This window comes from Pseudacidovorax sp. NFM-22 (genome assembly GCF_021401245.1).
GTDB lineage: Bacteria > Pseudomonadota > Gammaproteobacteria > Burkholderiales > Burkholderiaceae_C > Xenophilus.
This window is the reverse complement of sequence record NZ_JACBFY010000007.1, coordinates 221601-278016: the sequence shown is the minus strand read 5'-3', so window position 1 is coordinate 278016 and position 56416 is coordinate 221601. Positions and strand designations below refer to the sequence as shown.

Annotated in this window: 50 protein-coding genes (2 of these 50 only partly in view); 26 read left to right on the top strand and 24 right to left on the bottom strand. The window is 68.9% G+C overall.

Features of this window, described 5'->3' with window-relative positions; genetic code table 11:
• The 3 genes in view from L0984_RS24195 to L0984_RS24185 are tightly spaced (at most 11 nt apart) and all read right to left on the bottom strand, a layout consistent with a single transcriptional unit that may run on beyond the window.
• On the bottom strand, positions 1 to 755 hold the 5' portion of the coding sequence (locus tag L0984_RS24195) for an HpcH/HpaI aldolase family protein (RefSeq protein ID WP_234196897.1). Its footprint begins 55 nt before the window's first position; 755 of the gene's 810 nt are visible here — the first part of the coding sequence; the start codon lies at positions 753 to 755; its stop codon lies off the left edge, out of view.
• A gap of 8 nt (positions 756 to 763) precedes the next feature.
• A complete protein-coding gene (gene araD / locus L0984_RS24190) occupies positions 764 to 2509 on the bottom strand; it encodes an L-arabinonate dehydratase (RefSeq protein ID WP_234196947.1) in 1746 nt (581 codons plus the stop codon).
• Between the two features lie 11 nt (positions 2510 to 2520).
• A complete protein-coding gene (locus L0984_RS24185; RefSeq protein ID WP_234196896.1) occupies positions 2521 to 3513 on the bottom strand; it encodes a Bug family tripartite tricarboxylate transporter substrate binding protein in 993 nt (330 codons plus the stop codon).
• A 96-nt stretch (positions 3514 to 3609) separates the two neighbouring features.
• Between L0984_RS24185 and L0984_RS24180 the strand changes: the two genes are divergently transcribed.
• A complete protein-coding gene (locus tag L0984_RS24180; RefSeq protein ID WP_234196895.1) occupies positions 3610 to 4692 on the top strand; it encodes a LacI family DNA-binding transcriptional regulator in 1083 nt (360 codons plus the stop codon).
• 38 nt (positions 4693 to 4730) lie between these two features.
• On the opposite strand, the gene L0984_RS24175 is transcribed toward L0984_RS24180, so the two are convergent.
• Positions 4731 to 7337 carry a putative bifunctional diguanylate cyclase/phosphodiesterase gene (locus L0984_RS24175; protein ID WP_234196894.1) on the bottom strand — a complete coding sequence of 869 codons (2607 nt, stop codon included), beginning with the start codon at positions 7335 to 7337 and terminating at the stop codon, positions 4731 to 4733.
• Positions 7338 to 7342: 5 nt separating this feature from the next.
• A complete protein-coding gene (locus L0984_RS24170; protein ID WP_234196893.1) occupies positions 7343 to 7819 on the bottom strand; it encodes a prepilin-type N-terminal cleavage/methylation domain-containing protein in 477 nt (158 codons plus the stop codon).
• 163 nt (positions 7820 to 7982) lie between these two features.
• Here L0984_RS24170 and L0984_RS24165 point away from each other — a divergent pair, with 163 nt between their 5' ends.
• Positions 7983 to 9311, top strand: coding sequence for a GGDEF domain-containing protein (locus L0984_RS24165; protein WP_234196892.1), 1329 nt, complete (start codon positions 7983 to 7985; stop codon positions 9309 to 9311).
• 244 nt (positions 9312 to 9555) lie between these two features.
• Here L0984_RS24165 and L0984_RS24160 read toward each other — a convergent pair whose 3' ends face one another.
• The 6 genes from L0984_RS24160 to L0984_RS24135 all read right to left on the bottom strand — a co-directional run bounded on the left by L0984_RS24160 (position 9556) and on the right by L0984_RS24135 (position 16110).
• Positions 9556 to 10005, bottom strand: coding sequence for a carboxymuconolactone decarboxylase family protein (locus tag L0984_RS24160; protein WP_234196891.1), 450 nt, complete (start codon positions 10003 to 10005; stop codon positions 9556 to 9558).
• A gap of 134 nt (positions 10006 to 10139) precedes the next feature.
• A complete protein-coding gene (locus tag L0984_RS24155) occupies positions 10140 to 10700 on the bottom strand; it encodes a dihydrofolate reductase family protein (protein WP_234196890.1) in 561 nt (186 codons plus the stop codon).
• A 146-nt stretch (positions 10701 to 10846) separates the two neighbouring features.
• Positions 10847 to 12250, bottom strand: a complete 1404-nt coding sequence (locus tag L0984_RS24150) for an acetyl-CoA carboxylase biotin carboxylase subunit (RefSeq protein ID WP_234196889.1) — start codon at positions 12248 to 12250, stop codon at positions 10847 to 10849.
• Positions 12247 to 13236: a tripartite tricarboxylate transporter substrate binding protein gene (locus tag L0984_RS24145; protein WP_234196888.1), complete on the bottom strand. Its 990-nt coding sequence runs from the start codon at positions 13234 to 13236 to the stop codon at positions 12247 to 12249. The genes L0984_RS24150 and L0984_RS24145 overlap by 4 nt, the downstream gene beginning before the upstream one ends.
• 34 nt (positions 13237 to 13270) lie before the next feature.
• Positions 13271 to 14848 (bottom strand): acyl-CoA carboxylase subunit beta, encoded by a 1578-nt coding sequence (locus L0984_RS24140; RefSeq protein ID WP_234196887.1) that lies wholly within the window; start codon positions 14846 to 14848, stop codon positions 13271 to 13273.
• Entirely contained in the window at positions 14845 to 16110 is a 1266-nt protein-coding gene (locus tag L0984_RS24135; protein ID WP_234196886.1) for a CaiB/BaiF CoA transferase family protein, read from the bottom strand. Before L0984_RS24135 ends, L0984_RS24140 begins: the two co-directional genes overlap by 4 nt.
• Positions 16111 to 16224: 114 nt before the next feature.
• Between L0984_RS24135 and L0984_RS24130 the strand changes: the two genes are divergently transcribed.
• Positions 16225 to 16440, top strand: a complete 216-nt coding sequence (locus tag L0984_RS24130; RefSeq protein WP_234196885.1) for an acetyl-CoA carboxylase biotin carboxyl carrier protein subunit — start codon at positions 16225 to 16227, stop codon at positions 16438 to 16440.
• Between the two features lie 57 nt (positions 16441 to 16497).
• Here L0984_RS24130 and L0984_RS24125 read toward each other — a convergent pair whose 3' ends face one another.
• Entirely contained in the window at positions 16498 to 17244 is a 747-nt protein-coding gene (locus L0984_RS24125; RefSeq protein WP_234196884.1) for a GntR family transcriptional regulator, read from the bottom strand.
• Positions 17245 to 17507: 263 nt separating this feature from the next.
• Here L0984_RS24125 and L0984_RS24120 point away from each other — a divergent pair, with 263 nt between their 5' ends.
• The 4 genes from L0984_RS24120 to L0984_RS24105 all read left to right on the top strand — a co-directional run bounded on the left by L0984_RS24120 (position 17508) and on the right by L0984_RS24105 (position 21351).
• A complete protein-coding gene (locus tag L0984_RS24120) occupies positions 17508 to 18833 on the top strand; it encodes an EAL domain-containing protein (protein WP_234196883.1) in 1326 nt (441 codons plus the stop codon).
• A 10-nt stretch (positions 18834 to 18843) separates the two neighbouring features.
• Positions 18844 to 19560 carry a hypothetical protein gene (locus tag L0984_RS24115; RefSeq protein WP_234196882.1) on the top strand — a complete coding sequence of 239 codons (717 nt, stop codon included), beginning with the start codon at positions 18844 to 18846 and terminating at the stop codon, positions 19558 to 19560.
• Between the two features lie 161 nt (positions 19561 to 19721).
• Positions 19722 to 20468, top strand: coding sequence for a Crp/Fnr family transcriptional regulator (locus L0984_RS24110; RefSeq protein ID WP_017760111.1), 747 nt, complete (start codon positions 19722 to 19724; stop codon positions 20466 to 20468).
• Between the two features lie 4 nt (positions 20469 to 20472).
• The gene (locus L0984_RS24105) at positions 20473 to 21351 is read left to right on the top strand and encodes an EAL domain-containing protein (protein WP_234196881.1); all 879 of its coding nucleotides are present in this window, start codon (positions 20473 to 20475) and stop codon (positions 21349 to 21351) included.
• A gap of 6 nt (positions 21352 to 21357) precedes the next feature.
• Here the strand turns inward: L0984_RS24105 and L0984_RS24100 are convergent, their stop codons facing one another.
• Positions 21358 to 22884, bottom strand: a complete 1527-nt coding sequence (locus L0984_RS24100) for an MFS transporter (protein WP_234196880.1) — start codon at positions 22882 to 22884, stop codon at positions 21358 to 21360.
• Between the two features lie 95 nt (positions 22885 to 22979).
• On the opposite strand from L0984_RS24100, the gene L0984_RS24095 reads away from it, so the two are divergent.
• Entirely contained in the window at positions 22980 to 23915 is a 936-nt protein-coding gene (locus L0984_RS24095; RefSeq protein ID WP_234196879.1) for a LysR family transcriptional regulator, read from the top strand.
• On the opposite strand, the gene L0984_RS24090 is transcribed toward L0984_RS24095, so the two are convergent.
• From L0984_RS24090 to L0984_RS24065, 6 genes are all read right to left on the bottom strand, one after another.
• Positions 23902 to 24876: a Bug family tripartite tricarboxylate transporter substrate binding protein gene (locus L0984_RS24090; RefSeq protein ID WP_234196878.1), complete on the bottom strand. Its 975-nt coding sequence runs from the start codon at positions 24874 to 24876 to the stop codon at positions 23902 to 23904. The genes L0984_RS24095 and L0984_RS24090 overlap by 14 nt on opposite strands.
• Before the next feature lie 99 nt (positions 24877 to 24975).
• A complete protein-coding gene (ilvD, locus tag L0984_RS24085) occupies positions 24976 to 26688 on the bottom strand; it encodes a dihydroxy-acid dehydratase (protein ID WP_234196877.1) in 1713 nt (570 codons plus the stop codon).
• Positions 26685 to 27164: an aconitase X swivel domain-containing protein gene (locus L0984_RS24080; protein ID WP_234196876.1), complete on the bottom strand. Its 480-nt coding sequence runs from the start codon at positions 27162 to 27164 to the stop codon at positions 26685 to 26687. The genes ilvD and L0984_RS24080 overlap by 4 nt, the downstream gene beginning before the upstream one ends.
• Positions 27165 to 27294: 130 nt before the next feature.
• On the bottom strand, positions 27295 to 28590 hold the full coding sequence (locus tag L0984_RS24075; RefSeq protein WP_234196875.1) for an aconitase X: 1296 nt from the start codon (positions 28588 to 28590) through the stop codon (positions 27295 to 27297).
• Between the two features lie 58 nt (positions 28591 to 28648).
• Positions 28649 to 29494 (bottom strand): IclR family transcriptional regulator, encoded by an 846-nt coding sequence (locus L0984_RS24070; protein ID WP_234196874.1) that lies wholly within the window; start codon positions 29492 to 29494, stop codon positions 28649 to 28651.
• Positions 29495 to 29564: 70 nt separating this feature from the next.
• The gene (locus L0984_RS24065) at positions 29565 to 31019 is read right to left on the bottom strand and encodes an FAD-dependent oxidoreductase (protein ID WP_234196873.1); all 1455 of its coding nucleotides are present in this window, start codon (positions 31017 to 31019) and stop codon (positions 29565 to 29567) included.
• Between the two features lie 142 nt (positions 31020 to 31161).
• On the opposite strand from L0984_RS24065, the gene L0984_RS24060 reads away from it, so the two are divergent.
• The gene (locus L0984_RS24060) at positions 31162 to 32193 is read left to right on the top strand and encodes a Bug family tripartite tricarboxylate transporter substrate binding protein (protein ID WP_234196872.1); all 1032 of its coding nucleotides are present in this window, start codon (positions 31162 to 31164) and stop codon (positions 32191 to 32193) included.
• 49 nt (positions 32194 to 32242) lie between these two features.
• Complete coding sequence (locus L0984_RS24055) at positions 32243 to 33256, top strand: Bug family tripartite tricarboxylate transporter substrate binding protein (protein WP_370646170.1); 1014 nt, start codon at positions 32243 to 32245, stop codon at positions 33254 to 33256.
• 19 nt (positions 33257 to 33275) lie between these two features.
• Here the strand turns inward: L0984_RS24055 and L0984_RS24050 are convergent, their stop codons facing one another.
• Positions 33276 to 34307 carry a LacI family DNA-binding transcriptional regulator gene (locus L0984_RS24050; protein ID WP_234196871.1) on the bottom strand — a complete coding sequence of 344 codons (1032 nt, stop codon included), beginning with the start codon at positions 34305 to 34307 and terminating at the stop codon, positions 33276 to 33278.
• 123 nt (positions 34308 to 34430) lie between these two features.
• Here L0984_RS24050 and L0984_RS24045 point away from each other — a divergent pair, with 123 nt between their 5' ends.
• The 9 genes from L0984_RS24045 to L0984_RS24005 all read left to right on the top strand — a co-directional run bounded on the left by L0984_RS24045 (position 34431) and on the right by L0984_RS24005 (position 43281).
• A complete protein-coding gene (locus L0984_RS24045; RefSeq protein ID WP_234196870.1) occupies positions 34431 to 35297 on the top strand; it encodes a dioxygenase family protein in 867 nt (288 codons plus the stop codon).
• Positions 35298 to 35351: 54 nt separating this feature from the next.
• Positions 35352 to 36116, top strand: a complete 765-nt coding sequence (locus L0984_RS24040) for an SDR family NAD(P)-dependent oxidoreductase (RefSeq protein WP_234196869.1) — start codon at positions 35352 to 35354, stop codon at positions 36114 to 36116.
• 79 nt (positions 36117 to 36195) lie between these two features.
• Positions 36196 to 37086 carry a 3-keto-5-aminohexanoate cleavage protein gene (locus L0984_RS24035; RefSeq protein WP_234196868.1) on the top strand — a complete coding sequence of 297 codons (891 nt, stop codon included), beginning with the start codon at positions 36196 to 36198 and terminating at the stop codon, positions 37084 to 37086.
• Positions 37083 to 38090 (top strand): quinone oxidoreductase family protein, encoded by a 1008-nt coding sequence (locus L0984_RS24030; protein WP_234196867.1) that lies wholly within the window; start codon positions 37083 to 37085, stop codon positions 38088 to 38090. The genes L0984_RS24035 and L0984_RS24030 overlap by 4 nt, the downstream gene beginning before the upstream one ends.
• 23 nt (positions 38091 to 38113) lie before the next feature.
• Positions 38114 to 38476 (top strand): cupin domain-containing protein, encoded by a 363-nt coding sequence (locus L0984_RS24025; RefSeq protein WP_234196866.1) that lies wholly within the window; start codon positions 38114 to 38116, stop codon positions 38474 to 38476.
• Between the two features lie 197 nt (positions 38477 to 38673).
• Positions 38674 to 39663, top strand: a complete 990-nt coding sequence (locus L0984_RS24020; RefSeq protein ID WP_234196865.1) for a tripartite tricarboxylate transporter substrate binding protein — start codon at positions 38674 to 38676, stop codon at positions 39661 to 39663.
• Between the two features lie 18 nt (positions 39664 to 39681).
• A complete protein-coding gene (locus L0984_RS24015) occupies positions 39682 to 41733 on the top strand; it encodes an amidohydrolase (RefSeq protein WP_234196864.1) in 2052 nt (683 codons plus the stop codon).
• 15 nt (positions 41734 to 41748) lie between these two features.
• The gene (gene denD, locus L0984_RS24010; protein ID WP_234196863.1) at positions 41749 to 42729 is read left to right on the top strand and encodes a D-erythronate dehydrogenase; all 981 of its coding nucleotides are present in this window, start codon (positions 41749 to 41751) and stop codon (positions 42727 to 42729) included.
• Between the two features lie 147 nt (positions 42730 to 42876).
• A complete protein-coding gene (locus tag L0984_RS24005) occupies positions 42877 to 43281 on the top strand; it encodes a PPC domain-containing DNA-binding protein (RefSeq protein WP_234196862.1) in 405 nt (134 codons plus the stop codon).
• 109 nt (positions 43282 to 43390) lie between these two features.
• On the opposite strand, the gene L0984_RS24000 is transcribed toward L0984_RS24005, so the two are convergent.
• Positions 43391 to 48316: a hypothetical protein gene (locus L0984_RS24000; protein WP_234196861.1), complete on the bottom strand. Its 4926-nt coding sequence runs from the start codon at positions 48314 to 48316 to the stop codon at positions 43391 to 43393.
• Positions 48317 to 49071: 755 nt separating this feature from the next.
• On the opposite strand from L0984_RS24000, the gene L0984_RS30050 reads away from it, so the two are divergent.
• The 4 genes from L0984_RS30050 (at position 49072) to L0984_RS23980 (ending at position 51539) form a co-directional block, all read left to right on the top strand.
• A complete protein-coding gene (locus tag L0984_RS30050; protein ID WP_370646167.1) occupies positions 49072 to 49440 on the top strand; it encodes a tripartite tricarboxylate transporter substrate-binding protein in 369 nt (122 codons plus the stop codon).
• Positions 49441 to 49469: 29 nt separating this feature from the next.
• Positions 49470 to 50282, top strand: a complete 813-nt coding sequence (locus L0984_RS23990) for a phosphosulfolactate synthase (protein WP_234196859.1) — start codon at positions 49470 to 49472, stop codon at positions 50280 to 50282.
• 21 nt (positions 50283 to 50303) lie between these two features.
• Positions 50304 to 50519, top strand: a complete 216-nt coding sequence (locus L0984_RS23985) for a hypothetical protein (protein ID WP_234196858.1) — start codon at positions 50304 to 50306, stop codon at positions 50517 to 50519.
• Between the two features lie 195 nt (positions 50520 to 50714).
• Positions 50715 to 51539, top strand: coding sequence for a universal stress protein (locus tag L0984_RS23980; RefSeq protein WP_234196857.1), 825 nt, complete (start codon positions 50715 to 50717; stop codon positions 51537 to 51539).
• Here the strand turns inward: L0984_RS23980 and L0984_RS23975 are convergent.
• On the bottom strand, positions 51436 to 52548 hold the full coding sequence (locus tag L0984_RS23975; protein WP_234196856.1) for an SDR family oxidoreductase: 1113 nt from the start codon (positions 52546 to 52548) through the stop codon (positions 51436 to 51438). The genes L0984_RS23980 and L0984_RS23975 overlap by 104 nt on opposite strands.
• Before the next feature lie 70 nt (positions 52549 to 52618).
• Between L0984_RS23975 and L0984_RS23970 the strand changes: the two genes are divergently transcribed.
• Positions 52619 to 53506: a LysR family transcriptional regulator gene (locus L0984_RS23970; RefSeq protein ID WP_234196855.1), complete on the top strand. Its 888-nt coding sequence runs from the start codon at positions 52619 to 52621 to the stop codon at positions 53504 to 53506.
• A 128-nt stretch (positions 53507 to 53634) separates the two neighbouring features.
• Here the strand turns inward: L0984_RS23970 and L0984_RS23965 are convergent, their stop codons facing one another.
• Both L0984_RS23965 and L0984_RS23960 read right to left on the bottom strand, forming a co-directional pair.
• Positions 53635 to 54948, bottom strand: coding sequence for a M16 family metallopeptidase (locus tag L0984_RS23965; RefSeq protein ID WP_234196854.1), 1314 nt, complete (start codon positions 54946 to 54948; stop codon positions 53635 to 53637).
• Positions 54949 to 54951: 3 nt separating this feature from the next.
• Positions 54952 to 55209 carry a helix-turn-helix domain-containing protein gene (locus L0984_RS23960; protein ID WP_234196853.1) on the bottom strand — a complete coding sequence of 86 codons (258 nt, stop codon included), beginning with the start codon at positions 55207 to 55209 and terminating at the stop codon, positions 54952 to 54954.
• A gap of 85 nt (positions 55210 to 55294) precedes the next feature.
• On the opposite strand from L0984_RS23960, the gene L0984_RS23955 reads away from it, so the two are divergent.
• Together L0984_RS23955 and L0984_RS23950 are read left to right on the top strand one after the other, a co-directional pair.
• Entirely contained in the window at positions 55295 to 55726 is a 432-nt protein-coding gene (locus L0984_RS23955; RefSeq protein WP_234196852.1) for a MarR family winged helix-turn-helix transcriptional regulator, read from the top strand.
• Between the two features lie 81 nt (positions 55727 to 55807).
• On the top strand, positions 55808 to 56416 hold the 5' portion of the coding sequence (locus L0984_RS23950; RefSeq protein WP_234196851.1) for an alpha/beta hydrolase. Its footprint extends 237 nt past the window's final position; 609 of the gene's 846 nt are visible here — the first part of the coding sequence; it begins with the start codon at positions 55808 to 55810; its stop codon lies off the right edge, out of view.

The following is a 56416-nucleotide window of genomic DNA, read 5'->3' as shown; positions in this document are numbered from 1 at the left end:
AAGGCCGTGGCCTGCCGCATCATCATTCCCATGTCCGAGGCCACGGCCACGAAGTCGTAGCCGAGCTGCACGAAGCTGCCCACCATCTGCGGCGTGGGGCCCACGATGCCGCAGGGCTTGCCCACCGCGCGGCAGCGCCGGGCCACGTCGGCGATGACGGCCTGCACGTCCGGATGGGCGATGTTGCCGATGTGGCCCATGTTGGCCGACAGGTCGCCGGGGCCGAGGAAGAGCGCATCCACGCCCGGCACGGCGGCGATCTCCTCCAGCGCGGCGACCGCCTGCGGCGTCTCGAGCTGGATGATGGTGAACACCGAGTCGTTGGCGCGCTGGCCGTAGTCGCGCGCCGTGCCGTAGCCCGAGGCGCGGTGCACGGCCGCGAAGCCGCGAACGCCCTGCGGCGGGTACTTGGCGTACGAGACGGCGCGCGCCGCCGCCTCTGGGCTGTCGACGAAGGGCACCATCACCGTCTGCGCGCCCATGTCCAGCGCGCGCTTGAACAGCACGGCCTCGTTGGCGGCCAGGCGGGCCACCGGGCAGGCGTCGGTGCCGGCGATGGCCTGGAGCACGGCGAGCGTGTCCTTCTCGTCCATGGGCACATGCTCCAGGTCCACCAGCAGCCAGTCGAAGCCGGCGCGGCCCATGGCCTCGGCGGTGCTGGCGGCGCCGGACATGAGCCAGGTGCCGAGCGGCGCGCCGGGCTGGGCCAGGCGGCGGCGGAAGGGGTTGTCGAGCAGGTCGGGATAGGCAGGCATGCGTCGGGTCAGTAGATGGGCGGTTCGGGGGTGGCGGCGTTGCCGGCGAGCACGTCGAAGTCGCAGCCCAGGTGGGCCTGGGTGACTTCGCGCTGGTAGATGCGGGTGAAGCCGCGCACATAGGGCTGGGGCGGCGGCGTCCAGTCGCGCCGGCGGGCGGCGAGTTCCTCGTCGGGCACCAGCAGCTCCAGGCGGCGCTCGCCGATGTCGATGCGGATCAGGTCGCCCGTGCGCACCAGGGCCAGCGGACCGCCGACGGCGGACTCGGGCGAGATGTGCAGCACGCAGGTGCCGTAGTGGGTGCCGCTCATGCGCGCGTCGGACAGGCGCAGGATGTCGCGCACGCCGCGCTGCAGCAGCTTCTTGGGCACGGGCAGGTTGCCCCATTCGGGCATGCCGGGGCCGCCCACCGGGCCGCCGTTGCGCAGCACCAGCACGCTGTCCTCGGTGACGTCGAGCGCGGGGTCGTTGATGGCGGCCAGCATGTCGGCGTTGGAGTCGAACACCAGCGCCGGCCCGGTGTGGCGAAGCAGCCGCGGGCTGGCGGCCGAGGGCTTGATCACCGCGCCATCGGGCGCCAGGTTGCCGCGCAGCACGGCCAGCGCCAGGCCGGCCTCGGGGCAGTCGGCGGGGGCGGCCACCACGGGCTGGTCGAGCGGGCGGATCACGGCGTCGTCCAGCGGCACGGCGCCGGCGATGTTCTCGCCCAGCGTGCGGCCGGTGCAGGTCTGCGCGTCCAGGTCGAGCACGCCGGCGATGCGCTGAAGCAGCGCGGGCAGGCCGCCGGCGTAGTAGAAGTCTTCCATCAGCCGGTCGCCGGCCGGGAAGAGGTTGGCCAGCACCGGCACCCGGCGCGCCATGTCGTCGAAATCGTCCAGCCCGAGCGGGATGCCGGTGCGCCCCGCCATGGCCGGCAGGTGCACCGCCGCGTTGGTCGAGCCGCCCAGCGCCATCCAGGTCGCCACGCCGTTGAGGAAGGACGCGCGGGTGATGAAGCGCGAGGGCTTGAGGTCGTCCCACACCATCTCGACGATGCGCTGGCCGCAGGCCCAGGCCATGCGGGTGTGGCTGGCGTCCATGGCCGGGATGCTGCTGGCGCCCGGCAGCGTGAGGCCCATGGCCTCGACGATGGCCGTCATGGTGCTGGCGGTGCCCATGGTGTTGCAGGTGCCGGGCGCGCGCGTCATGCGGGCCTCCAGGGCGATCCACTCGGCCTGGTCGATCTCGCCGACGGTGTACTTCTCCCAGTACTTCTTGGTGTGGGTGCCGGCGCCCACGCTCTGGCCCTGGTAGCGGTCGTTGAGCATGGGCCCGGCCGGGCAGAAGAGGGCGGGCACGTCCATCGACAGGGCGCCCATCACCAGGCCCGGCGTGGTCTTGTCGCAGCCGCCCAGCAGCACCACGCCGTCCAGGGGCAGGCTGCGGATCAGCTCCTCGGCCTCCATGGCCAGGAAGTTGCGGTAGAGCATGGTGGTGGGCTTGACCATCACCTCGCCCAGGCTCATGGCGGGCAGCTCCAGCGGATAGCCGCCCGCCTGCAGCACGCCGCGCTTGATGGCCTGCGCGCGCTCGCGCAGGTGGGCGTGGCAGGGCGACAGGTCGCTCCAGGTGTTGAGGATGCCCACGATGGGCCGCCCCATGAATTCCTCGCGCGCCAGCCCCTGCTGCTGCATGCGCTGGCGGTGGGCGAAGCCGCGGATATCGTTGCTGGCGAACCAGCGCTGGCTTCGCAATTGATCGATGCTGCGGCGCACGCGTCTTCCTTTCAATCCATCTTCACGCCGGCGTCCTTGACCAGGGCGCGCATGGCGGTGCCGTCCTTGCGGATCAGCGCTTCGAACTCGTCGGGGGTGGAGTTCAGCACCTCGTAGCCCTGGGCCTCCAGCGGCTGGCGGAAGGCCGCCTGCTGCAGCACGGCCACCGATTCGCGATTGAGCCGCTGCACGATGTCGGCCGGCGTGCCGTGTCGCACCAGGATGCCGTTCCACACCACCGAGACCACGCCCGGCACGCCTGCCTCCGCAAAGGTGGGCACGTCGGGCATCACGGCAGAGCGCTTGGTGTCGGCCACCGCCAGCACCCGCACCTTGCCGGCCTGCCTGTGGCCTGTGACGGCCGGCAGGTTGTTGAACATCATGGGGATCTGCCCGCCCAGCACATCGGTGAGGGCCGGCGGGCCGCCCTTGTAGGGCGCATGCACGAGCTGCGTGCCGCTGTTCTTCTCGAACAGCACGCCCGCCAGGTGCATGGTGTTGCCGTTGCCGGCCGAGCCGAAGACCAGCCGGCCGGGCTGCGCCTTGGCCGCGGCCACCACGTCGGCCACGCTGCGGTAGGGCGTTTGCGCGCCCACCAGCAGCACATTGGGCATCTGGTGGGTGAGGGTGATGGGCTGCAGGTCCTTCTGCGGCTCGTAGCCCATGCTGGCGTAGAGCTGCGGATTGATGGCCAGCGTGCTCAGCGAGCCCAGCAGCAGCGTGTAGCCGTCCGCCGGCTGGTTGCGCGCCACGTAGGCCGAGCCGATGTTGCCGTTGGCGCCGGCGCGGTTGTCGATCACCACCGGCTGGCCCAGCCGCTCGGACAGCCCCTGCGCGAAGCTGCGCGCGAACTGGTCGGCCACGCCGCCGGCCGGGTAGGGCACCACCAGCGTCAGCGGCCGCGTGGGGTAGGCCGCGGGCTCGGCCGCGGCGGCCGGCCCCAGGGCGCAGGCAGCGCAGGCGGCCAGGCCCAACTGGGCGAACAGGCGGCGGTCGACGGGCATGGGAGTCTCCTGATTGGGGATGTCAGCGGTAACTGTTACCGCTAACATGCTGTTAGTCTAGGCGCCTGGGCCGCTTGCCGGCCATCGGTGCTAACCATGAAGCCTGCCTCCTCGTCTTCTTCGTCCTCCTCCGCGCCCCGCGCACCGCGCCGCAAGGCGGGCACGCACACCATCCATGACGTGGCCGCCCTGGCCGGCGTCTCCGCGATCACGGTGTCGCGCTACTTCAATGCGCCCGAGAAGGTGTCGGCCGCCGCGCGCGAGCGGCTCAAGGAGATCGTGGACCGCCTGGGCTACGTGCCCAGCCAGATGGCCGGCGGACTGGCCGCGGGCCGCGGCCGCGTGGTGTGCGCCGTGATGCAGAACATCGCCAGCAGCACCTTCGCCGACCTCGTCAACGGCATGACGGACGAGCTCAAGGCCTCGGGCCTGCAGCTGCTGCTGGCCAATGCCCAGTACTCGCGCGAGCTGGAGGAGTCGGCCATCCGCACCTTTGCGGGATGGCACCCGAGCGCGCTGATCCTGACGCGCGACGACCACACGCCGGCGGCCGAGGCCATGCTCCAGGCGCTCCACATCCCGGTGGTGGAGGCCTGGGGCCTGGTGGAGGGCCGGCCCTTCCACCAGGTCGGCTTTCCGCATCCCGAGGCGGGCGTGCAACTGGCCGAGCACTTCCTGGCGCAGGACGCGACGCGCATCCGCTTCGTGCTGCCGCGGGCCAGCCAGGACTTCCGCGCCGAACAGCGGGCCGCCGGCTACCGCGAGGCCATGCAGGCCGCCGGCCTGCCGCCCGATGTGGCCGTGGCCGAGGTCGACGACGACTACGAGGCGGGCGCCCGCGTGATGGCCGCGCATGCCGCGCAGGCGCCGGGTGCCCGGCCGCAGGCGCTGGTCTTCGCCAACGACAACATGGCGGCCGGCGCCATCCTGGAGGCGCCTTCGCTGGGCCTCGCGCTGCCGCGCGATGCCGCCATCGCCGGCTTCGGCGACGCACCGATCTCGGTGCGGCTGCGGCCCGCGCTGACCACGCTGCGCCCCGCCCGCTACGAGATCGGCCAGCAGGCGGCCCGGCGCGTGCTGGGCCTGCTGGCGGGCGGGCGCGACGAGGCGGCGGTGGCCACCCGCACGCTCGTGCCCTGTACGCTGGTCGTGCGCGACAGCAGTCGCGTCGGGCGCTGAGGCGCGGGCCCGGGGCAGCGCTTCACGGATCGAGCAAGCTAGCTGTCGACCGATGCGGGCTCGCGGGTGCCTTCGGGCGGCTGCGTCAGCGCAGCCACGGGCACCGGCTCGCTGTAGAGATAGCCCTGCAGCTCGTCCACACCCAGCTGTCGCAGCATGGCTGCCTGCGCCTCGGTCTCCACGCCCTCGGCCACCACGCGCTTGTCCAGGGCGGTGGCCAGCGCCACGATGGCGGAGGCGATGGCATAGGCCGTGGGTTGGCGGCCGAAGGCCTGCACGAAGCTCTTGTCGATCTTGAGCGTGTCCAGCGGCAGGGTGCTCAGGTAGCTCATCGCCGAATAGCCGACGCCGAAGTCGTCCAGCGCGATGTCGAAGCCCATGGCGCGCAGCCGTCCCAGCTTGTGCACGCAGCCCTCGATGTCGCGGAAGAAGGCGCCTTCGGTGATCTCCAGTTCGATGGCGCCGCGCGCCTGCGGAAACTCTGCGGCCAGGGCCTCCACCTCCGGCAGGAAGTCGCGGTGCGCCAGCTGCAGCGGCGAGAGGTTGACCGACAGCCGCGTGAGCGGCGGACTGGCCTGCATGCGCCAGTGGCTGACCTGCTGCATCGCCTCGCGCAGCACCCACCGGCCGATCTCGCCGATCAGGCCGGCCTCTTCGGCGATGGGGATGAAGCGGTCGGGCGGGATGCGGCCCTTGAGCGGGTGCTGCCAGCGCAGCAGCACCTCGGCCGAGGCGACCGCGCCGTCGCTGGCACGCACGCGCGGCTGGAAGAGCAGGAAGAACTGTCCCGCCGCCAGCGCGCCGGCCAGGTTGCGGCGCAGCTCCAGCCGCTCGGCCGTGGACGCGTTCAGCGTGCTCGTGTAGTCGACCACGCGGTTGCGCCCGCCCGTCTTGGCGGCGTACATGGCGGCGTCGGCGTTCTTCAGCAGCGTCTCGTGGTCGCGACCATGGTCGGGAAAGGCCGCCACGCCGATGCTGGCGCCGATCTGCACGTCGAGCGTGTCGATGCGGAAGGGCTGCTGCAGGGCCGCCAGCACGCCGTGCAGCAGCGCGTGCAGGGCCTCGGGCGGCTCGTTGCACAGCAGCAGCACGAACTCGTCCCCGCCCATGCGGGCCAGGTGCGCGTCGGCCTTGGCCAGGCTCGTGCGCAGCCGGTAGGCCACCTGCTGCAGCAGCCGGTCGCCCACGCTGTGGCCATAGGCGTCGTTCACGTCCTTGAAGCCGTCCAGGTCGATGAAGGCCAGGGCCAGGCTTTGGTCGCGGCGCGCGGCGCGCTCCATGGCCTGGTCCACGGCGTCGACCAGGCCCAGGCGGTTGAGCAGGCCGGTGAGGCTGTCGACCACGGCCCGTGCCACCAGCTGACGCTCGCGCTCGTCCGCCTGCACCGCCACGGCGAGCCGGGCGCACAGGGCGTCGAGCTCGTGGCGGGTGCGCGCGGGCCACGGGGCGCCGTCGGCGCTGGCCACCTGCAGGGTGAAGGTGCTGTCCGGCCGCTGGGCCACGGGCAGCACCTCGACATGCCACGGCGCGACGGGCGACGACGCCTGCGACGGCGGTGCGCGGCGCAGGCGCCGGTGGTCGGCGTCGAGCACCAGCGCCTCCGGCGGCGCCCCGTCCCTGGGATGGATGCGCAGCGTGAACTGCAGCTGCGGCGCCGACTGCGCCAGGTGCTGCAGTGCCAGCGCCGCGATGTCGTGCAGCGGCTGGCGCGCGAGGATGGCGGTGTCCATCTGCGCGAGCACCTGCGAGAAGGCCAGGTCGGCGCCGATCTCGCCCACCATGCCGTTGAAGGAGTCCGCCAGCTCGCGGAACTCGTCGGTCATGGCCGAGGCATCGACGCGCTGGCCGAAATCGCCGGTGCGCACGGCGCGCGTGGCCTCGATCAGCGTCTCCAGCGGCAGGGTGATGCGCCGGGCGTAGAAGGAGCTGGCGATCAGCGCCAGCAGGAAGGCCAGGCCCGTGGCCTGGGCCAGGGCCGCGCCGGTGCCGAGCGGCAGAAAGCGATAGGCATTGCGCTGCGGCGCGGCGCTGATCAGCCAACTCGCCCCTTCGAACACGGGCGCGAGGTACAGCGGCCGGGTGTGGGCCAGTGCCAGCATGTCGCCCTCGAGCGGCGTGAGGCAGTGCGGACCGGGCGCCTGTTCGCTCTGGAGGCAGATCGTGTGGCTGCTGCTGGCCAGGTTCTCCAGCAGGTATTCCGGCCGCATGCGGCCTTCGACCATGCCGCCATCGGGTGCCGCCACGCGCATCACGGGGCGCATGCCGATCCCACCCGGCAGAGGCTGAAGCAACACTTCGCTGCGTTCATGGGCGGGCGCCTCGCGCAGGGACGTGATGCCCTCGAACACCTTCGCGGCCTGCAGCTCCAGCGCCTCGTTGGGGGCGCCCGAGGCCTGGGCCTGCGCCCGGGCCCGCAGCAGCAGCTCGGCCGCGCGCAGGCGGTCGAACAGGTTCAGGCTCGCCGCCTTCGTCGTCTCGGCCATCAGCCGCTGCGTGGCGCGGCGCTGCAGAGCGTCGGTCAGCTCGTAGGAGATGAGCGACACCGCCAGCAGCGGCAGCGCGACGATGCCGAAGGCGCCCAGGAAGATGCGCCAGCCCCAGCGGCTGCGGAAGACGACGGTGAAGCGCTGCCAGGGCACGGGCACCGTCGTCAGTAATCGGCGGCCTTGCCGATGAAGGCGCCGTCGTTCGCCCGGATGATGTCGTCCTGGCTGGCCTGGGCCGTCAATGGCGGCACGCTGCGCCCGTCGGGCCCCATGCTGTAGAGGTCGAAGTCGCTGTTGAGCGGATGCAGCGCGCGGTCCTTGCGCTTCTGGCCCACCGTGGCGTCGGCCATCGACAGGTACTGGTAGGGGTTGCCCCAGGGGTCGGGCTGGGTCCAGCCGATCTGTGCCAGCGAATCCGGAAAGCCCTTGCTGTCCAGGCCGTACATGCTCAGCTTGGCGGCGATCACGCCGATGTCGCGCACCGCGTCGGCCACCTTCATGCGGTCGCGGTAGTCGGCATAGCGCGGCAGGGCGATGCCCAGCAGCACGCCGATCAGGCCGATGACCATCATCAGTTCGAGCAGGGTGAACCCGAACAACCACCGTCGACGGGTGGTGGCGGCGCGCAGCCGTTCTCTCATTCGCGCAGGCATCCAGAAGTCAGTGGGGAATACCGACAGCATCCTATGAATGTAAAAAAATGAAAGCAGGACAGATGCTATTTCTGACACGGCGCAGTGTCTGTGTCGGCAGCGGACCGCGCCTGTGCTGCAATGCCAGCGGTTGCAAACTCGACACGATTTCATGCCGCGGCGCCCGAAGACGACCCGACCCGAGCCCGCCGACGCCGCAGCGCAGTTGCTGCTGTGCCATGGCGCTTCGGCCCTGTGCGTCTATGACGCGCAGGAGCGCATCACGCGCTGGAACGCGCGCTACCCCGAGTTCTTCCCCGAGGTGGCGCCGCTGCTGAAGGTCGGCCTGCATTTCACGGACACGGTGCGTCCCTTCCTGCGGCTGCAGCATCCCGCTGCGGGTGCGCAGGAGATCGAGGAGGGCGTCGCGGCGGCGCTGCGCCGCCATCGTGCGCTGGAGGGCCCGGTGCGCTACCAGCGCGCGGACGGCGGCCGCTGGCTGGAACTGCGCATGTTTCCGCAGCCAGACGGCGGCCGCATCAAGATCTGGAACGACGTCACCGCCGAGCAGCAGGCGGCCGCCGATGCCGGTGACCGCGGCATGCTGGAGCTGCTCACCGTGGCCCATGTGGGGCTCATCGTCCATGACGCGCAGGGGCGGCTGCTCTACAGCAACGCGCGCTACTTCTCCGAGATGTTCCTGCACGTGCTGACCGCGCTGCCGGACGTGCGCACGCGCGGCACCCACGCCGCGTTCTGGCGGCAGTTTGCCGAGATCTTCGGGGGCGACCCGGCCTACGAGGCTCTGTGCGGCCTGCCCGGGGGTGGCCGGCTGCCCCGGCCGGTGACGCTGCAGGCCCGCACCGGGCACTGGTTCCGCATCGCCGAGGAGGACTGGCGCGGCGGCGTCGCCTCGGTCTGGACCGACGTGACCGACCTCATGCAGCGCGGCCAGGCGCTGCAGGCGGCCTACGGCGAGGTGATGGCGCTCAATGCCCAACTGCGCGACCGGGCCGAGACCGACAGCCTGACCGGCCTGCCCAACCGGCGGCACTTCGAGTCGGCCCTGTCGCGCGCGCAGCGGGCCGTCGACGAGGGCGCGCGGCATGCGGTGGCCGTGGTGGACATCGACCGCTTCAAGTCGATCAACGACCGCTTCGGCCACGACGTGGGCGACCGCGTGCTCACCGAGGTGGGACGCTGCATGCGCACGGCGCTGCGGCCCGGCGACGTGCTGGCCCGCCCGGGCGGCGATGAATTCGCCATCGTGCTCCAGGATGCCGGCCTGGACGAGGCGGCGGCCCGCGCCCGGACCTTGTGCGCCGAGGTGGAGCGCCTGTCCTTGCCGGGAACGGCCGACCAGGCGATCCGCACCAGCGTCTCGGTCGGCGTGGCCGCGCTGCGCGCCCTGGGCGACCCGGCCGAGACGATGCGTGAAGCGGACCTGGCCATGTTCGAGGCGAAGAAGGCCGGCCGGAACCGGGTGGGCGTGGCGGGATGAGGGCTGGACGGGGCGGCGCCCGCGGGGCGCTGCCCGGTGCACACGGGGCTGCCGGTACTGCCTTGAATCACTCAATGTGTATTATGTAAAATTAAGAAGAAGCATCGAGCCGTAGCCGGCCTGCTGCCGCGCAGCCCGCCGGCAGCCTGTGCCCTTCGGCAAGGACAACGCCGTGGACCTCGCGAGCCCATGGGCGCCGAAACGCCGAACGCCGAACGCCGAAGCGCCGCGGCGGTCCGACGGTTCACGCCTTGGCCCGCGGCTTCATGCGGAAACTCACGCCCATGCGGTTGATGGCGTTCATGGTGGCGATCGTGAGCGTCAGGTCGACGAGATCCTTCTCGCCGAACACCGCCAGCGCGGCCGCATAGGCATCGTCGCTGGCGTGGGTCTCGCTCACCCGGGTGACCTCCTCGGACCACGCCAGCGCGGCACGCTCCTGCTCGGAGAACAGATAGTGCGCCTCGTGCCATACCGGAACGAGCACGAGCTTCTCGACCGACATGCCTTCGGCGAGCAGGTCCCGCGTATGGATGTCGATGCAGTGCGCACAGCCGTTGATCTGCGACACGCGCAGGAAGACCAGGTGCGTCAGCAGGCTCGGAAGCCCGGTGCCCTTGCTGACGAAGTGGTGCAGCGCCCCGACAGCCTTGGCGCCCTCGGGAGATGCTTGGAACCAGACAGCGCGATCCATGAAACGGTTTCCTTCGATCTTTGGGGTGGGACGGAGGCCGCAATCGACCTCCCACCCCTCAGACGTTCGACGCGAAGGCGCTGTGACAGGCGACTGACCCGTTCCAATGCTTCGACCTGCGGGCGCAGATCGCATCAACGCCCGGCCTGCTGCACCTCGTACCGCAACTCCGCCATGCCCGGGCCCATCCGGTCGACGGAAACCAGGCGCAGGCCTGAACCGACCACGCGGCGGGGAAACAGCGGTTTTCCCTTGCCAAGGGTGGCAGACCCGATCTGGACGATGAGTTCATCCAGCAGGCCCGCGTCGTGGAACTGACCCGCCAGGTCGCCGCCCCCCACGATCCAGATGTTCAGGTCGCCCGCCGCGGCCTGCATCTCGCGGTGCACGGCGCGCACGTCGCCGCTCACGAACCGGATGTCCGCGCCATCGATCGCCGGGAGCGTGCGGCTCGTGAACACCCAGGCCGGCTGGGCATAGGGCCACGGCGAACCCATTTCGGCTGCCACCTTCTCGGCGTTGCGAACCATCCATTCGTAGGTGGAAGAGCCCATGGCCAGGGCGCCGACGTTGGCGATGAATGCTGGATAGCTGGACTCGTTCACGCTCCCCAGGGCGAAGAGCCAGTCGAGCGAGTCGTCCTCGGTGGCGAGAAAGCCATCCAGGCTTGTGGCGGTGTAGTACTGGGTCTTCATTGTTCTTTGCTGCAGGGTTTGAGTGGCAGCGGCCGGCTGTGCCTGGCCGGCCGTGGGCACGCCCGAGCATAGTCATCGGCGCACCGGCCGTCGCCCTCGCCCCTCTGCCCTGCGGCGCCGCCCTTGCCCGCTGCCGGAGCGACTCCTCAGCCCTGCCCCACCGCCCGCCCCTGCCGCTGCGGCATCAACACCTCCTCCACCCACCGCGTGCACACCCCGCGCGCCACGAAATCCGGATGCGCCAGCAGCTCGCGGTGAAAGGCCGCCGTGGTCGCCACCCCCTCGACCACCAGTTCCGCCAGCGCCTGCCGCATGCGCGCGATGGCCTCCTCGCGGGTCGGAGCGTGCACCACCAGCTTGGCCAGCAGCGAGTCGTAGTACGGCGTGACGACCAGCCCGTCGTGCGCGTGGCTGTCGCAGCGCACGCCCTCCCCCGTCGGCGCGACGAAGCGCGTCACCGTGCCGGGGCGTGGCAGGAAGTTCTTAGCCGGGTCCTCGGCGTTGATGCGGCATTCGAGGGCGTGGCCTTGCAGGCGCACGTCCTCCTGCGTGAACGACAGCGGCAGGCCCGCGGCCACGCGCAACTGCTCGGCCACCAGGTCCAGGCCGCTCACCATCTCGGTCACCGGATGCTCGACCTGGATGCGGGTGTTCATCTCCAGGAAGTAGAAGGCGCCGCTCGTCTCGTCCAGCACGAACTCGACGGTGCCTGCGCCGTGGTAGCGCACGGCCCGCGCCAGCGCGAGCGCGGCCTGGGCCATGGCCTCGCGCGTGGCCGCGTCGAGGCGGGGCGACGGGCTTTCCTCGATCAGCTTCTGGTGCCGGCGCTGGGTGGAGCAGTCGCGTTCGCCCAGGTGCACGAGCGCCCCGTGGCGGTCGCCCATCACCTGGATCTCCACATGGCGGGCGCGCTCGATCAGCTTTTCGACATAGAGCGTGGCGTCGCCGAAGGCCGCGCCCGCCTCGGCGCTTGCGCTGGCAAAGGCGGCCGCCAGTTGCGCGGGCTCGCGCACGATGCGCATGCCCCGGCCGCCGCCGCCCGCGCTGGCCTTGAGCAGCACCGGATAGCCGGTGCGCGCCGCCTCGGCCTCGGCTGCTGCGAGATCGGGCAGCGCGCCCGAGCCCGGCACGCGCGGCACACCCGCGGCCGCGGCCATGCGCGTGGCGGCGATCTTGTCGCCCATGGCCTCGATGGCCTCAGGCGAGGGGCCGACGAAGACCAGGCCGGCCTGGGCGCAGGCGCGGGCAAAGCCGGCCCGTTCGGACAGGAAGCCGTAGCCGGGATGCACGGCCTGGCAGCCGCTTTCCACGGCCGCAGCCACCAGCCGCTCGATGTCGAGGTAGCTCTGCGCGGCGGGCGCGGGCCCGATGCGCGCCTCGGCGCCGGCCAGGCGCGAGGCGAGCCCGCCCGCGTCGGCGTCGGACACGGCGACGACGGCCTCCAGGCCCAGCGCGTGGCAGGCGCGCACGATGCGCACGGCGATCTCGCCGCGGTTGGCGACCAGCACCCGGCGCAGCGCGCCGCCCTTCTCTGTAACCGGGCCGCTCATGGCTGCTTCTTGAGCAGGTGCAGCTCGCCCAGCAGCGCACGCGCGCCCTCGGCCTCGCTGTCCAGGTATTTGACGGCCTCGGCGGCGCCCATGAAGCGCGGGCGCCAGTAGTTGCGCGCGAGGAAGGCGTTCCACTCCGGCGTGGCGGAGCTGCGGCGCAGCACGCCTTCCCAGAAGGCGATCTGCGCCGGCGTCATGCCCTTGGGCCCCTGCAGGCCCTGCGACGAGGCATAGACCGCGTCCACGCCCTGCTCGCGCCAGGTGGGCACGCCGGCCAGGTCGCCGCCCAGCCGCTCGGCCGAGGCCACCGCGAGCACGCGGATCTTGCCGGCCTTGAGCTGCGGCACCACGTTGATGGCCGAGGCCGAGACCACGTCCAGGTGACCGCCCAGCAGGTTGGTCATGGACTCGGCCGAGGACTTGTACGGCACCACCGTCAGCCTGGCGATGTCCACGCCCGCCACCTGCAGCGGCTTGGCGATGGCCGCGTGGATGTGGTTGCCGATGGAGGTGGCCACGCCGATGGACAGCGCCGCCGGGTTCCTGCGCAGCGTCTCGACCAGGTCGCGGCCACTCCTGATGGGCGAGTCGGCGCGCACGGCGACGGTGATGTATTCGTCGAACAGGATGGCCAGCGGCGTGAAGTCCTCGTAGCCCAGCGACACCTCGCCCACCAGCTTGTTGTTGATCGACGAATGCGTCAGCGTGGCCAGCAGGTGGCCGTCGCCCGGCTTGGCGGCCAGCGCACCCATGGCCACCATGCCGGCGCCGCCCGGCTTGTTCACCACCAGCATGGGCACGGGCAGCAGCTTGTCGCGGTCGATCAGGGACTTGATCTCGCGCGCCGCGGTGTCCAGCGCCGCGCCGGCACCGGCGGGCACGATGTATTCGACGGTGCGCTCGGGTTTCCAGTCCTGCGCCGTGGCCATCAGGGGCAGCGCGAGCAGCAGGCCGGCGATGCTGCGCCGGAGGCGGGAAAGGGCCATGGGTTGTCTCCTTGCTTGTTCTCGGGATGGCGCGTCAGGCGCGGGCGCCGCGCGTGTTCTCCAGCACCGCCCGGGCATCGGCCATCCAGTCGCACAGCAGGGCCCGCGTCTCGCGCGGGTCGATGATGTCCAGGATGCCGAAGTGCTCGGCCGTGCGGAAGGGCGAGCCGATGCGGTGGTAGCGCGCCTCCAGCGCGGCGCGGGCGGCGGCCGGGTCGGCGGCGGCCTCGATCTCGGCCTTGTGGGCCGCGTCCACGCCGCCTTCGATCGGGATCGAGCCCCAGCGCGCCGACGGCCAGGCAAAGCGGTGGTTCAGCGCCGGGAAGTACTTGGGCGCATGCATGCCGCCGGCCATGCCGAAGGCCCGCCGCAGGATGATGCTGAGCCAGGGGATGCGCACGTCCTCGATGGTCTGCACCACGCGGACGGCGCCCAGCAGCGTGCCGGCCAGCTCGGCCTCGGGGCCGGTGGCGTTGCCGGGCTGGTCCACCAGGTTGACCATCGGCAGGCCGAAGGTGTCGCACAGCTTGGCATGGCGCTCGGTCTTGTAGGCCGCGGCCAGGGTCATGGCGCCGCCGGCCACCTTGGGGTCGCTGCAGAGCACCCCCACCGGCCAGCCGTCCAGGCGCGCCAGCGCCGTGATGATGGAACCGCCCTGCCAGCGCCCGATCTCGAACACCGAGTCGCGGTCGAACAGCGAGGCCATGATGCGGCGCGGGTCGTAGATCTTGCGGCGGTCGTGGGGGATGGCGTTCTTGAGCCAGTCGTCCGCGCGGCCCGGGTCGTCGGTGGGCGTCATGCGCGCCGGCAGGCGGTGGGCGCTGGCAGGCAGGTAGCTCAAGAACTGCCGCACCTGGCGCAGCGCATCGGCCTCGTCCACGGCTTCGTTGTGCACCAGCGCGCTCTTGCGATGGACCTTGTAGCCGCCGAGGTCGTTCTTGTCGACGTCGATGCCATAGGCCTGCTTGACCACCGGCGGGCCGGCCGCGAAGACCTGGGCCTGGTCGCGCACCATCACCGAGAAGTGCGACAGCAGCACCTTCACGGCGCCCAGCCCGGCGCAGGCGCCCAGCGCCACGCCGACCACCGGCACGGTCTTGAGCAGTTCCACGCCCGGCCAGTTGCCATAGCCGGGAATCTTGGCGGCGGCCTGCTGCATCAGCAGCTTGACGCTGCCGCCGGCGGTGTCCACCAGGCGCACCAGCGGCATGTGCTGCGCCAGCGCCAGGCGCTCGGCATAGATCCACTTGTCGGAGAGCGTGCCCTCGGACGAGCCGGCGCGGATGGTGTAGTCGTCGGCCGAGACCACGATGCGGCGGCCTTCCATGCGGCCCGTGCCGATGATGGCGTTGACGGGCTGCAGGTCCAGCAGCCGGCCTTCCTCGTCGTAGCGGCCACGGCCGGTGATGCGGCCCAGCTCGCGGAAGCTGCCGGTGTCCAGCAGCGTGTGGATGCGCTCGCGCGCCGTCTGCCGGCCGCGCGCCTTGTGGCGGGCGACGGCCTCTTCGCCGCCCATGCGGGCGGCCATCTGCCGGCGCTGCTGCAGCTCGGCCAGTTCGTCGGCCCATTCGCCGCTGGCATCCAGTTCAAGGGACGGGGTCGTGGCGTTCATGAAGCCTCCTGGGCGCAAAGGGTGGCCGCCAGTTCGTCGCGCACGGCCTGTGTGTGGGCCCCCAGTTCGGGGCCGGTGTGACGGATGCGGCCGGGCGTGGCCGACAGGCGCGGCACCACGCCGGCCTGGGTGGTGTGGCCCAGCGCCGGATGCGGCACCTGCTGCAGCATGGCGCGCGCCGCGAACTGCGGGTCCTGGAAGATGTCGGCGATGGTGTAGATGCGCGAGGACGGCACCTCGGCCTCCTGCAGCAGGGCCTCCAGCGCGGCGCCCTCGAAAGAGGCCGTCCACTGCGCGATCAGCGCGTCGAGCGCCTGCATGTTCGGCTTCTCGCCCCGGCTGCGGATGGTGCTGAAGCGCGGGTCGTCCAGCAGCCCGGGCTGGCCCATCAGGCGCACCAGCCGCTCGAAGGTGCGGTTGCTGTTGGCGGCGATGAGCACATAGCCGCCGCCCTGCACCGGGTACAGGCTGTTGGGCGCCATCGAGGGCAGGTTGGGCCCCTCGCGGGTGGGCACGACGCCGAGCTGCTCGTAGGCAGGCACCAGCGGTTCGAGCTGCGTGAAGGCGGCCTCGTAGAGCGCCACATCGACCACCTGGCCACGGCCCGAGCGGCTGCGCTCGTGCACGGCCGCGAGCGCGCCGAAGGCGGCATAGGTGGCGCTGAGGTAGTCGGTGGCGGCCACGGCCACGCGGGCCGGCGGGCGGTCCGGGTCGCCGGTGAGGTGGCGCACGCCGCCCAGCGCCTCGCAGATGGCGCCATAGCCGGGGCGCTGGGCATAGGGCCCGTCCTGGCCGTAGCCGCTGATGCGCACCATGATCAGCCCGGGGTTCTGCGCCGAGAGCGCCTCGTAGCCCAGGCCCAGCCGCTCCATCACGCCGGGGCGGAAGTTCTCGACCAGGATGTCGGCCTGCAGGATCAGCGCCTGGGCCAGCGCGCGGTCCTGCGGGTCCTTGAGGTCCAGCGCCACGCTGCGCTTGTTGCGCAGGATGGAGGCGGCGTACAGCGACACGTCGCCCTCCGCGCTGGGCACATGGCGGCCCATCTGCCGCACCGGGTCGCCCTCGGGCGGCTCGATCTTGATCACGTCGGCGCCGAAGTCGCCCAGCAGCCGGGCGCAGGCGGGGCCGGCGATGGTGCTGGCGATCTCGATCACCTTCAGGCCCTGCAGCGCGCTGCCGCGGGGGGCGGGATCGTCCGAGGCGCGACCCGCGCGTTGCGCGCGGTCGGCCTGCGGACCCTTGTCGTCCGGATTCCGGGTCATGGTGCCCTTTCGTAGGTTGTCTCCGGGCGGGATTGAAGCATCCGACATTCGTATTGTCAACAATCTTATTGGTGACTACAATTCGGGCTTCAACAAGGCCATCAAGGAGACGCCATGAACACCACCCTGCAATCCGAAGTCACCGGCACCGTCTGGAAGATCGAAGTCCAGGAGGGCGACACCGTGCTGCCCGACCAGTCCCTTCTGGTGCTGGAGAGCATGAAGATGGAGATTCCCGTCTGCGCACCCGCTGCCGGCGTCGTGCGGCAGCTGCTGGTGAAAGAGGGCGAGGCGGTGGCGGAGGGCCAGCCGGTGGTCGTGCTGGGCTGACAAGGTCCGGGGCCCTGCGCAGGCCCAAGCCGGGGCGCACCGGTGGCGCCCGGCGGGCTACGCGCCGCCGGCCTGTTCCTCGAGGCGCCGCGCCGCCTCTTCCGCCGAGGCCTCGCTGCGCGCGCGGGCCAGCTGCATCATGCGGGCCGTGTCGCCCTGCTCCAGCGCGTCGCGCGCCTCGATCCACAACTGCACCGACTGCTGCCGCCGCTCCACCGAGGCCAGGCCCAGCTTGCTGTAGCGCAGCGTCTGCAGCGACAGCGCCGCGATCATGCGGCGCAGCCGCTCGTTGCCGGCGAAGCGGGCCGTCAGCTGCAGCAGACGGTGCACCGTCTCCGCGTAGGCGTCGCCGCCCTCGGGCGTGGTCGACAGCGCCTCCAGCCGCGCCACGCCGGCGCGCATGAGGGCCAGCAACTCGGGCGGCCGCTGCGACGCCACCTTGCGCACCACCACGTCGAACAGGCCGGCGCGGATCTCGAACAGCTCCCGCAGCTCCTGCGCCGTCAGCACCGCCACGATGGCGCCGCGGCGCGGCAGCACCTGGATCAGGCCCTCGCGCTCCAGGATGCGGATCGCCTCGCGCACCGGGCCGCGGCTGATGGCGAATTCGTCGGCCACCTCCTGCTCGCCCACCCTGGCGCCCGGCGCCAGCTCGCCCGAAAGGATCCGGTCACCGAGCCGGGCCGCCACCTGTTCGGGCACCGTCAACGTGAGGCCGGATGCGTCGGCAAAGAGCCGGAACGCCACCTCCTTCTCCCAGCGGGAAAAGTCGGCGTCGGCGAGGAGGTCGGAAGGATGGGGCACAGGACGAGGATCAATTCAGGCGGTCAACCTGCGCATTGTCAACAAAGTCTGGCCCTCCCACCAGCCATGCCCGGCGCGGGCGCTGACCTGTTTCTGACCGGCTTCATTTACGTTTGTTAACTACGCTACAGAAACACTTGTGTTTCGGCTGCGGCCCGGGAACCCGCTGCCTACGATCCGCCCCATCAAGGTCAAGGAGTCGGTTCATGGGCAGTCGCGGCATTGGGCATGGAGGCGCGTGTGCAGAGCACGACGCTCCGCCCGTGGCGCTGACGCAGGCCCCGCTGCCCGCCGGCGCTGTCGCGCCTCATCCTGAAAGCGGTTTCTGCGCCGCGGCCCGGAGCGCGCCGCCGCTGCGCGCGGCCTTTCTCTCGATCACCAACGCGGCCGCCATCGCCGAGGCTTACGGCGCGGTGGCGGCATCCAGCCTCAGTGCCCAGTTGCTCCATGGCGTGCGCGAGTGGCTCGGCCACCCGCTGCGGGCCGAACGCGTGGCCGACGATTGCCTGGTGCTGTGGATCGATGGCGATGCCACCGCGCTGGAGCGCGTGCTGGCCCGCGCCGGGCGCGAGTCCTTCCCGGTGGACGGCCAGGCCTGCCTGCCCGCGCTGCATGCCGACTGGCTCGACATCGAAGGCGACCAGGCGCGGATGCTGACGCCGGAAGAGTCCGCCTACGCCCATTTCGTCGCCACCCCGAGCCCCAGCGCGGCCGGTGGCTGGCAGGCGGCCGCCGACCGCTTCCGCGCCGACATGTCGGCCGCGAGCGAACTGGCCGGCGCGCTGGGCGCCAGCCGCGTCGCGCTGGACTGGCAGGAGGTGGCCAACGCCCAGTCGCCCGGCGACAGCCTGTGCCTGCGGGGCACACCCTGCCTGGTGCCGATGGCCGAAGGCATGCAGGCACTGTCCAGCGACATCTTTGTGCCGGCCCTGGAGCGGCTCAACCTCACGCGCCACCTCGACCGGACGATGGTGCTGCTCACCCTCGCCCGGCTGGACCGGATGACCCGCCTGCACCTGTCCTGCCGCATCTCGCCGCTGAGTGCGCTGGACGACGCCTACTGGACCAGCGTGTTCGATGCCCTGGCACAGCGGCCGGCCATGGCGCGCCGCTTCACGCTCGAGATCGGCGGCCGGGCCGCGCTGCCGGCGCTGGAATCCACCCGTGCCTTCTGCCAGAAGCTGCGCGAGCGCGGCGTGCGCATCGCCGTCTCGCGCTTCGGCAGCGGCAGCGACAGCATCGGCCTCGAAGGCCTGCAGGCCTGCCGGCCCGACATGCTGGTGCTGGACGAACTCTGCATCCTGCGTGCCCGCCATTCGGAGGCCGGCCGGCAGGAGCTTCGCGACATGGTGCGCACCTGTGGCGCGCTGGTGCCCCACACCGTCGTCGCCGGTGTCGACGGCGAACAGGATCTGGCGCATGCCCGGGCTGCCGGCGCGCAGTGGGTCTGCGGCCGCGGGGTGCCCCGCAGCCCCGTCCGGCGCGAGGCAGTGGCGTTGGGCCGCCCCACCGCGAGGCGCGTGGCGCCGCTGGCGGTCGCCGCGGCGGCGCCCGAGGTGGCCCGGCCCCCCATCGATTTTTGGCATTGAGGAGATTCGCATGAGCAGCTTCGCCGGCCTTCGGGCGCGACCCGAGACGCGCCCGCCGTTGATGACCCCCGTCCGTACGCCCACGCCGCTGCCGGGGACGGTCTCTCCCTGGGCCGGCCTGCGCGAGCGCGGCCCGAAGGAGGCGCCCGCCGCCCGCAGCGCCTGCACCTGCGGTGCCGCGGCCGACGGCGCCTGCCACGAGGGCGAAAGCCTGGATCTCATGCTCCAGCACCAGTACCGGATGCTGGAGCAGGCCATTGCCGAGCAGGCGAGCCGCCACTCCCGCGTCGCCGCCGCCTCGGCGGAGCCCGCCTTGGCGCCGCTGCTGGAGCAACTCGAATCCCCGGGCGCATCCGCGGCCGGCCTGAACTTCGCCGACCACCGGCTGGTCGACGAGGGCTGGACGCTGGTGCTGCCCGGCGCCGGCCTGCGCATGCCGCTCAACAGCGAGGAGCGGCTGCTGATGATGTCGCTGGCCCTCACGCGCGGCCACCGCCTCGGCCGTGGGGCGATGCAGGCCATCTTTGCGGCCTACCAGCTCGCCGACGACGTCGCCGCCATCGACCAGGTGGTGCGCAGCCTGCGCGGCCGCGCGCGCATCGCCGGCGGCCATCTGCCACTGCGCGCCGTGGGCGGGGGCTACCAGTTCGGTGGCGTGGGCACCCGGCCGCCGGGCCGCCCGCCAGGCAGCGGCCGCTGGCTGCGTTCGGCGGCCCCGTCGCTCTGAAGATCCGTGCGCCACTGGGGCGCACCGCGCCCGTGCGGCCTGAAAGGTGCTTGTGTGGCCGGCAGCCAGCGACGCTGGGCGCCCGCCGGGCACCTCTTCCCCGAAATCCGGTTTGACGTGAAGCTGCTGCGCGGGCCGTGGCCTCGTGCAGGAGACGACTGATGTACATCCACCCTCTGCTTTCGTCGGTACCGCCCCGTGCGCGCGAGGCGCTGGTGCGGCTGATCGAGCTGCGCAACTTCCGCCGCAACGAGGTCGTCCTGAACGTGGGCGACGACATCGACGCCCTGTACTGCGTGGGCTCGGGCCTGCTGCGCGTGGTGGTGCCCGGCCCCAACGACGCGACCGTCACCACCAACTTCCTCAGCCCCGACGACCTGCACCTGGGCGCGCCCCTGGATGGGCCGAAGCAGCCGTCCGACCTGAGCCTGATCGCCGCCCTGCCCTCGTCGGTCTACGTGATGCCGCTGTGGACCCTGCGGCGCCTGTGCGAGAGCTACCCCAGCGTGCCGCTGGTGCTGATGCAGATGCAGTGCAGGCAGATGCTGGCGCTGCGCAAGCAGATCCGCCGCCGCACCACCATGTCGGCCGAGCACCTGGTCGGCCGCGTGCTGCAGGAGCTCACGCAGCTGGCGCCCGAGGGCGACCATGCCTTCGACCGGCGCATCTCGCAGGGCGTGATCGCCTCCTACGCCGGGCTGTCGCGGCCCATGGTCAACAAGGTGCTCAAGGAGCTGGAGGAGCGCGGCGTGGTCCAGCGCGACGGCGACGCCGTGCATGTGCGCGACGACCTTGCCTTCAACACCGACTTCCATGCGCCGCTGGGCCCGGACGAGCTGGCGCCGCCGTCGCGCGCGCCGGACCATCCGGACAAGGATTTCCCGATCGACTTCGGGTCGCGTTTTTGATCCCATGCCCGACGCCTTCCACCCTGGTCTGCAGTCCGGTCGCCGCCGGCAGGTCCGGCCCGTGGGCGGATGGCAGGCGGATCTGGCCCAGGCGCTGCAGCGCGAGGAGCTGGAGGTGCACTACCAGCCCAAGCTGCATGCCTGCGACGGCCGGCTCAGCGGCGTGGAGGCCCTGGTGCGCTGGCACCATCCCCGCGTGGGCTGGGTGTCGCCGGAGGACCTGATCGCCTTCTGCGAGCGCCACCGGCTGATCGTGCAACTGGGCCGCTGGGTGGTGCGCACCGTGTGCCGGCAGCTGGCCGACTGGCAGCGGACGGAAGGGCTTCGCATCGCTGCCTCCATCAACCTGTCGCCGCTGCAGCTGGACAGTCCCTCGCTGGCCGACTACTTCGACGAGCAGATGCGCGAGCATGGACTGCAGCCCGACCAGCTGAGCTTCGAGATCACCGAAAGCTGGTCGCTGGCCGCCAGCGGCGCGGCCGACGACTTCTTCCGCGTGCTGCGCCAGCGCGGCTTCGGCCTGTCGATCGACGACTTCGGCTCGGGCTATTCCTCGCTCAGCCGGCTGTGGCGCGTGCCGGCGAACGAGCTGAAGATCGACGCCTACTTCGTGCAGAACGTGGCGGCCGACCCGGCCGTGCAGATCGTGGTCAAGGCCGCGGTCGACCTGGCCCATGCGCTGGGCATGCGGCTGGTGGCCGAGGGCGTCGAGACCCAGGCCCAGTGCGAGGCGCTGGTGCGCCTGGGCTGCGACGAGCTGCAGGGCTACGTGTTCAGCCCCGCGCTGCCCCCGGCCCAGCTTTCGCTGTGGGTGCGGGGGCGCATGCGGGCGGCGGACGCGCCGGCGCCGCACGGGGCCGCGCCTTCGGCGCTCATTGGCTGAACGCCATCAGGCCGCGGGGCGGGCGGCGGGCCTGCCCGCGCCGTCGGCTGCAGGCGTCAGCCGCACGGGCAGCCAGCGGGTGCACAGTCCGGCGCCCAGCACCGCCAGCCCGGCGATCAGGAAGACGGACCGCAGCCCGTACCCATGGGCCCCGGTCAGCGCCTGCGCCACGGCCGGCGATGCGAGCCCGGCCGGTGCAGCCGCCGCCATGGCCGTGGCCATCTCCGCCTCCACCATGTGCACCAGCAGCGCCGCAAGCAGGGCCACGCCGCCCGCGCCGCCCAGGCTGCGCAGCATCACGGGCACGGCCGTCGCAATGCCGAGGTGCTGCACGGGCGAGGACCGCTGCGACACCACCGTCACCACCGGAAAGACCAGCCCCAGGCCGATGCCCAGCGGCAGCAGGCCGAGCGACAGCGCCAGCGGCTGCGTCGGCCACCACTGCAGGGCACCCGCCAGCAGCACGAAGCCCAGCACCATCGACGCGCAGGCCGCGCGGGCCACGGTGACAGGCGAGCGGCGGGCACGCAGAAGGCGTCCGCTGCCGATGGCGGCGAAGGTGACGCCAGCCATCAGCGGCAGCAGGTGCCAGGCCGATCCGGTGGGCGACAGGCGCAGGCGGTCCTGCAGGTAGGGCGGCAGCAGGGCCACCGCGGCGTACAGCGCCACCCCCGAGGCCATGGCCATCAGGCTCGCGGCCCGGTAGGCCGCGGGCGCAAAGAGCGACAGCGGCAGGAGCGGATGCGCGGCCCGTTGCTGCCGCCACAGGAAGAGCGCGGCCAACGCCAGCCCGCCCGCCAGCAGCGGGCCCAGCCCCAGCGCCGCCGGCAGGCCCAGCCGCCCGCGCTGCGTGGCCAGCAACAGCAGCACCAGCGCACCGGCCAGCAGCGCACCGCCCGGCCAGTCGATGCGCGCGTCGGCCGCGCCATGCCGACGCCCGGCCGGCAGCGTCATGGCCAGGAGGCCCGCGGCCAGCAAGGCCAGCGGCACGTTGAGCCAGAAGGCCCAGTGCCAGGTCAGGTGCTCCACCAGCGTGCCGCCCAGCAGCGGACCGAACAGCGTCGCGATGCCGTAGGCCGCCCCGAGCAGCGACTGGAAGCGGGGCCGCTGCTCCAGCGGAAAGAGGCTGGCCACGCTGAGCATGGCCAGCGTCATCAGGCCCCCACCGCCCGCGCCCTGGACGGCGCGCGCCAGCACGAGCTGGGCCACGCTGCGGCTGGCGCCGCACGCCAGCGAACCGAGCAGGAACAGCCCCAGCGCCCACAGCAGCACGCGCCGGGTGCCCAGCAGGTCCGCCAGGCGCCCATAGAGCGTGATGACCACCGTGGCGGCCAGCAGGTACGAGGAGAAGGCCCAGGCGAGCGGCCATCGCCCGGGCAGCTCACGTGCCATCACCGGCAGCGCGGTGGACAGGATGGTCTGGTCCAGCGCCGCCATGGCCAGGGTGAGCATGAGCATCGCGAAGGCGATGCGCTGCTGGCGGGCGGGCGGGAAGTCGGACGAGGGCGACGGCACGGCAAGGGGCGGCGGCATGGCGGGAGAAGCTCGGGGAATGGGCGATGCGCCGCAGTGTCCGGATGCTCGTCGATTCCGTACAGTGCAATGTCCGAAATCGATGGTTTCGCCCGATGAAACAGTACGACCTCAACCTGCTGGCTGCCCTTGACGCCCTGCTGGCCACGGGCAGCGTCACGGCCGCCGCGACCCGCATGCACCTGAGCACGCCCGCCATGAGCCACACCCTGGCGCGCATCCGCGAGGTGTTCGAGGACCCGATCCTCGTGCGTGCGGGCCGCCGGCTGGTGCCTACCCCGCGCGCCCTGGCGCTGGCGGAGCCGGTGCGCCAGCTGCTGGCCCAGGCCCAGGCGCTGCGCGCCACGGCAGGACAGGACTGGCAGGCCCAGCCGCGCCGCTTCGTCGTGCGCGCGCCCGAGGGCTGGGCCGTGGCCTATGGCGTCGTGATCGCGCAGGCGCTGGCCGAGCGCATGCCGCACGCCAGCCTGCAGTGGCTGCCCGAAGCACCCCTCGACCCGGGGGCCCTGCGCGAAGGCCGCATCGACCTGGAGATCGGCGCCGTGCGCCGGGCCGACACCCGCGCCCAGGCCGTGCTGCTGGCCGCGCAGCCGCTGATGGGCGCGGCGCGCGCCGGTCATCCGCTGCTCAAGGGCCGCATGACGCTGGCGCGCTACGCCGGCGCCCGCCACGTCGACACCTCGCCCCGCGCGGGCGAGCCCGCCTCCGTGGACCGCGCATTGGCCGAGGCGGGGCTGACGCGCGACGTGGCCCTGCTGGTGCCCAGCACCTTCACGGCCCTGATCGCCGCCTCGCGCTCCGACTTGGTGGCCACCGCCTCCACCCGCACCGCCCGCAAGATGGCCGAGCCGCTGGGCCTCGCCTTGTTCAAGCTGCCGGTGGCGGTGCAGACCGAGCCCACGCGCATGGCCTGGCATCCGCGCCACGAGGGTGACGAGGCGCACCAATGGCTGCGTACCTGCGTGACGCGCGTGTTCCACGACGGGCGCAGCACGGTGCCGCCGCCCGCGACGCCGGCTACTCGAACTTGATGCCGCTGGACCGCAGCGTCTCGCCGAAGGCGTCGTACTGCACCCGGAAGAAGCGGGCGAACTGCTCGGGCGACATGCCATGCCCGTCGAAGGCCTGTTCGGCCAGCTGGGCGCGTACCCCCGGCTGGGCCAGCGTGCGCTGCAGCGCTTCGGACAGGCGCTGCGTGAGCGCTGGCGGCAGCCCCGGCGGCCCGAAGAATCCCGCCCAGGGCGTGATGGTGAGCTTGCCCAGGCCCAGCTCGGTGGCGGTGGGCACCTGGGGCAGCAGCTCGCTGCGCTTGGGCAGCAGGGTCACCAGCGCGCGGATGCGGCCCTCCTTGACGAAGCCGGGCGCCAGCGTGCCGGTGGTGAACATCATCTGCACCTGGCCGCCCAGCAGGTCGGTCATGGCCTGCGAGTCGCCCTTGTAGCGCGCGTTGACCACCGGCCGCTTGCCCAGCAGCTGCAGCATGGCCAGCTCCGACGCACTGTTGCTGGAGGCCGAGTTGTAGGGCGCGCCCTTGCCGCTGTCGATCCAGGCCAGCAGCTCGTCCACGCTGCGCACGGGCAGGCTCGCCGGCACCACCAGGAACATCGAGAACTGCCCGGCCGAGCTGATGGGCGTGAAGGCCTTGAAAGGGTCGTAGGGTGGCTTGGGGCGCACCGTGGGGGCCGCCACCATCGCGGTATTGGTGCCCATGAGCAGCGTGTAGCCGTCCGGCGCCGCCGCCGAGACGGCCTGCGCGGCGATCACGCCGTCGGCGCCGGGGCGGTTGTCCACCACCACCTGCTGGCCCAGTTCGCGGCCCAGGCCTTCGGCGATCACGCGGGTGAGCGAGTCAGCCCCCCCGCCCGGCGAGAAGCCGACCAGCAGCCGCAACGGCCGGTTGGGATAGCCGTCGGTGGCGGCCTGGGTGGCGGTGGTGCCCAGGGACAGGGCGGCCAGCGCGCCGCTGGCGCCCAGCAAGGTTCTGCGTCGCATCGTCGATTCCTTTCGTCGTCAAGAAGGCGCGCACGGGCGCCCTGGCCACCATCGACCGGCGGCCTGAAACAGGGGAGACAGAGAAGAAGGCGCCGGCCTTCAGCGGCCGGGCGCGATGGGCGCTTCGCTGCGCACCATCACCGCGCCGTGCGGCAGCGGGCCCACCATGCGGCGGTACTGCTGCAGCCAGCCGCGGTCATGCTGCGGCGGCGGTGGTTGCCAGGTGTCGCGCCGCTGCTGGAGTTCAGCGTCGGTGAGGTCCACGGCCAGCCGCCGCTCGTCCAGGTCGATGGTGACGAGGTCGCCGTCGCGCACCAGGCCCAGGGGGCCGCCGAGGGCCGCCTCGGGCGCCACCTCGGCCACGACCAGGCCCTTGCACACCAGGCCCGAGAGATGCCCGTCGGTCAGCAGCGCCACCTGGTCGCCCAGGCCCGCGCCGTCGATGGCGAAGACCACGCGCGAGGCGCCCCCGCCCATGGCCGGCCCGCCGCGCACGCCGGCGCCGCGCATCACCACCACCTGGCCCGGCTGGATGCGGCCGTCCTTCAGCGCGGCGATGGCCTCGTCGCTGCTCCAGAAGCACAGCGCGGGGCCCGTGAAGCGCCGCACCTTGCGCTCGCCGATGCCGGCCTTGATGAGGCCCGACTCCGGTGCCAGGTTGCCGCGCAGCAGCACGATGGCGGGATGGGCGCTGACCGGCCGGTCGACGTGGCGGATCACCTCGGGGTCGGCCACCTCGGCATGGCGCAGGTTGTCGGCCACCGTGGCGCCGGTGACGGTGAGTGCGCCCAGGTCCAGCAGCGGTGCCAGCTGTTTCATCAGCGCGCGACAGCCGCCGGCGGCCTCGAAGGCCTCGATGGTCTGCTCGCCCACGGGGCGCACGCCGGCCAGCACCGGCGTCTTCGGGCCGAGCTGGTCGAACAGGCCGTACACGTCCACGCCGCAGTCGCCTTCGGTGGCCACGGCCTGCAGGTGCTTGGCGCAGTTGAGCGAGCCGCCGACCGCCAGCACGGCGCGCACCGCGTTGGCGAAGGCGCCGGGCCCCAGGATGTCGCGGGGCTTGAGGTCGTCCCACACCATGTGGACGATGCGGGTGCCGGCGGCGCGCACGTCGGCCATCATCTTGTCGCCGAGCGCCGCCACGGGTGCACTGCCGGGCAGGGCCATGCCCAGCGCCTCGCAGACGATGTGCATGGAGTTGGCCGTGCCCATGCCCGAGCACACGCCGGGGCCGCGGATGGCCTCGCGGCTCATGCCCACCAGGTCGTCGACGGGCAGGTTGCCGGTCACCGCATGCATGGCGCCGATGAACACGTCCTCGATGTCGACATGCCTGCCCTGCCACTCGCCGCTGGGCTGGTAGCCGCAGGGCACCATGAGCGTCGGGATGTTGAGCCGCGCCGCCGCCATCAGCTGGCCGGGCACGGTCTTGTCGCAGGAGGTCAGGCAGACCATGCCGTCGAGCTGGGCGCCTTCCACGGCCACCTCGATGTCGTTGGTCACCAGGTCACGCGCCGCCAGCATGTAGGCGCCGCGCGCACCGGCGCCGGTGATGAAGTCGCTGGGCGCCGCGGTGCGGATCTCGAAGGGCACGCCGCCGGCGGCGCGGATCGCGTCCTTGAGCACCTGGGCCACGCGGTCCAGGTGGCTGAAGCAGGCGGCCAGCTCGGACGAGCTGTTGACCACGGCGATCTTGGGCTTCTCGCAATCGGCCTCGGGAATGCCGAGGGCGCGCCAGTGCGCATTGCGCACCGACCAGAGGTAGGAGCCGCGCGGGAAGTTGCTGCGCAGCGGGCGTCGTCGTTCGGTCATGCAGTCTGGTCTCCATCGTGGGCGGCACGCGGCCGCTTGAACACTTCCACCGTGCCGCGCTCGGCATCGACGCGCACGCGGTCGCCCGTCTCGATGCAGGCCAGCGGATCGCGGTCGAAGTCGGTGAGCGAGGGGGCGTGGGTGACCACGGCGCCCAGCGCCATCTTGGTGGTCATCTCGTTGAACAGGAAGGCCGCGGGCGCCGCCTTGAGCAGTCGCGCCGTGTGGAACATGGCCGACCAGCCCGAGGAGCCCTTGGCGCCCGGGAACACCAGCACCTTGCCGGCGAAGCTCTGGCCGCGCAGCGCGTGGCCGATCTCGATGACGGTGCCCGTGCGCGGATCGATGCCGCCCCAGCCCGAGATGCGCTCGTGCGTGACCAGCGCCTCGGCCTCGACCACGCCGCCCACCACCTTGCGGCCGTGCAGCACGAAGTCGGGGACCGGGTTCGGTGCCGTGTCGGGACGATTGCTCATGATCGAGTGGCCGCGGAGCAGGCCAAGCCAGGGCACCCCAGGAACTGGCTTTGCCAGGCCTGCGGGTGCGCCCCCCTCCAAGCCGAAGGCGCGAGGGAGGGGGGAGCCGCGAAGCGGCATGGGGGGTGTTTCACTTCAGACCGCCTTGCCAGCGGCCGGTGCACGCCGCTTCGATGCACTCGGCCGTGCTGCCGAACCACGCCTGCACGCCCAGGATGGCCGGCAGGTAGTGCGCCTGCTTGGCCGAGTCCAGCGCGACGGCGCGGGTGCCGGGCGGCACGGCGCGGCTCATGGCCGAGCAGCTGTCGGTCATCAGCACGCCGCCCGCTTCTTCGATGATGCGGGTGTGGCCGCTGCGATCCGCCAGCGCCTTGATGGCGCGGGGCGTGAAGATCCACAGCTGCACGTCGGGGTGCAGTCGGCGCCCTTCCAGCAGCTGCGCGGCTTCCCAGATCTGCTCGATGGTGTAGTGCGGGCAGCCCAGCATCACGTACTGGATCTCGGCCTCGCGCGCGGTGGTGTTGAGCCGCTCGTAGGCGGCGCGACGCTCGGCCGGACCGTAGCGCAGCACCTCGACGGGTTTCTTGCCGCCCAGCGCATGTTCCAGCGTCGGCGCCTCGGGCGTGATGCCGACCAGGTGGAACAGCTCCACACCGCCGGAGGACGCGGCTGCGGCGCCGAAGTGCTTGAGCCGCGGCAGATTGGGCGCGCGGCCGATATCGCGGCCGCGCCGGTGCACCACGGGCACGCCGCTTTGCACCTGCTCGCCGATGAAGTAGCCGAGCAGGCCCCAGTCCTGCACGGACTCCACGTCCACGTCCAGCTCGACGAGGTGGGTGGCGTGGCGGTTCTCGTCGCGGTGGTAGCCCCAGTCGGGGATGCGGGCGGTGAGCATGGCCGCGCCGCAGCTTTCGCGGCCCTCGGTGTTGGTGCGGGCGCCGAGCACCGAGTTGCAGTAGACGACCGCCGACGATTCCATCCACGCGCAGTGCTCGCCGCGGGTGGGCACGTTGCCCACCTGGTAGGGCGTGCAGGTGTTCATGATCTGCGCGCCCAGGCCGGCCGCATGGCGCTCGCTGCGCTCGTAGAACTGCAGGGTCTGGGTGTCGATGCCCATGCGCTCGGGCTGGCCGGGGTCGAAGCCCAGCTGCAGGTGGCTGGTGAAGACCTTGAACTTCGGGATCGGCACCACCTCCTGGCTGTCCAGGCTGAATTCGGAGAACACCGCATCCATGCCGCCGCGCGTCTGCGCAAAGTCCCGCTGGAAGGGCGTGGTGGAGGTGATGGTGGCGCAGACGTTGCGCGTCTCCACCAGGCGCTCGGCCCCCAGCGCCTCGCCATAGCGCACGAGCAGGTCCATGGCCTTCTGCACGGCCGGGCCGTCGCGGCCGTCGTACATGGCCTTCTCTTCGTCGCTCAGGTGCATGGGGCGGGTCCTTGTCTCGGGTCTTTTGTCGTTGTGCGGTGGTGGGGTGCGCAGGCTGTCAGGGCGACGACGCCGCGTCCGCCTCCAGCGGCAGCCGCCCGCCGATCTCGCGGGCGATCTGGCGGGCCAGTTCGCGCAGGCGCGGGCCGACCTCTTCGCGCAGCCGCTCCTCGGTGAAGACGAAGGCGGCGCCGCCGGCATTGAGCGCCATCACCTCGTCGCCCGGGCCGATGAGCGGCACCGACACCGAGTTGATCTCGCGGTGGAACTCGCCCAGCGACAGCGTCCAGCCGGTGCGCGAGGCCTGCGTGAGGGCGCGCTGCAGCGGCTGCGCAATGGCGTCCCACTCGGGGCCGCGCAGCAGCCGCATGGAATCGATCAGCTGCTCCCGCGCCGCGGGCGTCAGCGCCGCCAGGTAGGCACGGCCCAGCGCCGAGTTGGGCAGGGGCGCGCGGGAGCCCACGTCCAGCCGCGGCGAGAGCATGGACGAGCGCGGCCGGCAGGCCTCGATCAGCACCATCTCCATGCCGTCGCGCACCGCCAGGTAGACCGAGGCGCCGCCTTCTTCGGCCAGCGCCTGCATGTGCGGCCGGGCCACGGCGCGCACGTCCAGGCTGCCCAGGAAGACACGCGCAAGCGACACCACGCCGGGCCCCAGCATGAAGCGGTCGGCCACGGCCGCCGGCTTGAGCATGCCGTTGGCCAGCAGCGTGGCCACCAGCCGGTTGACCGTGGGGCGGGGGATGCCGGTCATGCGCGCCATCTCGGCATGGCCCAGCACGGGCCGGTCTTCGCTGAAGCAGCGCAGCAGCGAAAGGCCGCGCTCCAGCGCGCTGACGGTGTCGCCGCGCTCGGCACGCAGGTCGGAGGAATCGGGCACGGCGGCCTTGTCGGAGGGCGTCATGGGCAGGGATGCGGATGCGGCTGAGGAGGACCGGCCACTGTAGATCGTCATGCGCGCGGGCCGCCCCGGTTCAGGCGGTCGTGGCCGGCTCGCCCGCCGGCGCCGCCGCATTGCCGGTGGCGCCGGGGCGCAGGTACACGCCCTGCGCGATCAGCGCCGATTGCAGGGCGCCGATGTCCACCTCACGCGGAGCGATGCCGCCGCGCGAGGCCAGTGCCGCTGCCACGCCCGCGGCCTGCCCGGTGATCCAGCATTGCGGGATCTCGCGCATGAAGCCATGCGAGTTGCGGTCGCAGGAGATGTGGCGCCCGCAGGCCAGCAGCCCGTCCAGCGACTGCGGCACCAGCGCGCCGTAGGGAATGGAGATGTTGGGGAACTTGGGCGAGACGGCGGGCGAGACGCCGATCTCGTCCGCCAGCGGCACACCGTCCGGCCACTGGCTGCGCAGCACGGCGCCGGTACCCACCAGCCGGCGCGCGTGGCGCACGCCGATCTGCGGCGCGCTCAGCATCAGGTAGGCGTTCTCGAAGCCGGGCGCATGGGCGCGGAAGAAGTCCAGGTGCGCGGCCATGGCGCGGTGCGAGCGCACCTCCACGGCCGTCAGGTCGTCCACATCCAGCGCCGAATAGCCGGTCTGCCGCGGGCCCATGAAGAGGGCGATGTCGTCGCGCCAGGAGACGAAGGGCCGCTCGAACAGGCCGATGGCTTCGCGCCCCTGCGCCATGAACTGCGAGAAGGCCTCGGGCTGGCCGGCCTTGAAGTCGATCCAGCGCTTCATGTCCACGCCGCCGAAGAGCCAGGACGTGTTCATGCAGTGGTGCACGTCGGCCTCTTCGATGTCGTTGACGAAGGCAGCGCCGGCCCGCGCGAAGAGGTCGCCGTCGCCGGTGGCGTCCACCACCACGTCGGCCATGATGGCCATGCGGCCTTCCTTGCTTTCGAACACCACGCCGCGCACCTGGCCGTCCTGCACGATGGGCACAGCGGCCCAGGAGTGGTAGATGAGCTTGACCTGGCGCTCCAGCACGATCTCCTGGCTCAGCAGCTTGAGCCGCTCGGGGTCCACCGTCGGCGACCAGGTCACGACGCCGTGGTAGGCCGCCGTGCGCTGCGACCAGTGGGCCGCCTTGGCCGGATCCTGCGAGCCCCAGTCCTCGCGGGCCGGGCCGGCCACGGCATCGGCCGGCAGGCGGTCGAACAGCTCTTCGGCAAAGCCGCGGATTACCGGCTGGCCCTGCCAGTCGGTCATGCGGTCGATCCAGATCACCAGGCCGCCGGTCGAGAGGCCACCCAGGTGGTTGTAGCGCTCCAGCAGGGCCACGTCGGCACCCGCCCGCGCCGCCGCCGCCGCGGCAGCGGTGCCCGACGGGCCGCCCCCCACCACCAGCACGCCGCAGCGGTGGTAGATGGGCACCCGGCGGCCGGGCTCGTCCCAGAAGCCATGGTCGGGCCGGGCCACGCGGGCATCGCGGTCGAAGATGTCGGAGCTGAGGATGCGCTCGTCGGAGCGGACGATGGTTTTCATGGCGGCGTCGTTCAAAGTGGATTCATTTTTTGGACATGAGGTCCATAAAGTCAATCAAATGACGCCGAATCAAGGGTTAACACGGTCGTGAAATGCCGGTTATCGGAAAGATAGTCTGTGCAAAACGGAATTCGGAGACTTCATGCGACCTCGTCCCTCGCTTCCTCATGCCATGCGCCGCCGCGCGCTGGCGCCCTTGCTGGCGCTCGCGGCTGCCGTGCCGGCCCTGGTGGGCCTGATGCCTTCCGCACAGGCGGCCGGCCCTGCCTTCCCGCTCGACGGCAAACCCATCCGCATCGTGGTCGGCTTCACTGCGGGTGGTGGGACCGACGCGCAGGCGCGCATCGTGGCCAGGCACCTGGGCGAGGTGCTGGGCGCGACGGTGCTCGTGGACAACCGCCCCGGCGCCAGCACCATGCTGGCCGCCAGCGAGGTGGCGCGCGCCCTGCCCGATGGGCACACGCTGCTGTATGCGCCCTCCTCCACCATGGCGCAGAACCCCCACACCTTCGCCAAGGTGCCCTACGACCCCTTCAAGGACTTCACGCCCATCTCGCTGGGCGGCCGCGGACCGCTGGTGCTGTCGATCAGCAGCGCCGTTCCGGCGACCAACGTGGCCGAGCTGGTGGCCTATGTGAAGGCGCGGCCGGGCCAGACGAGCTATGCCTCCTTCGGCGCGGGCACCTCGTCGCACATCTACGGCGAAGCCTTTGCCCGCAAGGCGGGCATCGACTCGGTGCATGTGCCCTACAAGGGCGGCTCGGACGCCGCCAAGGACCTGATGGCCGGCCGCGTGCCCTTCATGTTCGATTCGGCGTCGTCCGCCTTGATCGCCGCCAGCAGCGGCAAGGTGCGCATCCTGGCCGTGGCGGCCGAGCAGCGCATCCCCGCCCTGCCGGACGTGCCCACGCTGTCGGAGCAGGGCTTCACCGGCCTGGACCTGCCGAGCTGGCTGGGCTTCTACGGCCCGGCGGGCATGCCGGCGCCCACCGTGCAGCGGCTCAATGCCGCGCTGGCGCAGGTGCTGGCGCTGCCCGAGGTGCGCAAGTTCTACCGCGAAGGCGGCTACGAGGCGGCGGCCAGCAGCCCCGAGGCCTTTGCGCAGCTGACCCGCCGCACCTACGAGCAATGGGGCGCGATGGTGCGCCAGGTCGGCCTGCAGGCGGCCCAGTGAGCGCAGGCATGTCCCTGCGCACCCCCGACGCGATTCCCGAGGTCCATCCGTGAGCACGACCCCCACCCTTCCCTTTTCCCGCCGCCGCGCCTTGACGGGCCTGGCCACCGCGCTGGCGCTCTCGCCCTGGCCGGTGGTGCGGGCCGCGCCGGCGTCCTTTCCCCAGCCGGGGCGCACCCTGCGCATCGTGCTGGGCCTGGCCGCAGGCGGCGCGTCGGACGCGCAGGCCCGCTTCGTCGCCAACCGGCTGCCCGATGTGCTGGGCATTCCGGTCATCGTCGAGAACCGGCCCGGCGCCAGCTTCATCCTCGCGACCGAGGAAGTGATCCGCGCCGCGCCCGACGGCTACACGCTGATGTACGCGCCCTCTTCGGTGGTGGCGCAGAACCCGCAGACGCTGGCCCAGGTGCGCTACGACCCCTTCAAGGACCTGACGCCCATCTCGCTGGGCGCCCGCGGCCCGCTGGTGCTGACGGCCCACAGCAGCCTGCCGGTGCACACCGTGCAAGAGCTGGTGGCCTATGTGCGGGCCCATCCGGGCACGGTGAGCTATGCCTCCTTCGGCGCCGGCACGTCTTCGCACATCTACGGCGAGGCCTTCTGCCGGCAGGCCGGGCTCGACGCCGTGCATGTGCCCTACAAGGGCGGGGCCGATGCGGCGCGCGATGTGCTGGCGGGCCGGGTGCAGTTCTACTTCGACGCCGCGCCCAATGCGATCCAGAACAGCGCCACCGGCAAGGTGCGCATGCTGGCGGTGGCCGCCCCCAAACGCAGCCCGCTTCTGCCTGATGTGCCCACCATGGGCGAGCAGGGCATCACCGGCGTCGACATGCCCAGCTGGCTGGGCTTCTACGGGCCGGCTGGCATGCCGCCCGCGGTGGTCGACACCTTGAGCGCCGCGCTCGCCAAGGTGCTGTCGCAGCCGGAGACGCGCGCCTTCTTCCGCCAGGGCGCCTACGAGGCCGAGGCCTCCAGCCCGCGCGAACTGGCGGCGCTCACGCGCTCCACCTACGACGCCTGGGGCGGGATCATCCGGCAGCTGGGACTGGCGGTACGGCCCTGAGCAGCGGTCGAGCGAACGCTCAGGCCGCCGCAGGCGCCGCGGTCGACGCCCGCACCACCAGCTCCGGCCGCAGCACCACCGTGGAGGCCAGCAGCGCCTGGCCCTCGATGGCCTGGAACAGCATCTCCGCCGCCTGCCAGCCCAGCTCGCGGTGCGGCAGGCGGATGGTGGTGAGCGGCGGATCGACCATGTCCACCAGCGGCATGTCGTTGTGGCCGGTGATGGAGATGTCCTGCGGAATGCGCAGGCCGGCCGCGCGCAGCACGTCGTAGGCGCCCAGCGCCACCAGGTCGTTGCAGCAGACCACCGCTTCGGGCCGCTCGCCCTCGCCCTCCAGCAGCGCGCGCATGGCCTGCTGGCCGGCCTCGCGGCTGTAGCTGTCGCATTCGACGATGCGCGGCGGCGGCAGGCGGTGGTCGCGCAGCGCCTGCTCCACGCCCTGGCGGCGGCCCACGCCGGTGGGCACGGTCTGCGGGCCGGCCAGGTGCGCGATGCGGCGATGGCCCAGGGCCACCAGGTGGTCGACGGCCAGCTTCATGGCCAGGCGGTCGTCGCTCACCGCCGCGGGCAGGCGTCCGCTCTCGTCGGCGCGGTTGACCATCACCGCATGCATGCCGCTGTCGCGCACGAAGTCGATCAGCGGATCCTCGCGCAGCGCGATGGCCATCACCAGCCCGTCGATCTGCTGCGCCTTCATGCGCGCGAGGATGGGCTGCGCCAGCTTGGGGTCGCCCACGTTGGCCACGAAGACGAAGTAGCCGCGCGCCGCCGCCGCGGCTTCGATGCCCTGCAGGATGGGCGGGAACACCGGGTTGGTGATGTCCGGCAGCAGCACGCCGATGGTGTGGGTGCGGCCGGTGCGCAGCGCCGAGGCCGCGCGGTTGGGCTGGTAGCCCAGGCGCCGGGCCGTCTCTTCCACCAGCTCCAGCACCTCCTTGCTGATGCGCTTGCGCCGCGCTGGATCGAGGGCGCGCGAGACGGTCGACACATGCACGCCGCTGGCTGTGGCGACATCGCGGATGGTGACTTTGGGCGGCTTGGCGGCTTTCATGTGTGCAAACGTTTGCCTTTCGAGAGGCAGGCTGTCAAGAGGGTCAATGCTGCGATTGTGCCCTTTGCTTTGCGCTGGATCAGAACCAATAATGTGCAAACGTTTGCACACGGAGCCCCGGTCATGAACATCGTGACGACCCCCGACTCGGTCCTGCCCATCGCCCTGGACGCGATGGCCCGCACCCCCAACCCCCGGCTGCGCGAGGTGATCGCCGCGCTCACCCGCCACCTGCATGCCTTCGTGCAGGAGGTGAAGCTCAGCGAAGAGGAGTTCGAGCAGGCGCTGGACTTCATCGTGGCCATCGGCCAGGCCACCGGCGAGAAGAAGAACGAGGTGGTGCTGGCCGCCGACATCCTCGGCATCTCGACCCTGGTGGCGCTGCAGAACAACCAGGATCCGCAGGGCGAATCGCCCTCTGCCCTGCTGGGCCCCTTCTGGCGCGCCAATGCGCCGGACTGCGCCTGCGGCGATTCCATCGCCCGCTCGGGCACGCCGGGCGTGCCACTCTTCGTCTCGGGCGTGGTGCGCGACGGCCAGGGCCGGCCGCTGGCCGACGCCATGGTGGACGTGTGGCAGGCCTCGCCCGTGGGCCTGTACGAGAACCAGGACCCGACGCAGGAGAACATGAACCTGCGCGGCCGCTTTCGCACCGATGCCGAGGGCCGCTACCACTTCCAGAGCGTGCGGCCCGCCGGCTACCCGGTGCCGGTGGACGGTCCCTGCGGCGTGCTGCTGAAGGCCCAGCGCCGCCATCCCAACCGGCCGGCCCACCTGCACTTCATGGTGAGCAAGCCGGGCTTCAAGGTGCTGGTCAGCCAGGTGTATGCCGACGATGACGAGAACCTCGAAAGCGACCCGACCTTCGGCGTCACGCGCCGGCTGATCGGCCGCTATGCGCTGCAGCCCGATGGGCAGAGCGCCACGCTGGCCTACGACTTCCAGCTGGAGCCGGGCGAGACCAAGTTCCCGCGCCCGCCGATTCCCTGATCGCTCCTTTCTTCCTCTTCCTCTTTCAACCCCTTCCTTCATGACTGCAAGACCATGAGCTTCACCCCTGTTTCACGCCTGGACGGCAAGGTGGCCGTCATCACCGGCGGGCTGGGCGCCATCGGCTATGCCAGCGCGCAGCGCCTGGCCGCCCTGGGCGCCACCTGCGTGCTGCTGCACCGCAAGGCCGAGGACGCCGACGCCCGCGCCGCCGCCCTGCCCTCGGCCGAAGGCCAGCGCCACGGCGCGCTGCGCGCCGACATCGTCGACAGCGCCAGCCTGCAGGCCGCCGCCGCGCAGGTGAAGGCCGATCACGGCCGCTGCGACATCCTGGTCAACAGCGCCGGCCACACGCGGCCGGTGGCTGCGGCCGACCTCGACGGCCTGACCGACGAACTGATCGACGAGCTGCTGCGGGCCAACTTCCGCGGCGTGTTCGCCACCATCCGCGCCTTCACGCCGCTGCTCAAGGCCAGCGGCGACGGGCTGATCGTGAACGTGTCGTCCATCGCCGGCTTCACCGGCGTGGGCAGCAACCTGGCCTATGTGGCCGCCAAGGCCGGCGTGGACGTGGTGGGCGATGCGCTGGCCAAGGCGCTGGCACCGGCCGTGCGCGTGGTGTCGGTCTCGCCGGGCGCGGTGGAGTCGGCCTTCGTGCCCGGCCGCGGCGAGGCCTTCAAGGCCAAGATGGCCACCACCACGCCGCTGGGCCGAATCGGCCTGCCCGACGACGTAGCCGCCACGGTCGAGGCGCTGGCCACCACGCTGCGCTTCGTGACGGGCACGCGCATCGTGGTGGATGGGGGGAGGCACCTATGAGCGCCGCATGGCCGCCCAAAGGCGCGAAAGCCCCCTCGGGGGGCAGCGAAGTACACGAAGTGACAAGCGTGGGGGTCCAATGACCAAGACACTCATTACCTGCGCGGTCACGGGCAACCTGGTGAAGCCCGAGCAGACCCCGCACCTGCCCATCACCCCCACGCAGATCGCCGACGAATGCCTGGCCGCGGCCGAGGCGGGCGCCGGCCAGGTGCACATCCATGTGCGCGACCCGGGCACCGGCAAGCCGTCGATGGAGGTGGAGCTCTACCGCGAGGTGGTCGAGCGCATCCGCCGCCACGACCGCGAGCTCATCATCAATCTCACCACGGGCCCTGGCGGGCGCTTCGTGCCCAGCGAGGACGACCCCAAGGTCTACGCGCCCGGCACCTCGCTGCTGCCGCCGGAGCGGCGCGTGGCGCACATCGCGCTGATCAAGCCCGACGTCTGCTCGCTGGACCTCAACACCATGAACAGCGGCCCGGACGTCGTGATCAACACGCCGAAGAACGTGCGCCGCATGGCTCGTGTGATCCGCGAGGCGGGCGTGAAGCCCGAGCTGGAGATCTTCGACTCGGGCGACATCAACCTGGCGCTGGACCTGATCGCCGACGGCACGCTCGACGGCCCCGGCATGTGGACCTTCGTGCTGGGCGTGAAGTACGGCTTTGCGCCCACGCCCGAGACGCTGCTCTACGCCCGCAACATGCTGCCGCGCGGCGCCTTCTGGAGCGCCTTCGGCATCGGCCGCATGGAGTTCCCGATCGTGGCCCAGGCCTGGCTCATGGGTGGCCATGTGCGCGTGGGCATGGAAGACAACATCTACCTGTCGCACGGTGTGCTGGCAGAAAGCAATGCCCAGCTGGTGGCCAAGGCGCGCGACATCATCCGCAGCCTGGGCGGCCAGGTGGCCAGCGCCGCCGAGGCGCGCCAGATGCTCGGCCTGCCGGCCGCAGGAGCCGCACGATGAACGCCGTTTCGAACCCGAACCCCCACGGCGCCGCCCGCGCCCTGCGCGTGGAGCAGAAGGCCGCCGACCTCGCGTCGCTGCAGCTCGCCCTCGTCGACCAGCCGCCGCCCACGCCTGCTGCCGGCATGGCCGTGGTGCAGGTCGGCGCCGCGGCCGTCAACCCCAGCGACGTGAAGGCCACGCTGGGCCTGATGCCCAAGGCCGTGTGGCCGCGCACGCCGGGCCGCGACTTTGCGGGCACCGTGATCGCTGGGCCCAGCGCCTGGATCGGCCGCGAGGTGTATGGCTCCGGCGGCGATGTGGGCATCACCCGCGACGGCTCGCACGCGCGCTACCTGCTGCTGCCCGAAGCCGCCTTGCGCGAGCGCCCCCGCAACATCTCGATGGACGAGGCCGGCGCCGTGGGCGTGCCCTTCGTGACGGCCTACGAGGGCTTTCGCCGCAGCGGCATGCCGCAGGCGGGCCAGGTGGTGCTGGTGCTGGGCGCCAACGGCAAGGTGGGTCAGGCGGCGGTGCAGCTCGCGGCCCAGGGTGGCGCGAAGGTGATCGCCGTGCAGCGCCGGCCCGGCCCCTTCGAGGGCTTCGCCTGCGCGCCGGTGGACGTCATCGACGCCAGCCAGGAAGACGTGGCCGCGCGCGTGCTCGAACTCACCGGCGGGCGCGGGGCGGACGTGGTCTACAACACCGTCGGCAGCGCCTACTTCGAGGCCGCCAACAAAGCCATGGCCAAGGGGGCGACGCAGATCTTCATCGCGACGCACGACCGCGCAGTGCCCTTCGACATCTTTGCCTTCTACCGGGGCATGCACACCTACGTGGGCATCGACTCGCTGGCCATGGACTGCGTGGCCTCCACCGCGCAGCTGGACGCGATGCGCGAGGGTTTCGAGCGCGGCACGCTCAAGCCCTTTGCGGTAGCGCGCAGCTTCGGGCTGGACGAGGCGCTGCAGGCCTACCGGCAGGTGCTGTCGGGCAGCACCGATCGCGTGGTGCTGCGGCCCTGAGCGCAGGCACGGAGACGACCGCCATGCACGTCACCCGCTTCGACCAGGCGCCCGCCTATGAGGCGCCCCGCCATTTCGACATGCGCTGCCTGCGCCTGCAGGGCAAGGAGGCCGGGCCCTCCGAGCAGATGTGGATGGGCATGAGCCAGATCCTGCCCGGTGGCCACACCGGCCTGGACGGCTCGCCCATGGAAAAGCTCTACCTCGTGCTCGAAGGCCGGCTCACCGTCATCGGCGAGCTGGATGGGCAGACCGAGGAGCACGAGCTCGGCCCCTACGACTCCTGCCGCTTCGCGCCGGGCGAGAAGCGGCAGCTGGTGAACCGCAGCAACCGGCCGGTGCTGGTGGCGCTGGTGATGCCGCACGAGCCGCCAGGGCCCAAGTGACCCCTGGCCGTTCGCACTGAGCCTTAGCCGTTCGCGCTGACCCCCAGCCGGTCACGCTGACCCCAACCGTTCAAGCTCACCCCACCCGTGCACGCTGAGCTTGTCGAAGCGCCGCGCGAGGCTTCGACAAGCTCAGCCCGAACGGATCGAGGTTGACTGCCCCATCCACCCACAGAAGACAAAGACGGAGACAAGACATGACCTTCCCCTCGACCCGCGGCTTCGGCCGCCGCCTCTTCATCGCTGGCGCCCTGGCTGCCACGGCCTTCGCCAGCGCCCATGCCCAGGGCGACTGGCCGCGCGGCCAGACCATCCGCCTGATCGTGCCCTTCACGGCCGGCAGCGGCACCGACATCGTGGCCCGGCTGGTGGCCGAGCGCCTCGGCCCCGCGCTCGGCACCTCGGTGGTGGTCGAGAACAAGCCCGGCGCCGGCGGCACGCTGGGCGCCGTGCAGGTGGCGCGTGCGCCGGCCGACGGCTACACGCTGCTGGTGCATTCGGCGGGGCACCTGGTCAATCCGTCGATCTATCCCAACCTGAGCTACGACACACTCAAGGACTTCGCCGGCATCACGCCCATGGCCAGCCTGCCGAACGTGCTGGTCACCTCGCCCGGCAAGTTCGCGGATGTGAAGGACCTGGTCGCGCAGGTCAAGGCCAAGCCGGGTGGCTTCAACTACGCGTCGGCCGGCAACGGCTCGGCCACGCACATGAATGCCGAGGTCTTCCGCCTGGCGGCGGGCATCCAGGCGCAGCATGTGCCCTTCCGCGGCACGCCCGAGGCCATGACCGAGGTGATGGGCGGCCGCGTGGACTGGTTCTTCGCGCCCATGGTGTCGGCCCTGCCGCTCATCAAGGACGGCAAGCTCAAGGCACTGGCCGTGGGCACAGGCAAGCGCTCGTCGGTGCAGCCGGACCTGCCCACCACGGTGGAGGCCGGCGTGCCCGGCTCGGAGTACCTGTTCTGGGTCGGCCTGTTCGCGCCGGCCAAGACGCCGCGGCCCGTCATCGACCGCCTGCAGACCGAAGTCGCCAAGATCATGACCGCGCCCGACCTCAAGGACCGCCTCGACAAGCTGGGCGCCGAGCCCTTCACCATGCCCTCGGCCCAGTTCGACACCTTCCTGGCGGACGAGACGGCCAAGAGCGCGCGCATCGTCAAGGCCTCCGGCATCAAGGTCGACTGAGCCCGGAGCCGCCTCGCCATGAAGCGCTTCAGCCTGGGCGGCAACGCCGCCGCCACGACGACTTCTGACACGCCCCGCTACCGCCACTGGTGCGACCCCGCCTGTGCCCACGAGGCCGAGCCCGTGCCGCCACGCCGGCAGTTCCTGCGCAGCTCGCTGGGCCTGGCCACGGCCGGCGGCTTCGCGGGCCTGGGCCTGGGCGGCGCACTGGCCAGCTGTGCCAGCACCGTGCCCGCCGGCCCGGCCGACGTGGTGGTGCTCAACGCCCGCATCGCCACGGTGGACCCCAAGCGCCCGCGCGCCCAGGCACTGGCCATCGTGGGCGAGCAGTTCGCCGCCGTGGGCAGCGATGCCGACATGCAGCGCTGGATCGGCCCGCGCACCCGCGTCATCGACGCGCAGGGCCGCACCGTGGTGCCGGGCCTCATCGACTCGCATGCGCACTTCATCCGCGGCGGGCTCACCTACACGCAGGAGCTGCGCTGGGATGGCGTGCCCTCGCTGGCCGATGCGCTGGTCATGCTGCGCGACCAGGCGCGGCGCACCCAGCCGCCGCACTGGGTGCAGGTGGTGGGCGGCTTCTCGCCCTACCAGTTCCGCGAGAAGCGGCTGCCCACGCTGCAGGAGATCAACGCCGCCACCGGCGACGTGCCCTGCTTCGTCATGAACCTGTACGACCGCGCCTTCCTGAACCGTGCGGCGCTGCGGGTGCTCGGCTTCGACCGCAACACGCCCAACCCCATCGGCAGCGTGCTGGAGAAGGACGCCGCCGGCAACCCGACCGGCCTGGTGGTCAACACCACCAGCCTGGGCGGGCTGGTGGCCCTGTTCGCGCGCGTGCCCAAGCTCTCGGACGACGACCAGGCGCTGTCGACCCAGCTCTACATGCGCGAGATGAACCGCCTGGGCCTGACCAGCGTGGTCGACGCCGGCGGCGGCGGCCAGAACTACCCCGAGCACTACAGCGGCATCGCCCAACTCGCGGCCGAGCGCAGGATGACGCTGCGCATCTCGTACAACCTGTTCGCGCAGCGCCCCGGCCAGGAGCTGGCCGACTACCAGGCCTGGTCGCAGAAGGTCGCCCCCGGCCAGGGCGACGACTGGCTGCGCATGGTGGGCGCGGGCGAATACATCCTGTGGGCCGCCACCGATCCGGCCAACTTCGGCAAGAGCGTCGCGCCCGCCCCGGCCATCATGGAAAGCAAGCTCACCGAGGTGGCGACCTACCTGGTGGGCAAGGGCTGGCCCATCCGCATGCATGCCAGCTACGACAGCACGGCCACGCGCATCCTCGACGTGCTGGAGAAGGTCAACCGCGACGTGCCGATGAAGAATGTGCGCTGGGCGCTGGACCACTGCGAGACGCTGTCGCCACGCTCCATGGAACGCGTGGCCGCCATGGGCGGACGCATCGCCATCCAGAACCGCATGTCGCTCGACGGCGAGGTCTTTGCGCAGACCTGGGGCCGCGAGGCGGCGGCCGACGCGCCCGCCATCGGCCGCATGCGCGCCATGGGCCTGCCCGTGGCCTGCGGCACCGATTCGAGCCGCGCCACCAGCTACAACCCATGGGTCTCGCTGCACTGGCTGGTCACGGGCAAGACCATGGGCGACACGCGCCTGAATGCCGACCGCAACCTGGTCAGCCGCGACGAGGCGCTGCGCATGTGGACGCTGGAGGGCGCGGCCCTGACCGGCGACGAGGCCCGCAAAGGCAGCATCCAGCCCGGCAAGCTGGCCGACTTCGCGCTGCTGTCGGACGACTACTTTGCCGTGCCCGAGGACGACATCCGCGACATCACCGCCGTGCTGACGGTGGTGGGCGGCGCGGTGGTGCACGGCAGCGGCGCCTTTGCCGCGCAGGCGCCGGCCGTGGTCAAGCCCATGCCCGACTGGCTGCCGGTGAACGTGTACGGCGGCTACCAGCAGCGGCGCAAGAGCGGCATGGCGCAGGCGCCCAGTGCGGCGGCCACGCATGGCGCCGGCTGCTGTGCCGGGCCCGCGTCGGCGCCGATCATCGTGGGCGATCGCGGCAACTGGCGCATGAGCTGCGGCTGCGCAGTGATCTAGGGCGATAGTGGCGGGATGAACATCCTCATCACCGGCGGCGCCGGCTTCCTCGGCACCCTGCTGGCGCGCAGCCTGCTGCAACGCGGCAGCCTGTGCGGCCAGCCGATCGACACGCTCACCCTGGCCGACCTGCATCCGGTCGGCGATCCGGGCCTGCTGGCGGACCCGCGGGTCAAGTGCGACGCCGGCGACCTGCTGGAGCGGCTGGACGGCCTGATGGTGGGCGACCATGACGCCGTCTTCCACCTGGCCTCGGCCGTGTCGGGCGAATGCGAGGCGGACTTCGCGCTGGGCCTGCGCAGCAACCTCGAAGCCACGCGGCGCCTGCTGGAGGCCTTGCGCGCCCAGCACGCCCGCACCGGCAAGGCGCCGCTCTTCTTCTTCGCCAGCTCGGTCGCCGTCTATGGCGCCGACGAGGCCGTGCCGCTGCCGCCCGTCGTGCGCGACGACACATTGCCCACGCCCCAGTCCAGCTACGGCATCCACAAGTTCATCTGCGAACAGCTGGTGGCCGACTACACCCGCAAGGGCTACATCGACGGCCGCGCCGCGCGGCTGATGACGGTGTCGGTGCGGCCGGGCCGGCCCAACGGGGCGGCCTCGGGCTTTCTCTCGGGCATCGTGCGCGAGCCGCTGGCGGGCATCGACGCCATCTGCCCGGTGGACCCGGCGACGGCCGTCGCCCTGGCCTCGCCCGACACCACCATCGCCGGCATCCTGCGCGTGGCCGAAGCCAGCCGCGCCGAGTTCGGCGGACGCACCGCGCTGAACCTGCCGGCCCTCAGCGTGACCGTGGCGGAGATGCTGGAGGCCCTGGAACGCAGCGCCGGCCAGGCGGTGGCCGCCCGCGTCACCGTCAGGCCCGATGCGGCCATCACGCGCATCGTCGGCGGCTGGCCCTCGCGGTTCGAGAGCGAGCGTGCACGGCGGCTGGGGCTGCAGGCGGATGCGAGCTTCGACGCCGTCATTGCGCAGTACCGGGCGCTGATGGGCTGAGCAGGCTTGCGCGGCTGGCCGCGCAGGCACACCGAGCCACCTGGGCGATGGATCAGCAGCGCAAGGCCGGATGAGGTGCTCGGTCTCACGACCACCTGGCATTGCGCTCGCTTGCCGACGAGGGCCCATCCCGGGCACGATGGCGCCATGAGCTTCACCCCCCTGCGCCTGCCGCCCGGCGCCGACCTGCGGCGCACGCTGGAACAGCACGCCGCCGACCATGCCGACGGCCCCGCCCTCTTCGTCGTCGCCGGCATCGGCAGTCTGGACGGCGCCGTGCTGCGTTTGGCCGCCGCCGAACACGAAACCCGCTGGACCGGGCCCTTCGAAATCCTCAGCCTCTCGGGCTCGCTGTCGCCCCAGGGCACGCACCTGCACATGAGCGTGGCCGACGCGCAAGGGCGCGTGTGGGGCGGGCATGTGGGGTATGGGAATGCGGTGCGGACGACGGTGGAGCTGGTGGTGGCGGAGATGGTGGGGTGGCGGTTGGGGCGGGCCTTTGACGTGCGGACGGGGTATCTCGAAATGGAATTGGGGCCAGTAACAAACTGAATATAGAACGTGGAGGTCCACCTCAAGATGAACTGTTAAGGTCAGACGTGCCGACCGCCGACCAGATGTCATCTTTTATCGTAACCCTGTGCGCTAGAGCATCTTGGTCTCAAAGAATATCGAAAGTTGATACGGAGACTTTCATGCCCTCCCAGGACCTCCTTTTTCTATTAAATAGTGCGTCAATTTCATTGAACATTGCGGATGCCTTAGCGCTATCAATATCGGAAACCTCCGATAATTTTATGAGGCCGATCGAGTTGGCCGAAGTGCCTAGCCTTAGCCCTGAATTTTTAGACACCAACCATCTATCATGAATTGGATGCGCACCGGCACTGCCCATTCCAATTATGCCTATACTCATATCTTTCGGCGATATGTCTGCTAATGAGCGCCATGCGTCTTCGAATAGATCACTTGTCTGACTGTCTGCTGATTGATCTTTTATGTGCTTTTTGCTCGTAAGCACTTTAATGGCGGACGCGGGGGCAGCTTGAACGATATGGAACAATATATCCATGTCTGATGGGCCAAAGAATGGATCTGAGATAAAAATATCTTCACCGTCGATTTCTCTTGCCCAGTCGCTAATCTTCGCCATAACGCTTTCCCTATCGCCAGGCCTGACAAGTCCATCTACGGAAAAGCGCATAGGACGTAGGACAGCTTCCGAGCCGCGAAGCAGCCGTAACAAAAGGGCGCCCGAGACAAGAGCGGCGCCGAGGATCTCCTCAGCTGTCTTTGAAACCCTACCGCTTGGTGTTTTTCTTATTGAGTTCTCTAGAATCCAGCTCCACACACAGTATGCCTCATCGATTCCAAACGTGGCAGCTCTCGATGCGAGCTCTTTAAAGCTGTTTATTGGCAGAGGTATAATGCGGTTCGCATTCAGCGCCGCAAGATTTCGCATGCAAAGCTCTGCGACGTCCTCCATAGAACCGTCGCTGAAATCCGTCTCTGTCAGGTCTTCAGCCGCATCTTTCTGGAGATTTTTTAATTTCAACCGCTCTTCTAGTGCCTTCTTGTTAAAAGAGCGTGCCTCGTCCTTATCAGCTAATTCGATGTAATCATTCACCGCATCTGGGTCAATGCTATAAACCAAATCGATAATTTTGGTTTGACGATCAAAGGCATCGTCCGCCACATCTGGCTTGATTGACAAAGCCATCGCATCGCGGGACCAAGCAAGTGCTTGAGGCTTATCAACGCTGGAAATGATCTCAGCAAGCCATACAAAGCGATCAAGGCGGTCCGCAATGGTCGGAACTGCAAGAATATCTGATTTCACCGACGCCGCCCACCCTGCGTCGGTCAGATTATGCTTAGCTTTTGCAGCTGCTAGCACAAATCCTGTGACTACTGATCTGTCAGCTGCATTGCTTATTGCTCTTGCTGAAGCATAAAGCCTCTGCCATTCCGCAGGTGGCACTGTAATTCCTAGGGAGACTCTTGCTTTAAAAATCTGCGCCTCGCTCGATATTTTATAGCCATCATGCCTAATATTATCTATGTCGGGAAATTTTTTCTCGATGATCTGTGCCAGCTTGGTTAAAAGGTCAATTGCATGAGGTCGCCTAATACGCGCAATGTTCTTTTTCGACGCAAGGCTTGCCGCAAGTGCCTTGATCACAGAGAACACGATCCAGTCGCTATGAATACCGTCTAAAAGCTGGCAGATCGCGGTGGCGGTTTCGCTGTCGATCTCATACTCATCATTTTCGGGTGCCTTATATTGTTCATACGGGCCTTTGTGACGTAGTAAGGTCATGCAGACGTCAGATAGCGCAACATCCCTTCTCATTTTTCCTTTGATCTTATCGATGTGAAATATCGCGGACGCAGGGTGGCTAAGATACAGAATTGGTGCGGCCTCCTCGATCATGAGTTCTCGCACATACTCATTGCCCGTCAAATTGTCGTTGATAAGCGGCTCAATAAAGTTCGAGCAAACAAACTTACTTGCTGTACGCTTGTTGGCAAAGTGCAGGGCGATTCCAAGCTCTCCCCAGTTAATTATCTTATCCTGTGGGACTGGCAACGCATCAATTAAGGTATTGATCCGATGAAGGGCATAAGATTCTTGAATATTGCTATCGTCCGCCAAGTGTGCGAACGCTCGCACGGCTAGGGAAATTGTCCGCTGCAATACCTCGGCATACCTCTTCGAAGGTGTACGAATCAATTGCTCCTCTGCTTGTGCTTTGGATAGCCAGCTTTCGGCGAGAGCAGGGTCTGCCGTCGCCATATCAGCTGCAAATGCATATGCGACGTCACACTTCACCCAGTCCACTGAAATGTTCGCCCATGCTTCATCAAGGTCTCGGCTATACCGATTTTTTTCCACGTCATCAACTAAATTGAGCAATCGACATATTTTGACCCATTGCGCGAGGGCAAGAAATTTAAGATTTGCGACGCGAATCCCGTTAACCAGATCTAGAAATCGTTTGGGGCACTTCCGGCCATCTTTCTCTGCGTGGTTGGCGGCAGTTTTGAGCCCGCTGATTATTACGAACGCTCGCCTTGCTTCGCTCACTATTGAATTAATGCACTCGAAGACCTTACCCGGATGGTCAACATACGAGCCGTTTGCGAAAAGCTCATCTGCGAGGTGGGCGAACGCGAAGTCTCGCCGTTCGGAGGTGTTAAGGCGTCCGGCTAATTCCAACGCAAGATCAATGTTGTTTCTGGCCAGTGCGACGATCGCCCCCTTTGAGGCGGCATAATGATCCGCAGATGAACTGAGGATATTACTAATTGCTGAAACTAGAGAATCAGTTGTGCTCGATAGCAACCCGGTTCTTTGCTCTATTTCTTCTGGCGAATCGAAGCGCTGGAGCGAGTGTAATAACCAAGAAAAGCATTCTACTTTTGTGCTTAACTCGTCTATTGCATCAATCTTATAGAATAACTCGAGAATTGTATATTCCGATTCGGCTTGGCTAGATTTGTGACGTGTTCGCTCGATTGCCATCTGCATACGGACAGTTTCGACGCTGGTGCCCAGGAAGAGCTCGGTACCTACCAGGGCATGAATCCTGTTTATGAGGCGTTCGGCCTCCTGAACATCCTGGCAGTAGGGTAGTACTTCTGCAACCGCTCTAAGGTCTTCCGCCATCGGTGGTCGGCTTAGATCGCGAAGCATTAAATCTAGGGAAAGGTTCGCAACCTTGTATGCATCAACATCCTTTTTTCTTTTGGATAACCATTCCTTTAAGAAGAATATCTCACTCGACGTTTCAACATCTTTTCCCGCTCTTCTCAGGATCTGACTAGCGCTTGTCCGATCCACGAGCATTCCAAGTGCGTTAATAAACTGTCGATGATGCCTTTCAGGTAGTCGCAATCCGAGGTTTTGTTCGCTCTGGGGCGGTTGCTCATGCAAGAATTTTTTCGCGGCACTAGGCGGCTCGTCTGTCATCTCGTGCGCGTCCGATTTTTCTCCCTCTCTGCTTTGTGCATGCACACTGCTGAAAAGAGAAATTGCCGCATCCAAATCAATTGCCAACAAATCACAAGCTATATCGATTGCCAAATCGCCTAAAGCATCTATAGGACATTCGGCGTAGAGTCTATCTATCTCTGCCTTTACCGTTTCAGGAACTGGCTGACGCTGATCAACCAATACTTTCCCAACAAGCGCTAGTAAATGAAATCTTTCCTCTTCTGTCGGAGCTGACATCGCCAAGCTAATTGCTTCTTCGCTTAGTCCAAGTTTTATTAGTGCTTCTATGCGAGCCTTAGTCCCAACAGAAAACGTTAAACCCTTTAGTAAACTGGATGTTAAGGAGAACCGTATTTCTTCGCTTTCGTCATTGATTTTTCTAGCCGCTTGCAAACCTATTTCTGAGTTGGTTCTGAGCGCCCGAAGAGACTTCTGTGTATCAAGAATTTTAAAGAAATGGTTTTCGTCGAGTTTTTTTACAATTTCATTGTATTTTCCAGCCTGCATCAGCGCAGTAGGCAAATACAATACCGCATCTTTGCTTTCCGGGTCTTTTAGCAGCTCAGTGAGGTAGGCTGCTTCAACAGTTTCTTTTTGATCGCGAAGTTTTTGCTGCAAAAAATTGCGTTGGCTTGTTGACGGAATGTTTATTGTTCCTCCAGTTGTGTCGAGCGAGACAAATGAACAATCCGACAACAGCGCGCTAATGTCATCGGTATGTAGACCGGTCATTAATGCCAAGTTTACCAATGATATTTTTCTGGTTGCGAATGCAAGATTGGCTAGTATTGCGCGAACCTCCTTATTCGTAGAGCAGCGTTTCCATTCGATTTCCATAATATGCTCAAGCCCATTGCCGGCATATTGGAGGACGTCGGCGACGGAAGCAGCGCCACTTGTTAAGATCTGCTTAAATCTGCTCATGGCGCCGATGGAGCCGCCGCAGAATTTCCTTATGTCATCGATCTCCTTTACGCTAAGGGAACCAAAGTCCGAAAAATATTCGGTAGCTTCTTCCCGTGAGACTTCAATAAGGGCCATCGTCTTAACGGCTTTCGAAAGACTTCGAACGGTGTTCTCAATCTCCGTATCGCCGGTGATAAGAAATTTGAAATTAGGTTGGCTTAATGGTAAAAGCTGAAGAATCTCTCGGTTTGTACGAGAATCATTTTTTTCAGATTGAACTAAGCCGTCTATTACAAAAGTAATGCGCTTAGACCGGGTCTGCTTGTGTAACATATGAAGCAGGCGGGTGTAGTCTGCAAGCGTTATCGCATCGAAGTTAGATGGCTTTTTATGGAGAATCCAGTGCATTTGCTCGGCCATTGCTAGCCGCGCATAGTCCTGAGAATAAAAGTAGGCGTCTCCGTGGTGTAAAAAGACAGAGACCGTGGTCTCAGGTTGTTTCCTACAGTATTCGGCAACAAATTCGCTTTTTCCGGACAGTTCTAGGCCGTCTATAAATACACAATTGGCTGGTGACGTAAAGAGTTTTTCAAGATGGGAATACAAATTATCGCGCGCAATTCTTTTTCCCGGTTCGGAAGGAAGATTTCGACAAAATGTCAGTGCATTGACGATGTTATTCATGAGATAGTTTCAGATTCTTTAGGAGAAATTTTCGATTTTCATGTTATGAAAAGAAATTAGAACTCAGTTGCCTTTGCTGTGGCTCCGTACATAGCGGTTTTGTTTTAGGTAGGTAGCGGCGAGCATCTAAATGTCAATTGGACACACCTTCATCTCAGGAATGCTGCAAGCAGCAGCCCTTGATTCGTAGGGCCGTGTGAGGATTAACGCAAGTTAGTGGGGTGTCAAGTAGGCGACGATGGCCAAACGGATGACCCCATTGCTGTCTTTTGGAAACTCTGGCGGGCCGTCTTGCTTGCGTAGAGCGTAGAGCGTGGCGCGTGTCGGCCGCGTTCGGGTTGCGCTTCATCGCCGCCCGGATGAGGTTAGTTTGCGCTTTCAGATCTGCTTTCTGCTGCTTTTGGGGTTTCAAATACGGCGGCTAGGTCCGAACGTGGTCGTCTATCCAAACTGACACCTGCCGAAAATTTATATCTCACCAGACCGTCTTTAAAAATGCACCTGAGCAGCCCCATTTGGTCGAATGATCTCCGACGTTATGCGTCCGTACATCGAAAGGTCGTCGTCCGCGATTCTGGCTAAGCGCCTGCGTGCTCTTGGCATTACGACATGAGCCCGCAGTAGCTATGATCCATCCAACCGGTGGGATCGGCATTGAACATTGCAGTTTTAGAGGTGTTAGGCCAGAGATCGTAAGCTAGCGCTGCGGCAGTCTGCTTCAATTAAAGAATTTTCCGTAGGCGCGCCGCTCCCAAATGGTGCGCCGTCTTGTTCGGCGCCCCCGAAGCTGGCCGAGATCTCCGACCTCTAACGAAGCCGGCAGTCGTTCGCTCAACCACCGCGGGTCATGTGCATCACGGCGGCTGCTTGGCGTCCATGAACTGGGCGAGCGCATGGATGTGGCAATGAGCGTGGCTGTGCCCAAGGGCACGCCGGCCGAGCGCATCGCCAAGCTCAACGGCGCCATCAACCAAGCACTGAAGGACCCGGAAGTCGCCAAGGGCTTCGCCACGGTGGGCATCGCGCCCGAGATGGCGAGCGGCGCGGAAGCCACCCAGGTCGTCCAGAAGGACCAGCAGCGCTGGGACGAACTCGCCAAGAAGGCCAACCTGGCCCTCGACTGACCAAACGATCCATCGAAGGAGACGCCTCCATGTACGAACCCGCATTCCCCGACTTCCCCATCCCCGAGCGCCAGACCAAGCCGCGCACGCTGGGCCTGACCATGATGATCGACTGGGGCATGGGGCTGGCCCGGCAGAACGACACCGTCGAGTCGGCCGGCGAGTTCATCGACTTCGCCAAGATCGCGGCCGGCATCGCCCGCTTCATGCCGCAGGATCTGCTGCAGGCCAAGCTCGCCAGCTACAAGGCGGCGGGCATCTCCACCTCGCCGGGCGGCCTGTTCGCCGAGCTGGCGTTGAAGATGGGCCGCTACGACCATTTCGTCGACGAGGTGGTGCAGACCGGCTTCACCGGCATCGAGGTCTCGGACAACCTGCTCAAGCCGGAGGCGCGCGACAAGGCCGCGGCCATTGCGCTGGCCAAGTCGAAGGGGCTGACGGTGTTCGGCGAGGTCGGCCGCAAGGAAGGCTCGATGGACGATGCCTCGCTGGTGCAGGACGTGGCCAACTGCCTCGATGCGGGGGCGGACTGGGTCTTCCTGGAAGCCTCGGAGCTGTTCGCGGGCACGGAGGTGCGGCTTGCCCTCATCGCCGAGCTGGCGCGGCGCTTTCCGCCCAATAAGCTGATCTACGAGCTGCCGGTGGTGATCATTCCCGGGGTCTCGCGCGACTACAAGCACAAGATCTGCAGCCTGCTGGTCAAGGAGCTGGGCACCGAAGTGAACCTGGCCAAAGTGGAATGGGACGAGCTCTACATCACCGAGCTCGTGCGCCGCGGCTTTGCCGGCGACACCTCGCATCCGCAAGGCGCCTACCGGCTGGCGGGCTTCGAGCCTGCCTAGCCCCCTCCGGCGGCGGCGCGCATGCCCGCGCCGCGCGACCAGCGTCTGCCCGACACCGTGCCGGGCGTCGGTTCGGACATCAAGGTCGACCCCGCCAACGGCCCGCTGATCGCAGGCAAGGTGGGCGCCAGGCGGGTGGAGATGGCCTGGCTGGACAACTCGTACCACATCGCCTCGATGGATCACGACAAGGATCGGATCGTGGCGCTGGCCGAGCGCTTCATCCGCTCCGTCTGAGCGCCGACGCGATCGGGCGGACTGCTGGCCGCCGAGACGCCAGCCGCATGTGCTTGACCCAGCGCAAGCCGTGCGCCAAGGCTGCGTTGCACGATGGTGCCATCCCGTCTCCGTCGACGGGATGCGTCCGCTCCCCGTTCCGCGCCAACGCGGCGAGACGCCCGTGCCGCCGGCGCATTCGAGAGAGAAGCAGCCATGCCGACGCCACCCCGATCCATCCTCGTCCACCTCGACAGTTCGTCCCACAGCGCCGCGCGGCTGCGCCTCGCGTCCGACCTCGCGCAGGCATTTGGTGCGCAATGCGATGTGCTGCCCTGCATCCTCAGCGCGTACGAGCGCTACCCCTACGCCATGGATTTCACCGGTGCGGCGCTGTCGTCGCTCCAGACCCTGGACCGGGAGGCGCTCGACCGGGCAAGGACGAGCTTCGACATCGTGGCGGCCGGCTCCGACCGCCTCCGTCTGCTGTCACCGCGCGGCAGCACGCCCTGGGCCTTTGCCCAGAGCGCGCTGTTCCACGATCTCGTCGTTCTGGGGCAGCGCGATCCGGCGGATCCTCAGGTGGACGAAGTGCCCGCAGGCTTCGCCAGCGCGGTGATGATCGCGAGCGGCAAGCCCACGCTGGTGGTGCCGTGGGCCGGCCGCTTCGACCCGTTGGGCCGCCGTGTGCTGGTGGCCTGGAGGCCGACCCGCGAGTGCGCCAGGGCCGTCACGGCGGCCATCCCCTGGATGCGGCTGGCGCGCGGCGTCGACCTGGTCTCGTACTCGGAGGCGGCCCTGGAGGCGCTGGCGCCGTTGAAGGCGCAACTGCAGCAGCACGGCATCGACGCCGTGGTCCATGACGGCGGCCGCGAGCACGGCGATGCGCCCGAGCGCCTGCTTTCGCTCGCCGCGGATCTGGGCTCCGGCCTGCTGGTCATGGGTTGCTGGGGCCATAGCCGCGTTCACGAGTGGGCGACGGGCGGCATGACACGGAGCGTACTGGCGTCGATGACCCTGCCGGTGTTGATGGTGCACTGACCGCCGGTTCACGCCGGGTACCGGCAGCGAGACACCCCATGCCTTCCAGGGCAGCCTCCACGGCCTCGTCGAGCGGCGTGTGCGGCTCCTCGCCGAGCACGGACTTCAGCTTGTCGTTGCCCATGTGCACCGGCTCCTGCCAGAGGTAGCGCAACTCGCGCATTTCGCGGAAGGTGGCGACGAAGGGCGACGCCAGCGTCAGCATCCACCACGGGAATGCGCGCAATTTCGGCGCATGGCCGCTGCGGCGAAGCACGACGCGGCGGATGGCTTCGGCCATCTGCGTGCCGTCGGCGTCCCAGTGCCCCTTCATGTGGAACACCGCAAATGGCTCCAGCGAGTGACGCCGCGCCAGCAATTCGACCATCGTGCGCGCCACGTCCGGCAGATAGCACCACTGATGGCCGGTTCCGCTGCGGCCCGGAAGGTTGACGACGCTGACCGGGCGGCCCGGCTTGACCAGCCCTTGCGAGAACCAGCTGTTGCCCGGTCTGGGGCCGAAGAAGTCGCCACCGCGGACCACGATGGCGCGCGCACCGCGGGCGGTGGCCGAGCGCAGGCGCTGCTCCAGCTCGACGCGGATCGCGCCCTTGCGGGTTTGCGGGTGCTGGGGCGAGTCTTCGCGCAACTCCGGGAAGGCGTCCGGGCCGAAGTTGTAGACGGTGCCTGGCAGCACGATGGTGGCGCCCTGCTCCGTCGCTGCGGCGATCGTGTTGTCGAGCATGGGCAGTACCAGCTCTGCCCAACGGCGGTAGCCCGGCGGGTTCACCGCGTGCACGATCACCGAGCAGCCCTGCGCCGCCGCAATGACGTCGTCGCGATTCATCGCATCGCCGGCGATCCAGGTGATGCCATCCCGAGTCGTGGTGGCCTGCTGGCCGCGCTTGAGCCCGCGCACCTTCCACCCCGCGTCGCGAAGCTGCCGGGCAACCTCACCACCGATGCCACCTGTGGCGCCGAGGACCAAGGCTGTGTTGCTGGTTTGCATGTCGAATTTCCTCTTGAACATGAGAGGATTCTCAGCACGCCCTCACTAGAATGAAATTGACTAACTTTGCATAGCCGCTATAGATTTATGTATGGCATCCGAGCCTAGCTGGGAACTCTATCGCTCCTACCTCAGCGTGCTGCAGGAAGGCTCGCTGTCCGGTGCCGCCCGCGCCCTGGGGCTGGCGCAGCCGACGGTGGGTCGGCACATCGAAGCACTGGAGAAGTCCCTGGGCCTCGACCTGTTCAGCCGCTCGCAACTGGGGCTCCTGCCCACGCCGGCGGCGCTGGAGCTCAAGCCCTACGCGCAGGCCATGGGCAGTTCGGCAGCCGCACTGCTGCGCGCGGCGGAAGGCCAGGGTGACGTCAAGGGCACGGTGCGCATCAGCGCCAGCGAAGTCATCGGCGTCGAGGTCCTGCCGCCCATCGTGGCGCAACTGCAAGCGACGCATCCTGAACTCAAGATCGAGCTTGCGCTGACCAACCGCGTCCAGGATCTGCTGCTGCGCGAAGCCGACATTGCCGTCCGCATGACGCCGCCCAACCAGGACGCCTTGCTGGCCCGGCGCATCGGCGTCGTGGAGCTGGGCTTGCATGCGCATCCCCGCTACCTGCGTGAACACGGCACGCCGGAGAAACCGGCCGAACTGGCGAAGCATGCATTGATCGGCTTCGATGCGGAGACCCCCTTCCTGCGCGCGGCCAGCAAGGCGCTGCCGGGGTGGCGGCGCAACGCCTTTGCCATGCGCACGGACAGCGACCTGGGCCAACTCGCCCTGATCCGTGCGGGAGCGGGCATCGGCGTTTGCCAGGTTGCGCTGGCAAGGCGCGAACCGGAACTGGTGCGGGTATTGGCCGATGACTTCGCGCTTCCACTGGAGACGTGGGTCACGATGCACGAAGACCTGCGCCACAGTGCTCGCTGCAAGGTCACGTTCGATGCGTTGTTGCTGGGGTTGCAGCGCCACGCGTCGCTCTGAAGGGCAGGAGCGGCTGGCATACGGCGCACGGCTGTGGTCTTGATGAATGAAGCCTGGGGCGGCTCGTCGCAATACAAGGCCCGTTGAGGGCCGTCGCGCGACCGCACGCCGGAGGTGGCGCTCTGCGGCTATCCCGCCAGCCGCGCGGCCAGCGCCTTGGCCTGCCGCGCCGTCGCCCCCTTGCCCGTGATCGCCACCGCGGGCGCATGCGCCAGCATGCGCTCGAACACGGCACGCACTTCATGGGCCCCGATCTCCTCGATCAGCGCCAGCGTCTCGGCCATGGGCATCACGGTACCGGTGGCCAGCAGCTCTTCCACCGCCTGTTCCATTGTCCCGTAGGTGCGCTCGGCGGTGCGCACGCGCGACACGGTCAGCTGGTTGCGGGCGCGCTCCAGGTGGATGGGATCGATGCTGGCGGCATGCGCGCGCAGCAGGTCGCCGGTGGCCGCGACCAGCGCATCGAGCTTGTCGGGCGTGGTCACGGCGCTCACGATGAAGTTGGCCCAGACGTCGCCCTTGTCGATGCTGGCGTCCACGGTGTAGGCCAGGCCCAGCTTCTCGCGGATGGTGTCGGACAGGGGCGCCGACATGCCGCTGCCCAGCAGGTTGGCCGCCAGCTGGGCCGTGAGGCGCCAGCGCGGCGCCAGCAGACCGTCGGCGCTTGCCGGCGCGATGGGATAGGCGACGTTGACGAACACCTGCGACACCTGCGTGAAGCGCCGCGCGAGGGCCTGGCCCACGTAGGCCGCCGGCTCGGGCGCCTGGGCGGCAGCCGCGGCCGAGGAAGGCATCGCACCGAAGAGCTGCGCCGCCAGGGCCATCCACCCCTCGACGTCGAAGTTGCCCGCCGCTGCCACGATGGTCTTGTCGGCCACGTAGTGCGCCTGCACATGGCGAACGAGATCGTCGCGGCGGAAGCCTTCGATGTTCTCCAACGTGCCGATCACCGGCATGCCCATCGATGCCTCGCCCCAGATCGCGCGGTCGAGCAGGTCGTCGGCACTGTCCTGCGGGTCTTCGTCGTACTCGATGGCCTCCTGCCGGATCACCTCCAGCTCGCGCTGCAGTTCGTGCTCGGGAAAGGTGCTGTTGAGCACGATGTCGGCCGTCATGCGAAGCAGCGGCTCGGCGTGGCGGCCCAGGCCGGTCATGAAGTAGCCGGTGCTGTCCTTGCCGGTGAAGGCGTTGACGTCGGCGCCCAGGCGCTCGGCGTCGAGGTTGATGGCCTGCACCGAGCGCGTGGCCGTGCCCTTGAAGGCCATGTGCTCCAGCACATGGCTGATGCCGTTGGTGGCCGGCGTCTCGTCGCGCGAGCCCACGCGCAGGAAGACGCCGACGCTGGCGCTCTGCACCTGCGGCATGGGCACGGCGAGCAGGCGCACGCCGTTGGGCAAGGTGCGGACCAGGGCGGGGGCGTGCGGGGGCGGGGTCGATGCCATCGCTCAGCGGTCCTGCGCCTGCTGCGGCTGCACGCCGATGCCGTAGAGCGCCAGCAGGCCGACCATGTGGCCGATGGAGACGCCCGGCTCGCCCGATTCGATGCGGCCGATGGTCTGCACGTGCACGCCCAGGCGCGCGGCCGCGGCGGCCTGGCCTTCGCCGGCGGCAAGCCGGGCGGCCTTGGCGGCGGCGCCCAGCGCCTGGATGGAATGGAGGGCGTCGTCGCCGATGTCGGTGGAAATGCGCTTGCCTTGGGCCATCGGGGCATTCTCGCCGGCCGTCAGCGGCGCAGACCCTTGGCGCAGGCGATCCTTCGGGATGGGTGCTTAAACTGAATCCGGCGCCATGACCCACACCACCTTCGACCTTCAAGCCCACCTGCCCTACCTGCTGCGGCGCGCCCACTTTGCGGCCGACGCCATCTTCAGCCAGGTCTATGGCACGGACTTCACGTCGCGCCAGCTGGCGCTGCTGGTGGCGATCGCGCAGCGGCCGGGCATCTCGCAGAGCCAGGCAGCCCAGGAGATCGGGCTCGATGCCAATACCTGCAGCGACCTGGTCATGCGCGCCATCGGCAAGGACCTGCTTCGGCGCGAAAGGTCGCCGGTCGACGCCCGGCAGTTCTGCCTGCACCTGACCCCCGCCGGCGAAGCCGTGCTGGCGCATGGCCTGGCGCTCGCCCGCGAATACCAGGCCGAGGTGGCCCGCCGGCTGAGCGAGGCCGAACGCGAGCAACTGGCCGCCCTGCTGCGCAAGATGCTCGATTTCGGCGGCTGAACCGCAAAGACGCAGCCGCGGCTTGCCGACCTCGCCCTCCGTCCATATGATACGAATACGTACTAAATGGAAGGCGCCGACATGCCAGATGCATCGTGGTGGGATGCCCAGTACCAGGCCCTGGCCGGCGTGGACCCCAAGGCGCTGTTCGGCGCGTGGGCCCGCCGGTCCGCGCAGGCGGTCGAGACTCTGGGAGGACGCCTCGACGTGCCCTATGGCCCGACGCCGGCCGAGACGCTCGATGTGTTCATGCCCGCGCCCGGCACCCCGGTGCGGGACGTGCTGGTGTTCTTCCACGGCGGCTTCTGGCGCGGCTCGGACAAGGCGCTGCACCGTTTCATCGCGCCGGCGTTCACGGCGGCCGGCACCGCGGTCGTGCTGCCCAACTACGCGCTGTGCCCGGCCGTGACCATCGGCACCATCCTCGACCAGGCCGGGGCGGCCCTGCGCTGGGTCGAAGCGCAGGCGGCGACCTGGTGCGCCCCGGGGCCGGCGCGCATCACCGTGGCCGGCCATTCGGCGGGCGGTCACCTGGCGGCCATGCTCGGCGTGCGGCAGGCGGCCCGGGTGTTCGGCCTGTCGGGCCTGCATGACCTGCGGCCACTGATGCAGGTGCCCTTCCTGCATGGCGATCTGCAGCTCACGGCGCAGACGGCCCGGGCCTGGAGCCCTGCGCTGCATCGCCCGGCC

Bases quoted from the DNA above. Each gene is read 5' to 3' on its own strand.
- L0984_RS23980 (WP_234196857.1), top strand. From the start codon at position 50,715: ATGCCGACGCCACCCCGATCCATCCTCGTCCACCTCGACAGTTCGTCC.
- L0984_RS24020 (WP_234196865.1), top strand. From the start codon at position 38,674: ATGACCTTCCCCTCGACCCGCGGCTTCGGCCGCCGCCTCTTCATCGCT.
- L0984_RS24170 (WP_234196893.1), bottom strand. From the start codon at position 7,819: ATGAGAGAACGGCTGCGCGCCGCCACCACCCGTCGACGGTGGTTGTTC.
- L0984_RS24145 (WP_234196888.1), bottom strand. From the start codon at position 13,236: ATGGCCCTTTCCCGCCTCCGGCGCAGCATCGCCGGCCTGCTGCTCGCG.
- L0984_RS24035 (WP_234196868.1), top strand. From the start codon at position 36,196: ATGACCAAGACACTCATTACCTGCGCGGTCACGGGCAACCTGGTGAAG.
- L0984_RS24155 (WP_234196890.1), bottom strand. From the start codon at position 10,700: ATGAAGACCCAGTACTACACCGCCACAAGCCTGGATGGCTTTCTCGCC.
- L0984_RS24110 (WP_017760111.1), top strand. From the start codon at position 19,722: ATGTACATCCACCCTCTGCTTTCGTCGGTACCGCCCCGTGCGCGCGAG.
- L0984_RS24095 (WP_234196879.1), top strand. From the start codon at position 22,980: ATGAAACAGTACGACCTCAACCTGCTGGCTGCCCTTGACGCCCTGCTG.
- L0984_RS23985 (WP_234196858.1), top strand. From the start codon at position 50,304: ATGCCCGCGCCGCGCGACCAGCGTCTGCCCGACACCGTGCCGGGCGTC.
- L0984_RS24165 (WP_234196892.1), top strand. From the start codon at position 7,983: ATGCCGCGGCGCCCGAAGACGACCCGACCCGAGCCCGCCGACGCCGCA.
- L0984_RS24060 (WP_234196872.1), top strand. From the start codon at position 31,162: ATGCGACCTCGTCCCTCGCTTCCTCATGCCATGCGCCGCCGCGCGCTG.
- ilvD (WP_234196877.1), bottom strand. From the start codon at position 26,688: ATGACCGAACGACGACGCCCGCTGCGCAGCAACTTCCCGCGCGGCTCC.
- L0984_RS24130 (WP_234196885.1), top strand. From the start codon at position 16,225: ATGAACACCACCCTGCAATCCGAAGTCACCGGCACCGTCTGGAAGATC.
- L0984_RS24100 (WP_234196880.1), bottom strand. From the start codon at position 22,884: ATGCCGCCGCCCCTTGCCGTGCCGTCGCCCTCGTCCGACTTCCCGCCC.
- L0984_RS24185 (WP_234196896.1), bottom strand. From the start codon at position 3,513: ATGCCCGTCGACCGCCGCCTGTTCGCCCAGTTGGGCCTGGCCGCCTGC.
- L0984_RS24140 (WP_234196887.1), bottom strand. From the start codon at position 14,848: ATGAACGCCACGACCCCGTCCCTTGAACTGGATGCCAGCGGCGAATGG.
- L0984_RS23990 (WP_234196859.1), top strand. From the start codon at position 49,470: ATGTACGAACCCGCATTCCCCGACTTCCCCATCCCCGAGCGCCAGACC.
- L0984_RS23955 (WP_234196852.1), top strand. From the start codon at position 55,295: ATGACCCACACCACCTTCGACCTTCAAGCCCACCTGCCCTACCTGCTG.
- L0984_RS24180 (WP_234196895.1), top strand. From the start codon at position 3,610: ATGAAGCCTGCCTCCTCGTCTTCTTCGTCCTCCTCCGCGCCCCGCGCA.
- L0984_RS24135 (WP_234196886.1), bottom strand. From the start codon at position 16,110: ATGACCCGGAATCCGGACGACAAGGGTCCGCAGGCCGACCGCGCGCAA.
- L0984_RS24150 (WP_234196889.1), bottom strand. From the start codon at position 12,250: ATGAGCGGCCCGGTTACAGAGAAGGGCGGCGCGCTGCGCCGGGTGCTG.
- L0984_RS24115 (WP_234196882.1), top strand. From the start codon at position 18,844: ATGAGCAGCTTCGCCGGCCTTCGGGCGCGACCCGAGACGCGCCCGCCG.
- denD (WP_234196863.1), top strand. From the start codon at position 41,749: ATGAACATCCTCATCACCGGCGGCGCCGGCTTCCTCGGCACCCTGCTG.
- L0984_RS24045 (WP_234196870.1), top strand. From the start codon at position 34,431: ATGAACATCGTGACGACCCCCGACTCGGTCCTGCCCATCGCCCTGGAC.
- L0984_RS23970 (WP_234196855.1), top strand. From the start codon at position 52,619: ATGGCATCCGAGCCTAGCTGGGAACTCTATCGCTCCTACCTCAGCGTG.
- L0984_RS24065 (WP_234196873.1), bottom strand. From the start codon at position 31,019: ATGAAAACCATCGTCCGCTCCGACGAGCGCATCCTCAGCTCCGACATC.
- L0984_RS24040 (WP_234196869.1), top strand. From the start codon at position 35,352: ATGAGCTTCACCCCTGTTTCACGCCTGGACGGCAAGGTGGCCGTCATC.
- L0984_RS24050 (WP_234196871.1), bottom strand. From the start codon at position 34,307: ATGAAAGCCGCCAAGCCGCCCAAAGTCACCATCCGCGATGTCGCCACA.
- L0984_RS24080 (WP_234196876.1), bottom strand. From the start codon at position 27,164: ATGAGCAATCGTCCCGACACGGCACCGAACCCGGTCCCCGACTTCGTG.
- L0984_RS24025 (WP_234196866.1), top strand. From the start codon at position 38,114: ATGCACGTCACCCGCTTCGACCAGGCGCCCGCCTATGAGGCGCCCCGC.
- L0984_RS24070 (WP_234196874.1), bottom strand. From the start codon at position 29,494: ATGACGCCCTCCGACAAGGCCGCCGTGCCCGATTCCTCCGACCTGCGT.
- L0984_RS24000 (WP_234196861.1), bottom strand. From the start codon at position 48,316: ATGAATAACATCGTCAATGCACTGACATTTTGTCGAAATCTTCCTTCC.
- L0984_RS24005 (WP_234196862.1), top strand. From the start codon at position 42,877: ATGAGCTTCACCCCCCTGCGCCTGCCGCCCGGCGCCGACCTGCGGCGC.
- L0984_RS24015 (WP_234196864.1), top strand. From the start codon at position 39,682: ATGAAGCGCTTCAGCCTGGGCGGCAACGCCGCCGCCACGACGACTTCT.
- L0984_RS30050 (WP_370646167.1), top strand. From the start codon at position 49,072: ATGGTGCGCCGTCTTGTTCGGCGCCCCCGAAGCTGGCCGAGATCTCCG.
- L0984_RS24075 (WP_234196875.1), bottom strand. From the start codon at position 28,590: ATGCACCTGAGCGACGAAGAGAAGGCCATGTACGACGGCCGCGACGGC.
- L0984_RS24030 (WP_234196867.1), top strand. From the start codon at position 37,083: ATGAACGCCGTTTCGAACCCGAACCCCCACGGCGCCGCCCGCGCCCTG.
- L0984_RS24160 (WP_234196891.1), bottom strand. From the start codon at position 10,005: ATGGATCGCGCTGTCTGGTTCCAAGCATCTCCCGAGGGCGCCAAGGCT.
- L0984_RS23975 (WP_234196856.1), bottom strand. From the start codon at position 52,548: ATGTTCAAGAGGAAATTCGACATGCAAACCAGCAACACAGCCTTGGTC.
- L0984_RS23960 (WP_234196853.1), bottom strand. From the start codon at position 55,209: ATGGCCCAAGGCAAGCGCATTTCCACCGACATCGGCGACGACGCCCTC.
- L0984_RS24090 (WP_234196878.1), bottom strand. From the start codon at position 24,876: ATGCGACGCAGAACCTTGCTGGGCGCCAGCGGCGCGCTGGCCGCCCTG.
- L0984_RS24105 (WP_234196881.1), top strand. From the start codon at position 20,473: ATGCCCGACGCCTTCCACCCTGGTCTGCAGTCCGGTCGCCGCCGGCAG.
- L0984_RS23965 (WP_234196854.1), bottom strand. From the start codon at position 54,948: ATGGCATCGACCCCGCCCCCGCACGCCCCCGCCCTGGTCCGCACCTTG.